The sequence below is a fragment of the Micromonospora sp. CNZ286 genome, from assembly GCF_014207755.1.
Window position 1 is genome coordinate 3,425,097 of the sequence record NZ_JACHIZ010000001.1, and the last position, 53,678, is coordinate 3,478,774.

Annotated in this window: 58 protein-coding genes (2 of these 58 cut by a window edge); 23 read left to right on the forward strand and 35 right to left on the reverse strand. The window is 74.4% G+C overall.

The features are described 5' to 3' along the window. The 4 genes from mshC to FHX31_RS15615 form a co-directional block, all read right to left on the reverse strand. Positions 1-1,021 carry the 5' portion of a cysteine--1-D-myo-inosityl 2-amino-2-deoxy-alpha-D-glucopyranoside ligase gene (gene mshC / locus FHX31_RS15600; protein ID WP_114920281.1) on the reverse strand. The gene continues 218 nt to the left of window position 1, outside the view, so 1,021 of the gene's 1,239 nt are visible here — the first part of the coding sequence; the start codon lies at positions 1,019-1,021; the stop codon falls past the left edge of the window. A gap of 67 nt (positions 1,022-1,088) precedes the next feature. Further along, positions 1,089-1,907, reverse strand: coding sequence for an SCO1664 family protein (locus tag FHX31_RS15605; RefSeq protein ID WP_013286078.1), 819 nt, complete (start codon positions 1,905-1,907; stop codon positions 1,089-1,091). Continuing rightward, positions 1,904-2,485 carry a DUF3090 domain-containing protein gene (locus FHX31_RS15610; RefSeq protein ID WP_013286077.1) on the reverse strand — a complete coding sequence of 194 codons (582 nt, stop codon included), beginning with the start codon at positions 2,483-2,485 and terminating at the stop codon, positions 1,904-1,906. The genes FHX31_RS15605 and FHX31_RS15610 overlap by 4 nt, the downstream gene beginning before the upstream one ends. A gap of 87 nt (positions 2,486-2,572) precedes the next feature. After that, complete coding sequence (locus tag FHX31_RS15615) at positions 2,573-3,286, reverse strand: histidine phosphatase family protein (protein WP_030274036.1); 714 nt, start codon at positions 3,284-3,286, stop codon at positions 2,573-2,575. Between the two features lie 846 nt (positions 3,287-4,132). On the opposite strand from FHX31_RS15615, the gene FHX31_RS15620 reads away from it, so the two are divergent. After that, a complete protein-coding gene (locus FHX31_RS15620) occupies positions 4,133-4,723 on the forward strand; it encodes a hypothetical protein (protein ID WP_184976650.1) in 591 nt (196 codons plus the stop codon). An 80-nt stretch (positions 4,724-4,803) separates the two neighbouring features. On the opposite strand, the gene FHX31_RS15625 is transcribed toward FHX31_RS15620, so the two are convergent. Together FHX31_RS15625 and FHX31_RS15630 are read right to left on the reverse strand one after the other, a co-directional pair. Next, positions 4,804-5,640, reverse strand: a complete 837-nt coding sequence (locus FHX31_RS15625) for an undecaprenyl-diphosphate phosphatase (protein WP_013286073.1) — start codon at positions 5,638-5,640, stop codon at positions 4,804-4,806. After that, positions 5,637-6,689 carry an LLM class F420-dependent oxidoreductase gene (locus tag FHX31_RS15630; RefSeq protein WP_013286072.1) on the reverse strand — a complete coding sequence of 351 codons (1,053 nt, stop codon included), beginning with the start codon at positions 6,687-6,689 and terminating at the stop codon, positions 5,637-5,639. Before FHX31_RS15630 ends, FHX31_RS15625 begins: the two co-directional genes overlap by 4 nt. Before the next feature lie 164 nt (positions 6,690-6,853). Between FHX31_RS15630 and FHX31_RS15635 the strand changes: the two genes are divergently transcribed. After that, a complete protein-coding gene (locus FHX31_RS15635) occupies positions 6,854-7,822 on the forward strand; it encodes an aldo/keto reductase (protein WP_013476978.1) in 969 nt (322 codons plus the stop codon). Positions 7,823-7,892: 70 nt separating this feature from the next. Continuing rightward, positions 7,893-8,084 carry a DUF5703 family protein gene (locus tag FHX31_RS15640; RefSeq protein WP_030274256.1) on the forward strand — a complete coding sequence of 64 codons (192 nt, stop codon included), beginning with the start codon at positions 7,893-7,895 and terminating at the stop codon, positions 8,082-8,084. A gap of 57 nt (positions 8,085-8,141) precedes the next feature. Here FHX31_RS15640 and FHX31_RS15645 read toward each other — a convergent pair whose 3' ends face one another. Continuing rightward, positions 8,142-8,795, reverse strand: coding sequence for a hypothetical protein (locus FHX31_RS15645; protein ID WP_013286069.1), 654 nt, complete (start codon positions 8,793-8,795; stop codon positions 8,142-8,144). Between the two features lie 61 nt (positions 8,796-8,856). Next, positions 8,857-10,185 (reverse strand): M20/M25/M40 family metallo-hydrolase, encoded by a 1,329-nt coding sequence (locus tag FHX31_RS15650; protein WP_047893391.1) that lies wholly within the window; start codon positions 10,183-10,185, stop codon positions 8,857-8,859. Positions 10,186-10,312: 127 nt separating this feature from the next. On the opposite strand from FHX31_RS15650, the gene FHX31_RS15655 reads away from it, so the two are divergent. Genes FHX31_RS15655 through FHX31_RS15665 form a run of 3 tightly spaced genes read left to right on the forward strand, consistent with a single transcriptional unit; the run spans position 10,313 to position 12,221 of the window. Then, positions 10,313-10,930: a hemerythrin domain-containing protein gene (locus tag FHX31_RS15655; RefSeq protein ID WP_013476979.1), complete on the forward strand. Its 618-nt coding sequence runs from the start codon at positions 10,313-10,315 to the stop codon at positions 10,928-10,930. A gap of 47 nt (positions 10,931-10,977) precedes the next feature. After that, positions 10,978-11,964: a LysR family transcriptional regulator gene (locus tag FHX31_RS15660; protein ID WP_013286066.1), complete on the forward strand. Its 987-nt coding sequence runs from the start codon at positions 10,978-10,980 to the stop codon at positions 11,962-11,964. A 20-nt stretch (positions 11,965-11,984) separates the two neighbouring features. Next, a complete protein-coding gene (locus FHX31_RS15665) occupies positions 11,985-12,221 on the forward strand; it encodes a hypothetical protein (RefSeq protein WP_013476980.1) in 237 nt (78 codons plus the stop codon). Positions 12,222-12,268: 47 nt separating this feature from the next. On the opposite strand, the gene FHX31_RS15670 is transcribed toward FHX31_RS15665, so the two are convergent. The 3 genes from FHX31_RS15670 to FHX31_RS15680 form a co-directional block, all read right to left on the reverse strand. Then, positions 12,269-12,619, reverse strand: a complete 351-nt coding sequence (locus FHX31_RS15670) for a DUF3140 domain-containing protein (RefSeq protein WP_013286064.1) — start codon at positions 12,617-12,619, stop codon at positions 12,269-12,271. Then, positions 12,619-12,789 (reverse strand): hypothetical protein, encoded by a 171-nt coding sequence (locus FHX31_RS15675; protein WP_013286063.1) that lies wholly within the window; start codon positions 12,787-12,789, stop codon positions 12,619-12,621. Before FHX31_RS15675 ends, FHX31_RS15670 begins: the two co-directional genes overlap by 1 nt. Positions 12,790-12,851: 62 nt before the next feature. Then, positions 12,852-15,401: an ATP-dependent Clp protease ATP-binding subunit gene (locus tag FHX31_RS15680; protein ID WP_184976651.1), complete on the reverse strand. Its 2,550-nt coding sequence runs from the start codon at positions 15,399-15,401 to the stop codon at positions 12,852-12,854. A gap of 111 nt (positions 15,402-15,512) precedes the next feature. Here FHX31_RS15680 and FHX31_RS15685 point away from each other — a divergent pair, with 111 nt between their 5' ends. The 5 genes from FHX31_RS15685 (at position 15,513) to FHX31_RS15705 (ending at position 20,547) form a co-directional block, all read left to right on the forward strand. After that, positions 15,513-15,890 (forward strand): hypothetical protein, encoded by a 378-nt coding sequence (locus FHX31_RS15685; protein WP_184976652.1) that lies wholly within the window; start codon positions 15,513-15,515, stop codon positions 15,888-15,890. 176 nt (positions 15,891-16,066) lie between these two features. Then, a complete protein-coding gene (locus FHX31_RS15690) occupies positions 16,067-16,327 on the forward strand; it encodes a hypothetical protein (RefSeq protein ID WP_013286060.1) in 261 nt (86 codons plus the stop codon). Positions 16,328-16,335: 8 nt separating this feature from the next. Then, entirely contained in the window at positions 16,336-17,214 is an 879-nt protein-coding gene (locus FHX31_RS15695) for a hypothetical protein (RefSeq protein WP_047893395.1), read from the forward strand. Next, positions 17,207-19,879, forward strand: coding sequence for an FtsK/SpoIIIE domain-containing protein (locus FHX31_RS15700; protein ID WP_114920279.1), 2,673 nt, complete (start codon positions 17,207-17,209; stop codon positions 19,877-19,879). The genes FHX31_RS15695 and FHX31_RS15700 overlap by 8 nt, the downstream gene beginning before the upstream one ends. Continuing rightward, positions 19,876-20,547, forward strand: coding sequence for a hypothetical protein (locus tag FHX31_RS15705; protein WP_184976653.1), 672 nt, complete (start codon positions 19,876-19,878; stop codon positions 20,545-20,547). Before FHX31_RS15700 ends, FHX31_RS15705 begins: the two co-directional genes overlap by 4 nt. A 69-nt stretch (positions 20,548-20,616) precedes the next feature. Here FHX31_RS15705 and FHX31_RS15710 read toward each other — a convergent pair whose 3' ends face one another. Both FHX31_RS15710 and FHX31_RS15715 read right to left on the reverse strand, forming a co-directional pair. Further along, complete coding sequence (locus tag FHX31_RS15710; protein WP_184976654.1) at positions 20,617-21,894, reverse strand: JmjC domain-containing protein; 1,278 nt, start codon at positions 21,892-21,894, stop codon at positions 20,617-20,619. Positions 21,895-21,897: 3 nt separating this feature from the next. Further along, positions 21,898-22,200, reverse strand: a complete 303-nt coding sequence (locus tag FHX31_RS15715; RefSeq protein ID WP_120570117.1) for a hypothetical protein — start codon at positions 22,198-22,200, stop codon at positions 21,898-21,900. A 185-nt stretch (positions 22,201-22,385) separates the two neighbouring features. Between FHX31_RS15715 and FHX31_RS15720 the strand changes: the two genes are divergently transcribed. After that, complete coding sequence (locus tag FHX31_RS15720) at positions 22,386-23,129, forward strand: PIG-L deacetylase family protein (protein WP_184976655.1); 744 nt, start codon at positions 22,386-22,388, stop codon at positions 23,127-23,129. A 184-nt stretch (positions 23,130-23,313) separates the two neighbouring features. On the opposite strand, the gene FHX31_RS15725 is transcribed toward FHX31_RS15720, so the two are convergent. From FHX31_RS15725 to FHX31_RS15770, 10 genes are all read right to left on the reverse strand, one after another. After that, the gene (locus FHX31_RS15725) at positions 23,314-23,742 is read right to left on the reverse strand and encodes a DUF2267 domain-containing protein (RefSeq protein ID WP_120573804.1); all 429 of its coding nucleotides are present in this window, start codon (positions 23,740-23,742) and stop codon (positions 23,314-23,316) included. Between the two features lie 5 nt (positions 23,743-23,747). Continuing rightward, positions 23,748-23,930 carry a hypothetical protein gene (locus tag FHX31_RS15730; protein ID WP_013476990.1) on the reverse strand — a complete coding sequence of 61 codons (183 nt, stop codon included), beginning with the start codon at positions 23,928-23,930 and terminating at the stop codon, positions 23,748-23,750. A gap of 95 nt (positions 23,931-24,025) precedes the next feature. Continuing rightward, positions 24,026-24,895, reverse strand: a complete 870-nt coding sequence (locus tag FHX31_RS15735; RefSeq protein ID WP_184976656.1) for a DUF72 domain-containing protein — start codon at positions 24,893-24,895, stop codon at positions 24,026-24,028. 48 nt (positions 24,896-24,943) lie between these two features. Then, positions 24,944-25,342 (reverse strand): TraR/DksA family transcriptional regulator, encoded by a 399-nt coding sequence (locus FHX31_RS15740; RefSeq protein ID WP_013476992.1) that lies wholly within the window; start codon positions 25,340-25,342, stop codon positions 24,944-24,946. 182 nt (positions 25,343-25,524) lie between these two features. Then, positions 25,525-26,154, reverse strand: a complete 630-nt coding sequence (locus FHX31_RS15745; protein WP_013476993.1) for a nucleoside/nucleotide kinase family protein — start codon at positions 26,152-26,154, stop codon at positions 25,525-25,527. Between the two features lie 99 nt (positions 26,155-26,253). Next, a complete protein-coding gene (locus tag FHX31_RS15750) occupies positions 26,254-26,865 on the reverse strand; it encodes a winged helix-turn-helix domain-containing protein (RefSeq protein ID WP_013286047.1) in 612 nt (203 codons plus the stop codon). Between the two features lie 291 nt (positions 26,866-27,156). After that, positions 27,157-27,750, reverse strand: a complete 594-nt coding sequence (locus FHX31_RS15755; protein ID WP_013286046.1) for a winged helix-turn-helix domain-containing protein — start codon at positions 27,748-27,750, stop codon at positions 27,157-27,159. A gap of 52 nt (positions 27,751-27,802) precedes the next feature. Continuing rightward, complete coding sequence (locus FHX31_RS15760) at positions 27,803-28,294, reverse strand: rhodanese-like domain-containing protein (RefSeq protein WP_184976657.1); 492 nt, start codon at positions 28,292-28,294, stop codon at positions 27,803-27,805. 38 nt (positions 28,295-28,332) lie between these two features. Continuing rightward, a complete protein-coding gene (locus tag FHX31_RS15765; RefSeq protein WP_013286044.1) occupies positions 28,333-28,785 on the reverse strand; it encodes a cysteine dioxygenase in 453 nt (150 codons plus the stop codon). Between the two features lie 105 nt (positions 28,786-28,890). Beyond that, complete coding sequence (locus tag FHX31_RS15770) at positions 28,891-29,268, reverse strand: cupin domain-containing protein (protein WP_013476996.1); 378 nt, start codon at positions 29,266-29,268, stop codon at positions 28,891-28,893. Positions 29,269-29,338: 70 nt separating this feature from the next. Between FHX31_RS15770 and FHX31_RS15775 the strand changes: the two genes are divergently transcribed. Further along, positions 29,339-29,731, forward strand: coding sequence for an ankyrin repeat domain-containing protein (locus FHX31_RS15775; RefSeq protein WP_013476997.1), 393 nt, complete (start codon positions 29,339-29,341; stop codon positions 29,729-29,731). 23 nt (positions 29,732-29,754) lie between these two features. Continuing rightward, on the forward strand, positions 29,755-30,735 hold the full coding sequence (locus tag FHX31_RS15780; RefSeq protein ID WP_184976658.1) for a DUF3500 domain-containing protein: 981 nt from the start codon (positions 29,755-29,757) through the stop codon (positions 30,733-30,735). Here FHX31_RS15780 and FHX31_RS15785 read toward each other — a convergent pair. The 6 genes from FHX31_RS15785 to FHX31_RS15810 all read right to left on the reverse strand — a co-directional run bounded on the left by FHX31_RS15785 (position 30,713) and on the right by FHX31_RS15810 (position 37,589). Continuing rightward, a complete protein-coding gene (locus FHX31_RS15785) occupies positions 30,713-31,465 on the reverse strand; it encodes a class I SAM-dependent methyltransferase (protein WP_013476998.1) in 753 nt (250 codons plus the stop codon). The two genes, FHX31_RS15780 and FHX31_RS15785, sit on opposite strands and share 23 nt — an antisense overlap. 51 nt (positions 31,466-31,516) lie before the next feature. Then, positions 31,517-32,020, reverse strand: a complete 504-nt coding sequence (locus FHX31_RS15790; RefSeq protein ID WP_013286039.1) for a DUF2231 domain-containing protein — start codon at positions 32,018-32,020, stop codon at positions 31,517-31,519. 76 nt (positions 32,021-32,096) lie between these two features. Continuing rightward, complete coding sequence (locus FHX31_RS15795; protein ID WP_013286038.1) at positions 32,097-32,837, reverse strand: GAF and ANTAR domain-containing protein; 741 nt, start codon at positions 32,835-32,837, stop codon at positions 32,097-32,099. A gap of 179 nt (positions 32,838-33,016) precedes the next feature. Next, positions 33,017-35,311 (reverse strand): accessory Sec system translocase SecA2, encoded by a 2,295-nt coding sequence (gene secA2, locus FHX31_RS15800; protein ID WP_013286037.1) that lies wholly within the window; start codon positions 35,309-35,311, stop codon positions 33,017-33,019. A 174-nt stretch (positions 35,312-35,485) separates the two neighbouring features. Beyond that, positions 35,486-36,574, reverse strand: a complete 1,089-nt coding sequence (locus tag FHX31_RS15805; RefSeq protein ID WP_184976659.1) for a zinc-dependent alcohol dehydrogenase — start codon at positions 36,572-36,574, stop codon at positions 35,486-35,488. Continuing rightward, positions 36,567-37,589 (reverse strand): Gfo/Idh/MocA family protein, encoded by a 1,023-nt coding sequence (locus FHX31_RS15810; RefSeq protein ID WP_013477000.1) that lies wholly within the window; start codon positions 37,587-37,589, stop codon positions 36,567-36,569. The genes FHX31_RS15805 and FHX31_RS15810 overlap by 8 nt, the downstream gene beginning before the upstream one ends. A gap of 248 nt (positions 37,590-37,837) precedes the next feature. On the opposite strand from FHX31_RS15810, the gene FHX31_RS15815 reads away from it, so the two are divergent. The 5 genes from FHX31_RS15815 (at position 37,838) to ctaD (ending at position 43,520) form a co-directional block, all read left to right on the forward strand. Further along, on the forward strand, positions 37,838-38,821 hold the full coding sequence (locus FHX31_RS15815; RefSeq protein ID WP_225319619.1) for a glucosyl-3-phosphoglycerate synthase: 984 nt from the start codon (positions 37,838-37,840) through the stop codon (positions 38,819-38,821). Positions 38,822-38,849: 28 nt separating this feature from the next. Next, positions 38,850-40,004, forward strand: coding sequence for a glycosyltransferase (locus FHX31_RS15820; protein ID WP_184976660.1), 1,155 nt, complete (start codon positions 38,850-38,852; stop codon positions 40,002-40,004). A gap of 107 nt (positions 40,005-40,111) precedes the next feature. Continuing rightward, complete coding sequence (locus tag FHX31_RS15825) at positions 40,112-40,564, forward strand: DUF4383 domain-containing protein (RefSeq protein WP_123110449.1); 453 nt, start codon at positions 40,112-40,114, stop codon at positions 40,562-40,564. A 133-nt stretch (positions 40,565-40,697) separates the two neighbouring features. Beyond that, on the forward strand, positions 40,698-41,429 hold the full coding sequence (locus FHX31_RS15830) for an ATP-binding protein (protein WP_091328300.1): 732 nt from the start codon (positions 40,698-40,700) through the stop codon (positions 41,427-41,429). An 87-nt stretch (positions 41,430-41,516) separates the two neighbouring features. Next, on the forward strand, positions 41,517-43,520 hold the full coding sequence (gene ctaD, locus FHX31_RS15835) for an aa3-type cytochrome oxidase subunit I (RefSeq protein WP_123110426.1): 2,004 nt from the start codon (positions 41,517-41,519) through the stop codon (positions 43,518-43,520). A gap of 100 nt (positions 43,521-43,620) precedes the next feature. Here the strand turns inward: ctaD and FHX31_RS15840 are convergent, their stop codons facing one another. Together FHX31_RS15840 and FHX31_RS15845 are read right to left on the reverse strand one after the other, a co-directional pair. Beyond that, the gene (locus tag FHX31_RS15840; protein ID WP_013477003.1) at positions 43,621-44,754 is read right to left on the reverse strand and encodes a SigB/SigF/SigG family RNA polymerase sigma factor; all 1,134 of its coding nucleotides are present in this window, start codon (positions 44,752-44,754) and stop codon (positions 43,621-43,623) included. Between the two features lie 244 nt (positions 44,755-44,998). Then, entirely contained in the window at positions 44,999-46,414 is a 1,416-nt protein-coding gene (locus tag FHX31_RS15845; protein ID WP_184976662.1) for a hypothetical protein, read from the reverse strand. Positions 46,415-46,602: 188 nt separating this feature from the next. Between FHX31_RS15845 and FHX31_RS15850 the strand changes: the two genes are divergently transcribed. Continuing rightward, positions 46,603-46,827, forward strand: a complete 225-nt coding sequence (locus FHX31_RS15850; protein WP_091328305.1) for a CDGSH iron-sulfur domain-containing protein — start codon at positions 46,603-46,605, stop codon at positions 46,825-46,827. A 110-nt stretch (positions 46,828-46,937) separates the two neighbouring features. On the opposite strand, the gene FHX31_RS15855 is transcribed toward FHX31_RS15850, so the two are convergent. The 3 genes from FHX31_RS15855 to FHX31_RS15865 are packed head-to-tail and all read right to left on the reverse strand — an operon-like array spanning position 46,938 to position 50,901. Then, positions 46,938-47,984 (reverse strand): iron-containing redox enzyme family protein, encoded by a 1,047-nt coding sequence (locus tag FHX31_RS15855; RefSeq protein ID WP_091328306.1) that lies wholly within the window; start codon positions 47,982-47,984, stop codon positions 46,938-46,940. Positions 47,985-48,035: 51 nt separating this feature from the next. After that, positions 48,036-49,784, reverse strand: a complete 1,749-nt coding sequence (locus FHX31_RS15860) for a thiamine pyrophosphate-binding protein (protein WP_091328307.1) — start codon at positions 49,782-49,784, stop codon at positions 48,036-48,038. Next, positions 49,777-50,901, reverse strand: coding sequence for a baeRF2 domain-containing protein (locus FHX31_RS15865; RefSeq protein WP_184976663.1), 1,125 nt, complete (start codon positions 50,899-50,901; stop codon positions 49,777-49,779). The genes FHX31_RS15860 and FHX31_RS15865 overlap by 8 nt, the downstream gene beginning before the upstream one ends. 151 nt (positions 50,902-51,052) lie before the next feature. Here FHX31_RS15865 and FHX31_RS15870 point away from each other — a divergent pair, with 151 nt between their 5' ends. Continuing rightward, the gene (locus tag FHX31_RS15870; protein WP_121685710.1) at positions 51,053-51,592 is read left to right on the forward strand and encodes a hypothetical protein; all 540 of its coding nucleotides are present in this window, start codon (positions 51,053-51,055) and stop codon (positions 51,590-51,592) included. A gap of 41 nt (positions 51,593-51,633) precedes the next feature. Beyond that, positions 51,634-52,524, forward strand: a complete 891-nt coding sequence (locus tag FHX31_RS15875) for an alpha/beta fold hydrolase (protein ID WP_184976665.1) — start codon at positions 51,634-51,636, stop codon at positions 52,522-52,524. Here the strand turns inward: FHX31_RS15875 and FHX31_RS15880 are convergent. Continuing rightward, positions 52,505-52,846 carry a DUF3817 domain-containing protein gene (locus tag FHX31_RS15880; RefSeq protein ID WP_013286021.1) on the reverse strand — a complete coding sequence of 114 codons (342 nt, stop codon included), beginning with the start codon at positions 52,844-52,846 and terminating at the stop codon, positions 52,505-52,507. The genes FHX31_RS15875 and FHX31_RS15880 overlap by 20 nt on opposite strands. Positions 52,847-53,033: 187 nt before the next feature. Between FHX31_RS15880 and FHX31_RS15885 the strand changes: the two genes are divergently transcribed. Continuing rightward, positions 53,034-53,678, forward strand: partial view of a glutamate-cysteine ligase family protein gene (locus tag FHX31_RS15885; protein ID WP_184976666.1) — the 5' portion only. Its footprint extends 834 nt past the window's final position; the window shows 645 of its 1,479 coding nt (coding positions 1-645); it begins with the start codon at positions 53,034-53,036; its stop codon lies beyond the right edge, outside the window.

Here is a 53,678-nt window from a genome sequence, read left to right on the forward strand (position 1 = left end):
CCAGCCGCTCCTGCGCCGCGGTGAGCAGGTCGTCGGTCCAGGAGCGGTCGCTGCGGTAGTGCCCGCTCATCAGCGCCAGCCGGACCGCCATCGGGTCGACCTTGTCGGCCCGCAGCCGGGACACGAAGACCAGGTTGCCCTGGGACTTCGACATCTTCTCGCCGTCCAGGCCGATCATGCCGGCGTGCACGTAGTGGTCGGCGAACGGTGCCTCGCCGGTCAGCCGCTCGGCGTGCGCGGCGGAGCACTCGTGGTGCGGGAAGATCAGGTCGTTGCCGCCGCCCTGCACGTCGATCCGGTCGCCGAGCAGGTTCAACGCGATGACTGTGCACTCGATGTGCCAGCCGGGACGGCCCGGGCCCAGGTCGCCGCCGGGCCAGGACGGCTCGCCCTCGCGGGCGCCGCGCCACAGCAGCGGGTCGAGCGGGTCGCGCTTGCCGGCGCGTTCCGGGTCGCCGCCGCGCTCGGCGAACAGCTCGATCATCTGCTCGCGGGTCAGGTTGGACTCGTAGCCGAACCGGGGCGCGGCGGAGATGTCGAAGTAGACGTCGCCGGTGCCGTCGTCGAGCCGGTACGCCGCGCCGTCCTTGAGCAGCATCAGCACCTTCTCGGCGATGTCCGGGATCGACTCGACCGCGCCGACGTAGTGCGCCGGCGGGATCATCCGCAGCGCCTCCATGTCCTCGCGGAACAGCGCGGTCTCCCGCATGGCCAGGACCTTCCAGTCCTCGCCGTCGCGCTCGGCGCGCTCCAGCAGCGGGTCGTCGATGTCGGTGACGTTCTGCACGTACCGCACGTCGAGGCCGGCGTCGCGCCACATCCGCTGCACCAGGTCGAACGTGATCATGGTGGCGGCGTGCCCGAGGTGCGTCGCGTCGTACGGGGTGATGCCGCAGACGTACATCGAGGCCGCGCCCTCGGGCCGGCTGGGATGGGCGCCCTGCCGCGCCGAGTCGTACAACCTCAGCGACACGCCCTCGCCGGGCAGCCGTGGCACGTCATGTCCCGCCCAAGACTCCATGACCGCCAGCCTAACGATCCGTCAGGCGCTCGGGTGCCGCCCTACGGGTGATCAACGCGACAGCAGCTCACATGGGTGGCCAGGGCATCGCCGGCCACTCCTGCGGCGGCAGGGGGAACCGGCCGCTCTCGCGCAGCCGCTCGACCCGTTCCGCCAGCGCGGCCAGCTCACCGATGGTCAGGTGCTCGGCCAGTTCCTCACCGAGCGGCCCGCGGAGCTGCCCGGCCAGGCCGTCGAGCATCTCCACCGCGTCCGGCGGCAGTTCGCGGCCGGCCCAGCCCCACAGGACCGTACGCAGCTTCTCCTCGACGTGGAAGCTCACGCCGTGGTCGACGCCGTAGATCCGGTCGTCCGGGCCGACGAGCACGTGCCCGCCCTTGCGGTCGGCGTTGTTGATGATCGCGTCGAGCACGACGAGCCGGGCCAGGCGGGGGTCGTCGGCGTGCGCCAGCGCGTACGCCGCCCCGTCGTCGTCGCGCGCCGCGGCGACCGGGAACCAGCGCGGCGGGATCTCCCGCGCCGGCACGAATCCGACGAGCGGCTCGGCGTCGTCCGGCTCGTCGATCCAGAGCTGGCACGAGCCGGGGCCGAACGGGCCGTCGCGCAGCACCGTGGGCGGAACCAGGTCCCAGCCGGTGGCCCGGGACACCAGGTAGGCGGACACCTCCCGGCCGGCGAGCGTGCCGTCCGGGAAGTCCCAGAGCGGGCGCTCGCCGCGTACCGGCTTGTAGACACAGTGCGCTGTCACGTCGCCGAGCGCGATGACGCCGCGCAGCGTCGCGTTGGAGGCGTCGACGAGCCGCCCCTCCAGGGTCAGCTCACCGTCGGCGAGCAGCCGCAGCGCCTCGGCGCCGTCCTGTCGGGGCTGCAGTTCCGACGAGGTCACCGGTGATAGCCGTTGTGCCGGGGGCAGAGGTGACCGGCCGGGTCGAGCGGCTGGCCGCACAGCGGGCAGGGGGGCCGGCCGGCGTTCACGACGCGCTTGGCCCGTTCGATGAACTCGCGGGTCGCCTCCGGGGTCAGCCGCACCCGCAGGCGGTCGAGGTCGTCGTCCGGCTCGTCCGGGTCCTCGTCGGCGTCGTCGTCCGCGTCGCCCAGCTCGACCTCGACCTCGGCCTCACCGACGGCGATCGCCTCGATCACCACGGTGGCGGTGTCCACGTCGAAGGCCAGGCCCAGCGTGCCGACCCGGAACTCCTCGTCCACAGGCGTGTCGAGCGGCTCGTTGTCGCCGGTCACGGTGGTGACCGGCTCCGGAAGCTTCACGCCGAAGCGGCGCTGCGCCTCGGCGAGCAGCTCCTCCAGCTTCTCGGCGAGCAACGACACCTGGACCTTCTCCAGCGACACGCTGACCAGCCGGCCGCCGCCGCGCGCCTGGAGGAAGAACGTGCGCTCCCCCGGCGGGCCGACCGTACCGGCGACGAACCGCTCCGGCGGCTCGAAGGCGTGCACCTGGTGCGTCATACCCACGACCCTATCCGGCGTGTGGAAGCACCGCGCAGCCCACCGACGCCGAATCCGCCCAGAGCGAACGCGCCGCGTACGCCCGCTTCACCCGGCCGCGCCCGCGCCTCCACCGACCGCCGCGTCGGACTCGGCCGCCCGCGCCGGTCGCCGGCGCCGCTTGCGCGGCGGCGGGACCAGCGCCGACAGGTCACCGCCGGTGTCGTTGAGCCGGACCAGGAACGGCCGCAACGGGGTGTAGCGGATCGCCGTCACCGACGCCGGGTCGGCCACGATCCGCTGAAAAAGATCAAGGTGTACGCCGAGCGCGTCCGCCACGATCGCCTTGATCACGTCGCCGTGGCTGCACGCCAGCCAGATGGCCTCCGGTCCGTGCTCGGCGGTGACCCGGGCGTCCCACGCCCGTACCGCGGCGACCGCGCGCGCCGACATCGCCGCCATCGACTCGCCCTGCGGGAACGCGGCGGCGCTCGGGTGCTGCTGCACCACCGGCCAGAGCGGCTCCTTCGCCAGCTTCTTCAGCGACTGCCCCTCCCAGTCGCCGTACCCGCACTCGATCAGCCCTTCGTCGACGACCGGCTCGGCGCCGGGAAGCGCCAGCTCGAGGGTCTGCCGGCAGCGGATGAGCGGGCTGGTCACCACCGCCGCCAGCGGCAGCCCGGCGAGGCGCCCCCCGACCGCCGTGGCCTGCGCCCGGCCGGTGTCGTCCAGCTCGACCGGTTGCCGCCCGGCCAGGCCGCCGTCGGCGTTCGCGGTAGTCCGGCCGTGTCGCAGAAGCAGAAGGGTCGCCACGCTGACCACCCTAGGCGGTACGTCCCCCCGATGATCGTCCCGCCACGACAGCTCGTTCCCCGGCCGTTCCCGGCTCCCGGCCCGCCTCCGCCCCCTCCGCCCCCCTTTCGGCGTCGATCATGAGGTTGGCCTGGACAAATCGGACGGCAATCCCGGCCAACTTCATGATCGACCGACGGAAGGCGTCCCGTGGGCGACGCCCGGGCCTCGCCGGGATCAGGTGCGTGGCGGCGGAGATCTTGGAAGGTTTGCGCCCCTCTGGGGGCCTTCTCGTACCAAGATCTCCCCGTCGATCGTGGGCGGATGCCGGGTGCCCCGCTCCGGCCGGGCTCGCGCCACTAGCTCCACCCTCGCGGACCCACCCACAGGGCCGATCATGAGGTTGGCGGAGACAAACCGGACAGACGATGCCGCTAAGTTCATGATCGACGCGGCGGGACGCGGGCGGGCCCGACGCGGGGCGGGCGACATGGGCGGGCGGGCGACATAGGCGGGCGGGACGCGGGCGGGCGCGACGTCGGTGGCGGGGGGACATGGCGGGCTCGGATGGATGGGGGCGGTGTCCGGGCTGCGTCGGGTGTCGGGTTTCGGGGTGGTGGGGGACACCCGGCTGGCGGAATCGTGGGCGGGGCCGGGGCGTTATACCTGGTGAACGACCGCAGCAGCACCCCCGCAGCACACGAACGCGGGTGCAGGCCCCCGGAATGATCCCGGGGCGGCGGTCGTTGCACATGCCTCCGGCGCCCCGGACCACGGGCAGCGAGCCGGATCCCCCCAAGAACCTTTCTTGAGCGCCTGACGGTGCCCACGCACCCCACCCCCGGGTGTGCGTCGACCCCCGAATGGAGCCCCCTCATGAACACGATCCTGCGTAAGAGCATCCTCGGTATCGCCGGTCTGACCGTCGCCGGTGGCCTCGCCGCCGGCCCCCTCAACCACGACACCACCACCCCCACCGCCCGGGACGCCGCGGTCACCACCACTCAGGCCGCCGCGAAGCTCGACACCGCCACACTCATCCCGCACGGCGTGCAGGGCACCCAGTCCCACATCGACCTGAACGACGAGCAGACCGCCAACGTCAAGGCCATCATCGCCGCCACCAAGAAGGCCGGCATGGACGAGCGCGCCGCCGTCGTCTCCATCGCCACGGCGCTGCAGGAGTCGAAGCTGGAGAACCTCGGCCACCTCGGCGACCGCAACGACCACGACTCGCAGGGCCTGTTCCAGCAGCGCCCCTCCAGTGGTTGGGGCACGGTCGAGCAGATCACCGACCCGGAGTACTCCACGACGGCGTTCCTGAAGGGTCTGAAGCAGGTCGACGGCTGGCAGGACATGCCCCTGACCAAGGCCGCCCAGACCGTCCAGGTCTCCGCCTACCCCGACCACTACGCCCAGTGGGAGCAGCAGGCCGCCGACCTCGTCGCCCAGCACTGGAACAGCTAAGACCAACAAGCAAGACCAAGCTGAAGGCCGGCACCCCGAACCAACGGGGTGCCGGCCTTTCCGCGTGCCAGGAGACAGCGTCAGGTCGCGCTGATCGTGCCGGTCGCCAGCAGGCAGATCACCAGGCTGCCCAGCGCCACCCGGTACAGCACGAAGACGTACAGCGTGTGGTGTGCGACGTAGCGCAGCAGCCACGCGATGGCCGCGTAGCCGACGGCGAACGCGATGAGCGTCGCGATCACCATCTGCGCCACGCTCGGCGCGGCGGTGCCCGGCGCGGACGGCTCGAAGACGTCCGGGAGGCTGAACACGCCGGAGATCACCACGGCCGGGATCGCCAGCAGGAACGAGTAGCGGGCCGCGGTCTCCCGGGTGAGGTTGAGCAGCAGGCCCGCGGTCAGGGTGCCGCCCGAGCGGGAGACGCCGGGGACCAGCGCCGCGGCCTGGGCGAAGCCCATGATGACGCCGTCGCGCATCCGGAAGTTCTCCAGCGTACGGGTCTGCCGGCCCCAGTACTCGGCGAAGGCCAGCAGCATCGCACCGATGATCAGCGTGCAGGAGATCAGCCAGAGGTTCCGGCCGGCGGTGCGGATCTGGTCCTTGAAGATCAGCCCGAAGATGCCGATCGGGATGGTGCCGACGATGACGTACCAGCCCATCCGGTAGTCGAGGCTCGACCGCACCGAACGGTCGACCAGGCCGACGAACCAGGTCCGGACGATCCGCCAGATGTCCTTGGCGAAGTAGATCAGGACGGCGGCCTCGGTGCCGAGCTGGGTCACCGCGGTGAACGACGCGCCCGCGTCCCGGCCGAAGAACAGGGCCGAGGTGATCCGCAGGTGCCCCGACGAGGACACCGGAAGGAACTCGGTCAGTCCCTGGACCAGGCCCAGGACGATGGCCTCGATCCAGGTCACTCGCCGACTCCGGACAGCTCCAGCGCCTCGGCGACGGTACGCAGGGTCTGCACCCCGCTGTCCCGGTCGGCCACGAACAGCGACACCGACAGCGTGGTCACGCCGGCGGCGGCGTACTCCCGCATCCGCTCGGCGATGCGCTCCTTCGGGCCGAGCAGCGAGGTGCGGTCGATGAACTCCATCGGTACGGCGGCGGCCGCGTCGCGCTGCCGCTTGGCCAGGTAGAGGTCCTGGACCTCGCGGGCGGCGTCGCCGTAGCCCATCCGGGTGGCGAGCTGGTTGTAGAAGTTCTGCTTGCGGCTGCCCATGCCGCCCACGTACAGCGCGGCGTACCAGCGCACCAGCTCGGCGCAGGTGGCGATGTCGTCGCCGACCACGACCGGCACGGACGGCACCACGTCGAAGCCGGCCAGTTCCTTGCCCGCCGCCGCGCGCCCGGCGCGCACCGAGGCGAGGTGCTCCTCGGCGAACTCCGGTGAGTAGAAGACGGCCAGCCAGCCGTCGGCGATCTCGCCGGCCAGTTCCAGGTTCTTCGGGCCGACTGCGGCCAGGTAGATCGGGATGTGGTCGCGCGGCGGGTGGAAGCCCAGCCGCAGCGCCTTGCCGGGGCCGTCGGGCAGCGGCAGCGTGTAGTGCTCGCCGTCGTACGCGACCTCCTTGCGGGCCACCGCCAGCTTGACGATGTCGACGTACTCCCGGGTGCGGGCCAGCGGCTTGGCGAACCGCACGCCGTGCCAGCCCTCGGAGACCTGCGGGCCGGACACGCCCAGGCCGAGCCGGAACCGGCCGCCGGAGAGCGTGTCGATGGTCGCGGCGGTCATCGCGGTCATGGCGGGGGTACGGGCCGGGATCTGCATGACCGCGGAGCCCACGTCGATGCGCTCCGTCTGACCGGCGATCCAGGCCAGCATGCTCGGCGAGTCCGAGCCGTACGCCTCCGCGGCCCAGACCACCGAGTAGCCGAGCCGGTCCGCCTCCTGGGCCAGCGCCAGGTGGTCGAAGGGCGTGCTCCACGCCGTCTGGTATCCGAGGTTGAGCCCGAGTCGCACTGATCCTCCCACCGTCCGCACCACAGGTCGCATCAGGTTACGCAATGAGCGTGGCGCCCTCGACGTCCGGCTCGCCCCGAACATGTCACACCGGGTGGAGCTCGCGCGGGAAGTTGACTGCGGCGAGGATATCCGTGACGCCGGGTTCGAAATAAGGTTCACGCATGCAACAGCGACCGCTCGGCCGAAGCGGGCTGGCGGTATCGCGGCTCGCGCTCGGCACCATGACCTGGGGACGGGACACCGACGCCGACGACGCGGCCGCCCAGCTGAAGAGCTACCTCGACGCGGGCGGCAACCTCCTCGACACCGCCGACGTGTACGCCGACGGCGACGCCGAGTCGGTGATCGGCTCGCTGCTGGGCAGCCTGGTGGACCGCGACGAGCTGCTGATCGCCACCAAGGCGGGCCTGCGGCCGGGCAGCCGCCGCCGGGACGGATCGCGCGGTCACCTGCTGCGTACGCTGGACGCCTCGCTGCGCCGGCTGGGCACCGATCACGTCGACCTGTGGCAGGTGCACGGGTACGACCCGGACACCCCGCTGGAGGAGACGCTCTCCGCCCTGGACCACGCGGTGTCCAGCGGGAAGGCCCGCTACGTGGGTGTGTCGAACTTCTCCGGCTGGCAGACCGCGCGGGCCGCCGCCTGGCAGGCCGCCTGGCCGGGGCGCGCCCCGGTGGTCGCCGCGCAGGTGGAGTACTCGCTGCTGGAGCGCGGCGTGGAGCGGGAGGTGCTGCCCGCCTGCGCGGGGATGGGGCTGGGTGTGCTGCCCTGGTCGCCCCTGGGCCGGGGTGTGCTCACCGGCAAGTACCGCAACGGCCGCCCGGCCGACTCGCGGGCGGTGTCGCCGCACTTCGAGCGTTTCGTCGCGACGTACCTGGAGCCGCGCTGCTCCAGCATCGTGGAGGCGGTCGCCATCGCGGCCGGCGGGCTGGGCGTGTCGCCGCTGGAGGTGGCACTGGCCTGGGTGCGGGACCGGCCCGGTGTGACCGCGCCGATCCTCGGTGCCCGCACCGTCGGGCAGCTGCTCGGCGCGTTGCAGGTGGAGCGGATGACGCTGCCGGAGGAGATCGTCACGGCGCTGGACGACGTGTCGGCCGTACCGGTGGGCTACCCGGAGCGCGACGGCTGAGCCGGGTGAGGGCGATCCGGGTCACCCGCAGGGGGTGGCGGAGGGCCCGCGACCTGGGCAGCATAGGGGCATGGACTACGAATACGCGCCGCTGCGGTTGCCCTCGAACGTCGATCGGCTGACCGCCGCGGCGCAGCTGGCGATCCAGGCCGAGTTCTCCGGCTGGGAGCTGGCCCGGGTGCGGCTCTACCGGGACGGCACGCGGCAGGTGGTGCTGCGGCGCCGCCTGGTCAACCAGTCGCAGCCGGGCCTGTCGTACTGACGAGGGGCCCGTCCCCGGGGCCGCGCGACGCGGCGCCGCCCCGGGGACGCGCACGGCCTAGTGCGCGTGGTCGTGCTCCTCGTCGAGCTCCATGAACGGGTGCTCGTCGAGCCGGCCGACCAGCCGGTCGTCGGCGGCCGGCTGGAACGGGCCGACCGGGTCGTCGTCGTCGAACGACTCCAGGTCGACGGGGGTGCCGACCTCGCTGACCATCACCACACCGTCCAGCGGCTCCAGCTCCGGCACGTCGAGCGCGGACAGCGAGCCGTCGCCGCTCTGCAGCAGCTCCAGCACCGCCTCGCCGACGCCCTCGACCGGCGCCGGCTCGTCCTCCTCCGGGGTGCCCTCCCGGCGGGCCGCCTCGGCCGCCCGCAGCAGCGCGGCGACACTCGGCACCCGGTAGTCGCGCCGCTGCCGCACCGAGATGACACGCGGGTGCGGGTCGGTGGGCTCGCCGCCCTCGACGGCGCCGAAGCGCTCGTCGGCCTCGTCCGGGTCGATCGACTCCACGTCCCAGGGCGTCACCTCGCCGAACGCGTCGAGCAGCTGCTCGTCGTAGGCGAACGAGGCGTTGTTCAACGCGACGTACGCCTGCCAGACGGCGTCGTCGTCGATCCGGCCCTGGGCGGCCCGGACGGCGGCCAGGTGGGCGCGGGCGGCGTCGATCACCCGCTCGAGGGCGGCGTCCAGCTCACCGTGCTGGTCGGTCATGTGTGGCAGTCCCTTCGCGATGGGGGGAGGTTCCGCGCCGGCGGCGCCGCGGCGGGCGCGGTCAGCAGGTACGGAGGAAGCGGTCCAGAACCCGCACGCCGAACTGTAGTCCGTCCAGCGGAACCCGCTCGTCGATGCCGTGGAACAGGCCGGAGAAATTGAGGTCGGCGGGCAGCCGCAGCGGCGCGAAACCGAAGCAGCGGATGCCGAGCTGGGAGAACGCCTTGGCGTCGGTGCCGCCGGAGAGCATGTACGGCACCGGGTGGGCGCCCGGGTCCTCGGCGCGCAGCGCCTCCGACATCCGCGCCACCAGGTCACCGTCGAACGTGGTCTCCAGGGCCGGCTGGCGCTGGACGTACTCGATGGCGATGTCCGGCCCGACCAGCTCGCGCAGCTGCCGCTCCAGTTCCTCGCTCTGCCCGGGCAGGCTGCGGCAGTCGATGGTGGCGGTGGCCCGGCCGGGGATGACGTTGTCCTTGTAGCCGGCGGCCAGCCGGGTCGGGTTGGCGGTGTTGCGGACGGTCGCGCCGATGATGTTGGCGATCGGGCCGAGCTTGGCGATCGCGGTCTCCGGGTCGTCCGGGTCGATCTCGATGCCGAGCACGTCGGACACCTCGGCCAGGAACGCCCGTACGGTGTCGGTCATCACGACCGGGAAGCGGTGCCGGCCGATCCGGGCGACCGCCTCGGCGAGCGCGGTGACGGCGTTGTCGTCGTGCACCATCGAGCCGTGGCCGGGCCGGCCCTTGGCGTGCAGGCGCAGCCAGTCGATGCCCTTCTCGGCGGTCTCGATCAGGTAGAGGCGGCGCTGCTCGTCGACGGAGTAGGAGAAGCCGCCGACCTCGCCGATCGCCTCGGTGCAGCCGTCGAACAGGTCCCGGTGGCGCCGGGTGAGGAAGTGCGCGCCGTAGTCGCTGCCGGCTTCCTCGTCGGCGGTGAACGCGAGCACGACGTCGCGCCGGGGGCGGACGCCGGTGCGCTGCCAGTCGCGGACCACGGCGAGCACCATCGCGTCGAAGTCCTTCATGTCGATCGCGCCGCGGCCCCACAGGTAGCCGTCGCGGATCTCGCCGGAGAAGGGGTGCACCGACCACTCGTCCGGGTCGGCGGGCACCACGTCGAGGTGGCCGTGCACCAGCAGCGCGTCGCGGCCGGGCTCGGTGCCGGGGATCCGGGCGACCAGGTTGGCCCGGCCGGGCGCGGATTCGTGGATCTCGGCGTCGACGCCGACCTCGGCGAGCTTCTCCGCCACGTACTCGGCGGCGCGCCGCTCCCCCGCGCTGGTGTCGTTGTCGCCGGTGTTGGTGGTGTCGATGCGCAGCAGGTCGCGGCAGAGGTCCACGACCTCGTCGGTGGCGTCGGGTCGGGCGGGGGCGGCGTCGCTCGTCATCGCTTCCTTATACCAGCAGGTGAGGTGGTCGCGGGCCGCCGGTGTCGGGCGGCGGTTTCGCGGATCGTCCGGCCGGGTACCGCCGGACCGCCCGGACATCGACTCCGGCCGTCACGAGGAGGGCACCATGACCGTCCCCCTGCCGCCGCTGCCGCCCGCCGCCGACGACACGTACCGGCCGGGTGGGCGCAGCGTCGCCGAACTCGTGGACACCGAGCACCGGGTGCTGCTGGGGCTGGCCGACCGGGTCACCGACCCGACGCTGGACGCGGCCGGCCGGCGCGAGGTGCTCGACGTCCTGACCGCTGCGGTGTCCCGGCACCTGTCCGCCGAGGAGCAGTACCTGTTCCCGGCGGCCCGCGCCGCCGTGCCGGACGCCGCGGAGCTGGTCGAGCGGGAGATCGAGGCGGACGCCGGGCTGCTGACCGCGCTCAAGGAGCTGTCCGGCGCGGACGACCCGGCGGTCGCCGACGTGGCCGAGCGGGTACGCCGGCACGTCAGCCGCGTCGCGGCGCTGGTCACGCCGCTGCGGGAGGTGGCCAGCGACGCCGAGCTGATCCGGCTGGGCAACCGGTGGGAGATCGCGGAGGAGGCGGCGCCGACCCGTCCGCACCCCGGCACGCCCGCCACGCCGCCCTGGAACAAGATCGTCGAACCGGCGGTCGGGGTGCTGGACAAGGTGCGCGACGCGGTCACCGGACGGCGCACGCGGCTGAGCGACCTGGAACATCGCCGCGAGGGGTGAGCCGATCGCCCCTTCCGTGTATCGGTTCGTGGTCCTACCGTCACGGTATGGATCTGGAGCTGCGACACCTGCGTGTGGTCTGCGCGATCGCGGAGACGGGGAGCGTCACCAAGGCCGCTTCGGCGCTCGGCCTGGCCCAGCCGGCGCTGACCGCCCAGCTTCAGCGGATCGAAAGGGCGCTGGGCGGGCCGTTGTTCGAACGGGACCGCCGCGGCGCCCGCCCGACCGCGCTGGGTGAGCTGGTGCTGGACCGGGCGCGGGTGCTGCTGCCGGCGATGAAGGGCCTGCGGGACGAGGCGGCCCGGATGGCCGGTGCGGGCGATCCGCTGCGCCGGTACCGCTTCGGCGGCGTGAACAGCCCGATCCTGGGCCGGCTGGTGCACCGGCTCGCCGCCGAGCGTCCGGACGCGCAGATCACCACGTACGGCTCGTGGTCGGTGGACGAGCTCGCGCAGATGGTGGCCGGTGGCCGGCTCGACTTCGCGCTGACCGGCGTGTGCGGCGACTCGACGCCGTCGGCCGGGTTCGGGCTGAGCTGGCGGGAGGTGGCGGTCGAGCCGATCTGCGTGCTGCTGCCGCAGACCCACCCGCTGGCCGGCCGCGCCGACGTCGACCTGGTCGACCTGCGGCGCGAGCGGTGGGTGGCCGCGCCGGGCGACGGCTGCTTCGGCGACTGCTTCGCCGCCGCCTGCGCCCGCTCCGGCTTCACCCCGAAGAAGGTGTACGAGGCGGACGTGCGGGCCGCGCTGGACCTGGTGGACGCGGGCGAGGCGGTGGCGTTGTGCCAGGCCACGTTCCGTCCGGTGGCCGGGCTGGTCACCCGCAGGCTCGCCGGCACGCCGCTGCGCTGGCGGCTGCTGCTGGGCTGGCATCCGGACGTGCCGGCCGCGGCGGTGGCCGAGCCGGTGCTGGCGGCGGCGGTCGCCGCGTACACGGACGCGCTGGCGAACCATCCGGAATACCTGGGCTGGCTGCTGGCGCACCCGGAGTTCGGCGTGCAGCCCAACGGCTCGGGCGGGGTGCGAATCGCCTGAACCCGGGTATCACCGGCGACATGACTGATCTGTATCCGGCTGCCGACCAGCGGGAGCTGCTGCGCCAGGCGGCCACCGCGCACACCACCGCCTCCGCCGAGGTGGAGGCGTTCCTGCGCCGGTTGCCGGAGGTGCCGGGGCCGGCCGACGTGACCGAGTACGCCAACCTGCTCAGCCGCGAGGAACGCGCCCGGGCCGACCGGCAGGCCGCGGCGGACGCGGCCGGGCTGCGGCTGCCCAGCCTGGAGTCGGAGTAGCGCGCGGCGCCCGGGCGGGTGGTCCGCCCGGGCGCCGCCGCACCGGCTCAGCGTTCGACGAGTACGTCGTGACCGAGGTCGAGCAGGGCGTGGCGCCACTCGTCGTCGGCGTTGCCCCGGCGTGGCCGCTGCGCGGTCAGCTCCCGGATCCGGCTGATCGCCTCCCGCATCACCTCGATGTCCTCCGGCGTGAGGTCCACCTTGCGCTTGCGCAGCACGGCGAGGATCTGCCGGCCCGGCTCGGGCAGGTCCAGGTCCGGGCCCGGACCGAACGCCTCCTCTCCCGAGCCGCGGGTCAGCAGCCACTGCCGCAGCGTCTCGGAGGACACGTTCACCTCGGCGTGGAAGTCGTCCCAGATCACCTCGACCTCGGGGTCGAGTCGCGCCTCGCGTACCATCACGCCTCCTCTCCCGGCGGCGGCCCGGGTGCCGGCTCGCCCTCGTTCGGTGTGTGCTGCTTCAGACCCTCCGGCGGCACCCGGACCCGGGACGGGTTCGCCGTCGGGGCCGCCTCGATCGGTTCACCGGCCCCGGTGTCGTCGTCGGGGACTTCTTCGGGTTCGGTCATGTCCGCCCTCCGGTCCTTCGGTGACGGCCCGTCCCGGCCCGGCCGGGACGGGCCCCGGCCGGTCATCGGGGATGGGACGTGGTGGCCGGCGTGTAGCCCCGCTCACCGGCGGCGACGTCGAAGACGAGCTGGTCGTCGCGGGTGTCGACGGTGACCTTCTGCCCCGGTGAGACCTCGTTCTCCAGCAGCATCCGGGACAGCCGGTTGTCGACCTCGCGCTGGATCACCCGGCGCAGCGGGCGGGCGCCGAACTCCGGCTGGTAGCCGTGCTCGGCGAGCCAGTCGACGCCCGCCGCACTGAAGTCGACCTGGATGTCCTGGGCGTGCATGCGGCGGCGGGTCTCCTCCAGCAGCAGCCCGGTGATCTGGCGGAGCTGCTCGGCCTCCAGCCGCTGGAAGATGATCACCTCGTCGATGCGGTTGAGGAACTCCGGGCGGAAGTTCTCCTGGAGCCGGCGCATCAGCCGCTCCCGCAGCTCGTCGCTCTCCTGCTCGCCGGGCCCGCCGGTGGCGAAGCCGACGGTGCGCTGGGTGCCGGTGATCAGCTCCGAGCCGAGGTTGCTGGTCATGATCAGGACGGTGTTCTTGAAGTTCACGGTGCGGCCCTGGCTGTCGGTGAGCCGGCCGTCGTCGAGCACCTGGAGCAGGATGTTGAACACGTCCGGGTGCGCCTTCTCGATCTCGTCGAGCAGCACCACCGCGTACGGGCGGCGGCGGACCGCCTCGGTGAGCTGACCGGCCTCCTCGTAGCCGACGTACCCGGGCGGGGCGCCGACCAGCCGGCTGACCGTGTGCCGTTCCTGGAACTCGCTCATGTCCACCCGGACCATCCGGTCCGCCTCGCCGAACAGCGCCTCGGCGAGCGCGCGGGCCAGCTCGGTCTTGCCGACGCCGGTCGGGCCGAGGAACAGGAAGCTGCCCATCGGCCGGTCCGGGTCGGCCAGCCCGGTGCGGGAGCGGCGTACCGCCTCGGCGACGGCGCTGACCGCGTCGTCCTGGCCGATGATCTTCTCGTGCAGGTGCCCCTCCAGGCGCAGCAGCCGGTCGCGTTCCTCCTCGGTGAGCTGGGTGACCGGGATGCCGGTGGCCCGGGAGACCACCTCGGCGATCTCCGTCGGCCCCACCTCGGGCACGTGGCTGGGGCCCTCGTCGCCGCGGGCGCGGCGGACCTGGTCCTCCAGTTCGGCGAGCCGGTCGCGCAGCGCGGAGGCCCGCTCGTACTGCTCGTCGGAGACCGCCTGCTCCTTGTCCCGGCGCGTCTCGTCGAGCTGCTGCTCCAGTTCGCGCACGTCCTCGGCGGGGGTACGGGTGCGCAGCCGCACCCGGGCGCCGGCCTGGTCGATCAGGTCGATCGCCTTGTCCGGCAGGAACCGGTCGGTGACGTACCGGTCGGACAGCTCAGCGGCGGCGACCAGTGCCTCGTCGGTGAACCGGACCTGGTGGTGCGCCTCGTACCTGTCGCGCAGGCCGCGCAGGATCGCGATGGTGTCGTCGACGGTCGGCTCGGGCACCAGCACCGGCTGGAACCGGCGGGCCAGCGCGGCGTCCTTCTCGATGCTGCGCCGGTACTCGTCGAGCGTGGTCGCGCCGATCACCCGCAGCTCGCCGCGCGCCAGGGCCGGCTTGAGCATGTTCGAGGCGTCCATCCCGCCCTCGCTGCCGGCGCCGCCCGCGCCGACCAGCGTGTGGATCTCGTCCAGGAAGATGATCAGCTCCTCGCGGTGGGCGCGGATCTCGTCGATCACCTTCTTCAGGCGCTCCTCGAAGTCACCCCGGTAGCGGGTGCCGGCGACCAGGCCGGCCAGGTCGAGCTGGATCACCCGCTTGCCGATCAGCGTCTGCGGCACGTCGCCGTCGCAGATCCGCTCGGCGAGGCCCTCCACGATCGCGGTCTTGCCGACACCGGCCTCGCCGATCAGCACCGGGTTGTTCTTGGTCCGCCGGGACAGGATCTCCACCGCCTGCTCGATCTCGTCGGCCCGGCCGATCACCGGGTCGATCTGGTCCATCCGGGCCAGATCGGTGAGGTCCTGTCCGTACTGGTCGAGCGTCGGGGTGCCCCGGTCCGGGCGCGGGGCGTTCATCGCTCCCCGTTCGGCGCTGGCCGCCTGCAACGACTCCGGCTGGATCCGGCCGGCGGCGAGCATCCGGCCGGCCGGCGACTCGGGGTTCAGCGGCAGCGCCATCAGGATGTGCTCGGGACCGATGTAGTTGGCGCCCATCGCGCGGGACAGCTGGTGGGCGTCGAGCAGCGCCCGCTTCGCGGCCGGGGTCAGCGACAGGTTCGGCGGCACCTCTCCGTGCGGCGCGCCGTCACCGCGCCCACCCAGCGCGCCCAGCAGCGCGTCCGGGTCGGCGCCGGCCCGGCGTACGAGGTCGCGCAGCGGCTCGCGTTGCAACGCCGCCCAGAGCAGGTGGTCGGTGTCCAGGTCGTTGCTGTGCTTCTGCGCGGCACGGCGGGCCGCGTCGGCGAGCATCTCCCGGGCGTCCGCGGTCATCAGGCGCGTGATGTCCACCCGGTGCGCCGGCCGGCGTCCCCCCTCGCCCCGGCCGAAGTATCGGGCCAGGAACTCGTCCCAGGGGTCGTTGCCGAAGTCACCCGGTCCCGTCATCTCGTCCTCCGCAGTCAGTCGGCACGACCGGCAGCCGGCACGCGCGGCACGGTCGGCGGTGGCTACCCGGCGGTCGGCGCGACAAACGCGGCCGGATGGCAGTCTGGGGGCATGGAGAGCAGACCGCTGCTGATCGTGGACGGCGCGAACGTGGTGGGCTCGCGCCCGGACGGCTGGTGGCGGGACCGGGCCGGCGCGGCGGTCCGGCTGCGCGACGCGCTGGTGTCCGTCGCGGAGACGGGCGTGCCACCGGAGCTGCCGCCGCCGGTGCAGGTGGTGCTGGTGGTGGAGGGCGCGGCCCGGCACGTGGCGCCCGCGCCCGGCGTGGAGGTCGTCTCCGCGCCCGGCTCCGGCGACGACACGATCGTCGAGCTGGTCGCCGCCGCGCCGGATCGGCGGCGGGTGGTGGTCACCGCCGACCGGGAGCTGCGCGAGCGGGTGACCGCGCTGGGCGCGGAGGTACGCGGCCCGCGCTGGCTGCGCCCTTAGCCCGGCCGGTCCCGCGAGCGGGACCACGGCGTCCGCCGGCGGGACCGCCGGCCGGGGTCTTCGCGCACGTCAACGCGGGAACCGGACACGAGGGCCGCAACCACGCGAGGGTGGATGTTCGTCCACCCGTTCCGATGGGTTGTAATGGAGATCTCTTCCGCCCCCAGGAGGTCCCCGTGGCGAGCGTCGCCGAGCTGAAGGCCGCCATCGATGTCGCTCTCCAGCAGATCGGTGACGGCCAGACAGCGGTGCAGGCGGCCGGCGAGAAGCTGGCCGAGGCGCAGCAGACGCTGGCCGGCGCGCTGGAGGGCAGCGGCCACGAGACGGTCGAGGCGGCCCAGGCCTCGCTGACACAGGCGGGCCAGGAGCTGGAGGAGTGTCTGGCCGCGACACTGGTCGCGGTCGAGCAGGCACAGCTCTACGTCGCGACGCTCTGAGGCCGGCCGTGTCCATCGTCGAGGACATCGGCGCGCAGGTGCGCGCCGCCGCCGAGGAACTGCCGCTGGCGCAGCTCGCCGCCGCGCTGGAGAAGCTCGGCCAGGCGCAGGAGCGGCTGCGCTGGGTGCGCCAGGAGTCGTCCGACCCGATGGGGGTACCGGAGCTGTCCTCGGCCACCGAGCACGCCGAGACCGCCGGCTACGCGCTGCGCGTGGCGCAGGAGCAGCTCACCGCGTACCTGGCCGCGATCGGGCTGGCGCCGGACGGGGCGCGGCCGGCGCCGCCGGGCGAGCGGCCGCCGAAGCACGACACGCCGCGCGGCGAGGAGCCGCCCGCGGCCGGCCCGGCCGCCGAGCCGGGTGAGCAGCCGGCGGTACGGCGCTGGTGGGCGGTGCGGGTGGCGGAGCTGACCGGCGGCCGGGAGGGCGCGCCGGACGAGCCGGACGAACGCGTCGAGGACTCCCACGAGCTGCTGCGCCGGGTGGTCGCCGGGATCCGCTCCGGTGACCGGGACCGGCTGCACCGCGAGCTGCGCCGGGCGCACGCCGACGTGGGGCTGGGGCTGGCCGCGATCACCCCGCCGCTGCTGCGCGAGCTGGCCGGTGAGCTGCTCGGCCATCCGCCCCGTGCGGACGACCTGCCCCGGCTGCGCGGCGCGCTGGACTCCCGGGTCCGCGACCTGCTGCCCGGGCTGCCGCGGCCGGTGCTGGACACGCTGCTGACCCGCGTGTGCCGGATGCCCCCGCCACGCCGCGACGACGACGCGGAGCAGCCGCACGCGGCCGACCCGGCGGTCACCGCGGGTGTGCTCACCGGGGTGCTGCTCGACCGGCTCGGCCGGGACCTGCCCAAGGACACCGACGATCGGGAGCCGTCCCGTGGCTGACGTCCGCGCTCAACTGGTGACGCGGGTCCGGGGGATGCTCTCCGAGGCCCTGGGCGCCACCCGTACCCGGCTCACCGCCGCCGAGGCCGAGCTGGCCGCGAGCCGGGAGCGGCTGGCGCGTACCCGCCGGGCCGCCGCGGCCGTGCCCGCCCGGGTGGGCGCCGCCCGCGACCGGCGCCTGGCCGAGATCGACGCCCGGCACACGGCCCGCCTCGCCGAGCTGGCCCGGCGGGCCGCCGCCGCGGCACAGCGGGAGGCGCCGGGCGCGGCGTCCGCGCCCTGGGACCGCTGGCAGGCCACGTCCGCCGGCCGGTCCGAGCCGCCCGGCGCGTTGCGGGTCGGCACGGTACGCCTCGACGGCGCCGAACCGGTGCCGGCGCTGGTCCCGCTCCTGGACGCCGGGCACGCGCACCTGGCCGGCGGCGACCGGGACGGGCTCGCCGCCGTGGTCCCCGCGCTGCTGCTGCGCTCGGTCGGGCGGGCCGACCCGGGCGCGGTGCGGCTGTACGGGTACGACCCGGAGCACCTGGGCGGCGGTCTGGCCGGATTCGCGCCGCTGGGCACGGCCGGGCTGCTCACGTTCGTCGGGCCGGGCGGGCTGGGCCGCCTGCTGGACGACCTGGTGGAGCAGATCCGCCGGATCAACGCCACGGTGCTCGCCGGTGAGTACGGCTCGCTGCGCGAACTGGCCGCCGCCACCGGACGCCGGCCGGAGCCGTGGCGGGTGGCGGTGCTGCTCGGCGGCGACGAGCTGTCCCGGCACGAGCGCGGCCAGCTCGACCGGGTGGTGCGTACCGGTGCGGCCTGCGGCGTGCACCTGGTGGTCCGCGGCATCGAGCTGCCCGACGACCCGACCGTCACCCGGATCACGGTGGAGCCGGACGACGCCCGGGTGGCCGGACTGCCGGTGGTGCTCGACGCGCCGCCGCCGCCCGCCCTGGTCACCGAGACCTGCCGCACCGTCGCCTCCCGGGTGGCCGCCGGCCCGCCGCCGACGCCGTTCACCGACCTGCTCCCGCCGCCGGACGAGTACTGGCGGGAGGACTCGGCGCACGGGCTCAGCGCCCCGATCGGCGAGGGCCCGCACGGGCGGCAGGTGCTGCTCACGCTCGGCGACTACCCGCCGCACGCGCTGATCGGCGGCCCGTCGGGCACCGGCAAGACGAACCTGATCTTCGCCTGGATCGGCGCGCTCGCCGCCCGCTACTCCCCCGCCGAGCTGGAGTTCTATCTGCTCGACTTCAAGGAGGGCGTGTCCTTCGCCCGGTTCGCGCAGGGCCGGCGCGACCCGAGCTGGCTGCCGCACATGCGGCTGGTCGGCATCAACGTCAACACCGACCGGGAGTTCGGTCTGGCGCTGCTGCGCTTCCTCGCCGAGGAGCTGCGCCGGCGCGCCGACGCCGCGAAGAAGCACGAGGTCACCAAGCTGGCCGAGCTGCGCGCGGTGGACCCGGACGGGCACTGGCCACGCATCGTGGCGGTGGTCGACGAGTTCCAGGCGCTGCTCGCCGGCCGGGACGTGGTCGCCCGGGAGGCCGCCGACCTGCTGGAGGACCTGGCCCGGCGGGGCCGGTCGCAGGGCATCCACCTGGTGCTGGCCTCGCAGGACGTGCGCGGCATCGAGGCGCTGTGGGGGCGGCCCGCGCTGGTCGCCCAGTTCACGCTGCGGATCGCGCTGCCGAAGGCGCTGCGCATCCTGGCCGAGCGCAACGACGCGGCGCAGTCGCTGCCCCGCCACCACGCGGTGATCAACGCCGAGTCGGGCCTGGCCGAGGGGAACGAGGTGGCCCGGATCCCGTCGGCGAGCGACTGGGAGACGTGGAGCGAGCTGCAGCACCGGCTGTGGCGGATGCGCCCGCAGGACGCCGCGCCGGCCCGGCTGTTCGACGGCGACGCGATCCCGAAGCTGGCCGACGCGCCGGACTTCCGCGCGCTGACCGCGCCGGAGCAGGGCGTGCCGCGCAGCCCGGTGGCGCTGCTCGGCGAGATCATCGACGTGCAGTCCCGCTCGGCGGCGCTGCGGCTGCCCCGCGCTCCCGGCCGCAACCTGGCGGTGCTCGGCACCCGGGTGGACGAGGCGTGCGCGGTGCTCGACGCCGCCGCCCGGTCGCTGGCTCGGCAGTACCGGCCCGGCACCGCCCGGTTCTCCATCGCCTGTCTGGACCCGGACGCCGACCCGGCCGCCCGCGCCCTGTACGAGGATCTGGAAGGCGACGCCTCCTGGTACGACGAGGAGACGGTGCCGGAGCTGATGGCCGAGGTGGGCGACGGACTCGGCGCGCCGGGTGCGGCGCGTACCCCGCACTTCCTGCTGCTGTACGCGGTGGACGCGGCGGCCGCGGCGCTCGCCGGCAAGGCCGGGACGCGCACCGGGCTGGAGCAGTTGCGCCGGATCCTGCACGACGGGCCGGAGCGGCGTACGCACGTGCTGGCGTGGTGGCGCGGCGTGGCCCGGATGCGCGTCGACCTGGGCGGCGCGGGCGCGCGCACCGACCAGATCGGCGCCTGGGTGGCGCTGGACGTGCAGGGCGGTGAGCTGGGCTCCTCGCTGTATCCGGGCAGCGGCGGGCCGGACTGGTATCCCCGGCCGTGGCGCGGTCTCTACTTCGACCGCGCGGTGCACCGCACCGGACAGGTGATCATCCCTTATGGTCCGTCCCGATGAACGAACCGGTTGCCAGTGAGACGTACAACGCGCAGATCCGCCGGCTCGCCGAGCTGACCTCCCGGGTGTCCGCCCAGCGGGCCGAGGCGCACACCTGGTACGCCCAGCAGGTGGCCGCCGCGGACCGGGCGGTCGCCGAGGCCGCCGAGCAGGTGCGGCAGGCCGAGGCGGAGGTGGCCGAGGCGTCCCGGATGGTGGAGCGCGTCGACGGCGAGGTCACTCACCTGTGGACGCAGTTGCGGGCCCGGCTCGGTGTGGGCGCCCGGCGGCTCGGTGACCCGCCCGGCCCGGTACGCGGCGCCGCCGGTGACCCGGTGCCGCTGCTGCGGGCGGTCCGGGAGCTGCTGGACCGCACCGGGGCGCCGGGCGAGCTGCCCGGCTCGGTGAACCCGCTGCTGGTCGCGTGCGGGATCGGCGGGGCGCTGGTGGCGTACGCGCTGGGGGTGGCTGCGCGGGCGCTGGCCGCCGGTGCCAGCGGCGACCTGGCGGTGGGCCTGCCGGTGCTGGCGCTGGTGGTGACGCTGCTCGGCCCGGTGATCGGGCTGGCGCCGGCCCGGCTGCTGGCCGACCGCCGCCACGCGGTGCTGACCCCGCGCCCGATGATCGTGGTGGCCGTATCCGGCCTGGTGACGACGCTGCTCCTGCTCACCGTGACATACGCCCGCTGACCGCCGGCGATCATGGAGCGGCGGCGCGACACGCCGTCGCGCCGCCGGTCGACCTCATGATCGCGCCCGTCAGGCGGGGGTCAGGACGGCCTCCTTGAGCAGGCGGCGGGTCAGTGTCAGGCGGTCGGCGTCGTCGTCCAGGCCGGGGAGGTCGCCGACCCTTGTGACCTCGCCGGTGAGCAGCGCGCGCAGCGCCGCCTCGCACGTGCCGGGGAGCGTGAGCGTCCGGTCCGGCACGCGCAGCGTGACCCGTCCGTCGGCGGCCGGGGTGAGCTGCCAGCGCAGCCCGCCACGCACCGCGACCTGGCTGTCCGCTGTCAGCCGGGCCAGTGCCTGCGCCTGGGCCAGCGGCCGGATCGGCGCCGGGCGGGCGGCCGGCCAGACCCGGGCACGCAGCCGGCCGGCCACCGCCGCCGGGTCGGCCCGCAGCAGCCAGTCGCGCAGCGCCTCGACGGTCTCGGTCAGCTCCGGCTCGATCGCGTCCGGGTCGGCCAGGTCGAGACCGAACGGCAGGCTCGCGCGCAGCCGCGCGTCCTCGGCGGCGAGGGCGAGCAGCTCCTCGACCACCGCGTACCGGGTCAGCGCCCGGATGCCCACTGTCAGGTGCAGCGAGCTGGACTCCTGGGCCTGGGCACTGTGCAGCCAGCCGCGCGGCAGGTAGAGCGCGTCGCCCGGTTCGAGCACCACGTCCAGTTCGGGGCGGCCCTCGGCGGTCGCGGACACCTCGTCGGCCCGGCCGCCCCAGGGCTGGCGCTCCAGCGGGTCGGCCAGCACCGGCGGGTGGATCCGCCAGTGCTTGCGCCCGTCCACCTGGAGCACGAACACGTCGTGCGTGTCGTAGTGGGTGGCGAAGCCCTGACTGCCGGCCGGGGTCAGGTAGGCGTTCACCTGCAACGGCTGGGCCAGCGCGGTGCCCAGGTCGCGGGCGAAGTCGACGATCGCCGGCCAGGTGCGGTGCAGGCCCTGCAGCACCAGCGTCGCGCCGTCGGCGTACAGCGCCAGCACCTTCTCGTCGAGGACCTGGTCGCCGATCTCGGCGCCCGCGCCACCGCCGCCGGTGAACCGCGCCGCCGGCACGAGCTGGCCGTCCTTGGCCACCCGCAGGAACGGGGTACGCAGACCGCGGCGGCTGAGCAGCTCGTCGGCGTCGGCAGGGCTGAGCAGGTCGGTGAAGCCGTCCGGGTTGGGCAGTTCGGCGGCGCGGGACAGCAGCGGGCTGCGCCCCCAGTGGTCGGCGGCGAACTTGGCCGGCTCCACCGCCACGCACCGGGCCAGCGCCTCGGTCGCGGAGAACGGAACCGCCGGGCGGCCGTGGCCACCCGGCGGGTCGACGTGCGTGGTGCTCATGTGTCAGGCGCTGCCGTCGGCGCCGCCGTCGCGCTGGCCGGGGGTCGCGCCGCCGTCGGCCGGACCCTCCGCGCTGCCGTCCGCGCCACCGTCGTGCTGACCCGGGGTCGCACCGCCGTCAGCAGGACCCTCCGCGCTGCCGTCCGCGCCACCGTCGTGCTGACCCGGGGTCGCACCGCCGTCAGCGGGGCCCTCCGCGCTGCCGTCCGCGCCACCGTCGTGCTGACCCGGGGTCGCACCGCCGTCGGCCGGGCCCTCCAGGCCGCTGCCGCCGCTGCTCTGGATGTCGTCGTCGTTCAATGCCATGGGTGCTCCCTCGGTGTGCCGCCCCGCGTGGTGCCGGGGTCCGTGTGCAGCGGGTGGTACCCCACGCCCGATCTTCTCTAACCACACCGTAGACGCCCGGACGCCGCCGTACGGGCGGTTCGCGGGGCAAGCGGCCGGGACGGGTGGATGCCAGGATGGCGGGAGGACGACGCGAGGAGACGCACGTGACGCAGCCGGAGCCGCTCACCCCACTGACCGAGGACTGGCAGCGGGCGCTCGCAGTGGTGGCACACCCCGACGACCTGGAGTTCGGCGCCGCCGCCGCGGTGGCCCGCTGGACCGGGCAGGGCAAGGAGGTCGTCTACTGCCTGCTCACCAGCGGCGAGGCGGGCATCGACGGGATGTCGCCGGAGCGCGCCCGGGTGGTGCGCGAGGAGGAGCAGCGCGCCTCCGCCGCCGTGGTCGGGGTGTCGGCCGTCGAGTTCCTCGGCCTGCCCGACGGGCTGCTGGAGTACGGCGTGCCGCTGCGCCGGGCGATCGCCGCCGTGGTGCGCCGGCACCGGCCGGACGTGGTGCTGACGAACAACTTCCGGGAGACCTGGGACGGTGCGTACGCGCTGAACCAGGCCGACCACATCGCCTGCGGCCGGGCCACGCTGGACGCGGTCCGCGACGCCGGCAACCGGTGGATCTTCCCGGAGCAGCTCACCGACGGCATCCAGCCGTGGTCGCGGGTGCGCGAGGTGTGGGCGGCCGGGTCGCCGGCAGCCCGGCACGGGGTGGACGTGAGCGACACGTTCGAGCGGGGCGTGGCGTCGCTGCGGGCGCACGGGGCGTACCTGAGCGGGCTCGGCGACGGCAGCTTCGACGCCGAGGAGTTCCTGGAGGGCATGGCCCGGCCGGCCGGGCGCCGGCTCGGCGCGCGGTTCGGCGCCACGTTCGAGGTCTTCCAGATCAACCTTCACTAGGGCGCGGCAACGTTCCTGGTCGGCACGTCGGGCTGGCAGTACCGGGACTGGCGGGAGCGTACGCCCGGCGACGTCTGCGTGGCGGTGAAGATGAGCCGCTGACGCACGTCGAGCGGCTGCGCGACCCGGCCGAGCCGGCGGCCCGCCCCGCCGAGGGGGCGGGACGGGCCGGTCCGGTGCCGGATCAGGGAATCATCTGACGCAGGTCACCCGGCATGGTGGCCTTCACGTCCTCCCACTCGCCCTGGGTGACGTGCCGCCGCAGCGTGTCCAGCACGACCTGCACCACCCGCTGCGCGCCGCCCTCGGCGTCGTACGGGAAGCCCTGGCGCACCTCGTACAGGAAGTCGTCGCGGTTGAGCTTGATCGGCACGTTCTCCGGCTGCCAGCCGTCGAAGTAGATCCCGCGCACCAGCACCGGCAACTGCTGGGCGAACTCGGTGCTCTCCTGCACCGGCAGCCGGTCCCGCAGCAGGTGCAGCACGGTACGCAGCGCGGCGTAGGACTGGTTGCGCCGTTCCTTCGGCCAGCCGTACGCGGACTCGATCTCCTTGAGGATCACGTTCGTCTTGTCCAGCGAGGACTCGAACGCGGACAACAGCTGTTCGGCCATCGGGCTCACCCCCGTGCTTCGGTCTCCCAGCGTCGGTCGTCGGCGCGGCGCGGCGGACCGCTGGGGCCCCGCCACAGCCGGGTCGGGCTGAACCGGCCGGGCCGTTCGCCCCGCCGTGCCGCCTCGGAGCTGCCGACCACGTGCAGTACGCCACCGCGGCGTCGGTCCGCCACCACCCGTACCGTCATGACCCACCTCCTCGTCGCGGCGCCCGAGCCGGCGCCCACGGTCCATGCTGCGCCGGGGGCGGGTGAGCGGACCTCACCCGTACCGGGTGAGACGCTCAGGCGTCCAGCAGGCCGGCGAGTGTGGTGGCGTTGCGCTGCGCGTAGTCCTGGTAGCAGTTGTTCATCAGCACGTGCGTCTGCCCGGTCTGGCCGGCCAGCTCGCGCAGCTTCGGCGCCCAGTCGCGCAGCTCCCGCTTGGAGTAGTCGTAGCCGAACTTCTCGTGGATGTCCTTGCTGGTCCACTTGTCGCTGTGCCCGTGGAACCGGACCACCGCGAGGTCCGCGGTGGCCGCCAGCACCGGCGGGACGGACGACTTGTGTCCCTGCGGCATGTCCACACAGACGAACGGCAGCTCGTGCTCGCGCAGGAACCCGAGCGTCTCCTCGGCGTTGTCGCCGTCGAACCAGGACGCGTGCCGGAACTCGAAGACCGGGCGCAGCGGCGCGCACCGCCGCTCCACCTCCAGCAGGTACTGCTTGTTGGCCCGCTTGATGGTGAACCAGGGCGGGAACTGGAACAGCAGCGCGCCCAGCTTGCCGGCCTCGACGAGCGGGTCGAGGGCGGACAGGAACCGGGTCCAGACCTCCTCGTACGCCTGCGCGGGCAGGTCGTCCGGGTAGACGTTGCGCTTGTCCGTCTCCGGGCGCAGGTCCTTGTAGAGCGCGGAGACGCGGGTGGGGTGGCCGGTCAGCAGGCTGAACGCCTTGACGTTGAACGTGAACCCGGCCGGGGTGCGTTCGGCCCACAACCGGGCGGTGCGCTCGGCCGGTGGCGAGTAGTAGGTGGCGTCCACCTCGACCAGCGGGAACTGCCGGGCGTAGTAGGACAGCCGCTTCTCCGGTGTGTCGGCGCTCGCCGGGTACCAGCCGGAGTCGAGCAGGGTCCGGTCGGTCCACGAGGCGGTGCCCACCTTGATCTCACCCATGGGGACAGTCCACCGCGTCGGAGGACCGACCGGCAACCGGAACGGCGTTCAGGCCGCCCGCCGCTCCCGGGTCTGCTTGCAGGCCACGCAGGAGGTGGCGGACGGGAAGATCTCCAGCCGCTCCACCGGGATGGGCGCGGTGCAGCCCTCGCAGAAGCCGTAGGTGCCCTCGTCCAGGCGGCTCAGCGCGTGCTCGAACTGGGCCCGCCGGTCCAGGATGGTGCGCAGCAGCGACTGCGCGGTGTCCCGCTCGGCGGTCTTGGTGCCGCTGTCGGCCTGGTCGTCGCCGGCGGTGTCGCCGACCTCCACCAGCCGGAGCACCTGGCTCTGCGCCACGGTCTGCTCGTACTCGGCGGTCAGCTCGTCGTACCGCGACCGCAGGGACTGCCGGATCTGGTCGACCTCCGCCTGGGAGCGGCCCGTGGCTGTCGTGTCGTGGACGAGCATCGCTGCCTGCCTTTCCTGCGCCCTCATACCGGACCGGGGCGGCCTGCGCCCCGGATCCGGTCCGACTGTGGATGCGCGGGCGACGAGATCACCCGTGCTCTGTGAGCCGGGCGATTACCCCCGCCCTCGGCGGGTCAAACCGGCTGTTTCCTGAGTGTTTCCGGTGAGTCCGCAGCCGCTGGTCAGGCGGCCTCGACGAGCGCCGGACGGCGCGGGTCGTCGGCCCGGACCACCACGTCGGCGAAGGACGCCGGGTCGACCTCGCCGGCGTAGCGGGCGAACGCGGGCAGGGTCCACCGCAGCGCCGGGTCGGTGCGCCGCGCAAGCGCCGCCGGGGAGAGCACGAGGTGGACGGTGACGTCGAACGGCAGCGCGCCGCCGAGCAGCAGCGCGCCGCTGACCAGGACCACCCCGCCGGGCGGCAGATCCACGTACGCGGCGCGGCTGGCCCGGTCGGCGTCGGCGTCCCACAGCGACGGCAGCAGCCGGCCGGAGCCGTCCGGGCCGGCCGGGTCGAGCACCTCGCGGCGCAGTCCCGGTTCGTCGAGCCAGCCCTCGTAGTACGCGTCGGGGTTGGTGCGGCCGTGCTCCAGGCGCACCGAGGCGGGCCGGAGGAAGTCGTCGGCGCGGACGTGCAGCACCGGACGGCCGGCGGCGCGCAGCGGTTCGACCAGCGCTTCGGCGAGCGTGTCCGGCCCGGCGGCGGGCGGGCCGTCCACGGCGACCCGCAGCCGGCCGGGCGTCCCGGTGCGGGCGAGACGCTCGGCCAGTTCGGTGACGAGCCGGTCGGGGCTGATCGGGCGCACGCGCATCGGACCATCGTGCCGCGCGGGAGGGCGGGTCACCACATGATCGGTTCGGGCGGTCGGGGCTCCGTCCGGCGGCGATCGTCGGGTGGTGGTCCCGGGTGGTCAGCCGGTGCGGTCGATGGTGACGCGGGCGTCGTCGGCGAGCCGGTAGCCGACGCCGTAGACGGTGGTGACGAGCGGGACGTCCACACCGACCTTGCCGCGCAGCCGGCGTACGTGCACGTCGACGGTGCGGACGCCGGCGTGCTCGTACCCCCAGACCGCGTTGAGCAGTTGCAGCCGGGTGAACACCCGGCGCGGGTGGGCGACCAGGTGCAGCAGCAGGTCGAACTCCAGGCGGGTCAGCGGCAGCGGCTCGCCGTCGCGCAGCACGGACCGGGACGACGCGAGGATGTGCAGGGTCGGGATGGTCGGGGCGAGCGGGCGGGCCGGAGCGCGGCCGCCCGGGACGGTGTCGGGACGGCGCTCGGCCGGGACGGTGCCCGCGCTGACCACCGCGTCGCCGCGTTCGAGCATCTCGCGGGCGGCGTCGAGCAGCCGGCGGGCGGCCGGGGTGAGCGACTCCTCGCAGGCCAGGGGGATGTTGAGGGTGACGGTGAGCATGGGCGCGGCAGCGGTGTTGGCGGGACGACGCTGGCCGCCGGGGGGACGACCGGGGACCGCGGGTTGGGACGTATGCCATCCGGCGCGCGACGAGGCGGGGCTGACCGACATGGTCCTCCTTGGGCTGGTCCGGGTATCTCCCCACGGCCCGGGACGCCGCTTCATCGATGCTTCCCGGCGTCTCTGCGAGGGTCAAGGGGCGGCTGCGTTGCATGAATGTGACATTTGACGAACACATCGCAGCCGTGCGCTCGCTCTGCGTGCGAGGCCCGTTGATTACAGCAGAGCACCGATTCGAGATGGTACGGGGGGTCTCCCCAGGGGTTCACAGTGGCGGATCAGCCGCAGACGTGAACGCGGCGCACCCCGGGACCGGGTGCGCCGCGTGCCGGTCGGCCGAGGTCAGGCGTCGCGGTCCACGACGATCGCGGCGTCGTCGGCGAGGCGGTAGCCCACGCCGTACACGGTGGTCACCAGCGGCGTCTCCGGCCCGAACTTGGCCCGCAGCCGGCGCACGTGCACGTCGACGGTGCGCGCCACCGCGTGCTCGTAGCCCCAGACGTTCGCGAGAAGTTGCAGGCGGGTGAACACGCGGCGGGGATGTTCGGCGAGGAACAGCAGCAGGTCGTACTCGATGCGGGTCAGCGGGATCTCGGCGCCGCCGCGGCGGACGCGCCGGGTGCCGGTGAGGATGCGCACGCCGCCGGGGGCGGGCGAGGCGGGGGCGGGCGCGTCGCCGCGGCGTAGGTCGAGCACGGTACGGGCGACCGGGCGGCCGTCCGGTCCGGCCGGTCCTTCGCCGAAGGCGGCATGCCCCTCGCCGGTGGCGGCGAGTTCGTCGAGCAGGTCGACCAGGCGCGCGAGGCCCGGCGTCAGCGGCCCGGTACCCAGGTCGAGCGTGATGGTGAGCGTCGGTGCGGTACGCGGCCGGGGCGGCACGGCCCGGTCGGGGCGGCCCGATCGGGCCGGACGGGTGGTGAGGGCGACGACGGACATGGGAGCCTCCTGTGCGGGCGGTCGCCCCGCCCCGCCGGATGCGGCGGGACGGTCAGCGGAGCGCCCCGCCGGCGGTGACCGGGGGCGCGGCGGACGAGGGTCGGGTCGGCGGGGTGGGACCGAGGGTGGGCAGGCCGGCGATCTGCCAGGCGGCGAAGCCGCCGACGACGTCGGTGGCCCGGTGCAGGCCGATGTCCTGGAGCGCGGCGGCGGCCAGCGACGAGGTGTAGCCCTCCTGGCAGAGCACGATCACCGGGACGTCGTATCCGGACGCCTGCGGCAGCCGCGCCGCGCAGCGCGGGTCGAAGCGCCACTCCAGCACGTTGCGCTCGACCACGAGAGAGCCGGGTACGGTGCCCTGCGCGGCGCGCTGGGCGGCCGGGCGGATGTCCACCAGCAGCGCGCCGCCCCGGCATGCCAGGTGGGCCTGCTCCGGGTCGAGGCGGCGAAGGCGGGCCCGGGCGGCGGCGAGGATCTCGTCGATGCCCCGCGAGCCGGGCGGCGGGACCGGACAGCGCTCGGTGCGGGTGGGGGTCTGCGCCATCGTGGCGTCCTTCCGTTCGTCGGGGTTGCGGGTGCGGCTCACCAGGCCACGCCGGCTCGGGCCACCTCGGCGACCCGGAGCCGGCCGGCGACGAGGTGGTAGCGGGTCATCCGGGTCAGCGCCGGCCGGTACACGTGCACGCTGACGGCGGGCTCGTCGCCGCGGTTGGTGACCTGGTGCACGTGCCGGACGCCGAAGCGCCGGCCGGCTCCGGCGGCGAGCCGGTGCGGGCGCAGCCGTCCGCCGCTCACCGTCTCCTCGGTGAGCACGCCGGCCACGACCAGGAAGGCGCCTGCGGAGCCGCCGTGGTCGTGCAGGTCGGTGGCCTGTCCGGGCAGCCAGCTCAGCGCCCACACCTCGTGCGCGTCGTCGGCGTCCAGCCGGGCGTACCAGCGTTGCGGCGCATCGAACCGCAACGGCACCGGCCAGCCGTCCGGGTTCGCCCAGCGGGCGGCGACGGCGAGCAGGTCGGGCGGTGCGGTGCTGGTCATCGGCGGTGCGTCCTCACGGTGCGGAGCGGGTGTACCCGCACAGCTTAGACGGTAAAGCCTATCGGTTTAGTAGGTAATACCGAATGCTGGGACGCCGGGCGCGGCTCAGCGGAGGACCGGCGGATCCACCTTGTAACCCGGCACGGACGGCCAGCGGACGGTGAGCACCGTGGACTCCCGCTCGGCGTACCAGGAGTGGTCCACGCCCCGGCCCCACACCACGTAGTCACCGGGCGCGCGCAGCACCACCGTGCGGTCCGGCAGCTCGATCCGGAACGCGCCGCTGATCAGCACCAGCAGGGCGGTACGCCGCTCACCGGTGGCCCACCGGGACCGGGTCTCCCCCGCCGGGTGCACGCCCCACTTCACCTCGACGTCGGTGCTGTGCCGCACGTCCCCGGCCGGCTTGAAGTGGCCCAGCAGCCAGCCCGCGTCGGTCGCGCCGTCCACCGCCGCGTTGCCCACGTACACCCGATCGTCCATGCGCGCGCCTCCCGTGCCCGGCTGCGCAAGCTACCAGGCGCCTCCGGCCGCGACGCCATAGCCTGGGCGGATGCCCGACGAACTCGACGACGAGACCATCGCCTTCGCCCACCGGATGTTCGACCTGGCCCGGGCCGGCGCCACCGAGGAGCTGGCGGCCAACGTGGACGCCGGGCTGCCGGTCAACCTCACCAACGCCAAGGGCGACACGCTGCTGATCCTCGCCGCGTACCACGCCCACCCGGACACGGTTGCCGCGCTGCTGGCCCGGGGCGCCGACCCGGCCCGGGTCAACGACAGGGGGCAGACCGCGCTCGCCGCGGCCGTGTTCCGGCGCCAGGAGGCGGCGGTCCGCGCGCTGCTCGACGCCGGCGCCGACCCGGACCACGGCGGCCCGTCCGCGGTCGAGACCGCGCGGTTCTTCGAGCTGCCCGACATGCTGGCGCTGCTCGGCCGCGCGTGAGCGGCGGGCGGTATACAGGGACGGTGGAGGATCCCGTACCCGAGCAGATGCGCACGGCGGCCGCGGCGTTCCTGGCGGCACTGGACGAGCCAGCCCGCGACGCCGCCCGGCACGCCTTCGACGACGAGCCGGCCCGCCGGTGGCTGGAGTACCGGCCGCGGCCCCGGCCCGGCGTCACGCTCGCCGACCTGGACGTCACCGCCCGCAAGGCCGCGCACCGGCTGCTCGCCACCGCGCTCAGCCCGGCCGCGTACGCGCAGGCCATGGCCGTGATGGCCCTGGAAGAGGTACTGGACCGGGCCGAGGACTGGCGGCGCGGCCGGCACAGCGGCGACTACTGGGTGGCCGTCTTCGGCGACCCGGCCCGCGATGACGACTGGGCGTGGCGGTTCGAGGGACACCACCTGTCGGTGAGCATGACAGTCGCCGACGACCGGGTCTCCCCCGCGCCGGTGTTCCTCGGCGCCAACCCGGCCACCGTCCGGCATTCCGGGCGCCCGGTCTCCCGGCCCCTGGGCCCCGAGGAGGACCTGGCCCGCGAACTGCTCGACGTGCTCGGCCCGGCCGGCCGGTCCGCCGCGATCATCGCCGAGGAGGCGCCGGCCGACATCATCAGCGCCACCCGCGCCACCGCGCCGGGCCGGCTCGACCCGCCCGGCGTACCCCGAGGGCGGCTGCGGCCCACCGGCCGGGCGCTGCTCGACCGGCTGGTCGCGCTCTACCTGGACCGGCTGCCGCCGGAGCTGGCGGCCCGGGAGGCCGACCGGCTCGACGGCGGCGAGCTGCACTTCGCCTGGGCCGGCCCGGTCGAGCCGGGCCGGCGGCACTACTACCGGGTGCAGGGCGACGACCTGCTGATCGAGTACGACAACACCACCGACGACGGCAACCACGCGCACACCGTGCTGCGCCGCCCCGCCGGTGACTTCGGCGCCGACGTGCTGGCCGCGCACCACGCCGCGGCGCACCGGCCCGGCCCGCTCAGCCCCGGTGCGCCTCGATGAGGAAACGGCGGGCGTACGCGACGAACGGCCCCTCGGCGCGGATCCGCTCGTCCAGGCGGCGCAGCTCGTCGGTGTAACGGCCGACTGTGAAGCCGGGCACCGTCCAGACCACCTTGCGCAGGAACCAGACCACCGCGCCGACGTCGTGGAAGACGGTACGCAGCGTCGCCTCGCGCAGGTCGACGACTGTGAGCCCGGCGGCCCGCGCGTCGGCGACCGCCACCTCCGGGTGCCGGTGCTCCGGTGGCGGCAGCGGCCCGAGGATCGCCTCGCTCAGCTCCCGCACCGTGCCGGGGCCGATCTGCTGGGACAGGTAGGTGCCGCCGGGGCGCAGCACCCGGGCCACCTCGTCCCACCAGGTGTGCACCGGATGACGGCTCACGACCAGGTCGAAGGCGGCATCCCGGAACGGCAGCGGCGGCCGGTCGGCCACCCGTACCACTGTCGCGCCGAGCGGACGCAGGTTGCGCCGGGCCACCGGCACGTTCGGCGGCCACGCCTCGGTGGCGACCAGCAGCGGCGGCGGCGCGGGCACCTCGGCCAGCACCTCTCCCCCGCCGGTGTCGACGTCCAGCGCCGCCCTCACGGCGGCCATCCGGTCGCCCACCAGGCGTGCGTACCCCCAGGGCGGGCGCTCCTCGGTGGCGCGGCCGCGCAGCCAGTCGAAGCCCCAGCCCTCCACCGGCGCGGCCTCGGCCTCGGCTACGAGTTCGGAGAACGTGCGGACCATGCCCGCGAGCCTGCCGCCCGGCGACGGCCGCGGCAACGGATTTCGGCCGGGTCAGAACGGGCGCGGGCGGGCGATCTCGACTGTGGACCCGGGGGGCACGTCACCGAACGTCTCGAAGCCGGTCGGCTCGGTGGCCCGGTCGAACTGCTGCATCAGCCGCGCGCCCAGGGCCACGCCGACCGCGCCGACGGCGAGCGCGACGAGTTCGGCGGCGAGCAGGGCGCCGTTCGCGCCGCGCTGCGGGGCGTTCGCCCGGATCAGGCAGGACAGCAGGAACAGCCCCGCCATCACGGCGTTCACGAGATTGAACGTCAGGACGGTCCGGCTGGTGCGCCCGGCGCGGACGTCCCACAGGTCGACCAGGCCGGCGACGGTGGTGAGCCCGGCGGCGACGAGCGCGGCCACCGCGGTCCAGTAGCCCACCTCACCGAGGAACGCCGGACCGCCCGCCACGTCGGCCAGGTCGAAGACCGCGGCGCAGACGAACAGGCCGAACGGGAACGTGACAAGCATCGGTTGGATGGGATGCCCCTGCACCCGCAGTCGGCTCTGCATCGCTTCCTCCCCAGGTCGGCGCAGCTCACCAGTCCAGAGTGCTACCCGAGGCGCCGCGGGGTGAAACGACTGTCGCTCAGTTGTCCCGGGGCCGGGAGACGGTCAGCACGAGCCGCTCGGCCACCTCGCGCAGCGGGATGTCCAGCGAGGACGCGGCGCTGCGCAGCACCCGCAGCGCCTCCGGGGCGGGACAGCCGCGCTGCGTCATGATCACGCCGACGGCCTGCCCGACCACTCCCTCGGCCAGCAGCGAGTCGTCGATCTCACCGGCCCGGCTGGCGGCCCGCTCACGGTCGCGCGCGGCGGCCAGCAGCAGCCCGGCGTGCTCGGCGAGCAGCATCGCGGTGAGCTGGTGCCGGGGGGTGAGCGCGTCGGGCGACTCGGCGTACAGGTTGATCGCGCCGATGACCTGCTCGTCCACGTCGACCGGCGCGGAGATCACCCCGTGGACGCCGAGCACGCGGGCCCGCTCGCTCCAGGCCGGCCAGCGCGTCTCGTCGGACAGCCCGCCCGCGATGATCATCTCCCGTCGGCGGATCGCCGTCAGGGCCGGTGTGTCCGGGCCGTGCCGCAGGTCGTCCAGCTCGGCCCGGTCCGGGTCGGAGGCGGCCACCCCGGCGGGCTCACCGGCGCGCAGCGCGGTGAAGCCGCAGCAGTCCACGCCCGGCACGGCGTCACGGGCGATCCGGACCAGGCGGTCGAGCGCCTCGTCGAACCCGGCCACGCCGATCAGACCGGCGGTCAGCTCGCGCAGCAGCGCGGCCGTCTCCAGCACACCGAGGTTGTCGATCATGGGTTGGCGCGTGTCGAGGTTCACCGGGCCGGGGCCTCCACCGTCCCCGCGTACGTCCACGCGGTCTCCCCGTCCGGCACCGTTGCCTGTCCCATGTCCGTCCCTCCTGTGGCCGGGCCCCGGCCTACTACCCTCGCAGACCGCGGGCGAAACCGCGCAAAAAGGCCCCTCCCGGTTGCACCGGAAGGGGCCTTCGGCGTGGGTCAGCGCGACCCGGAGATGAGCCGCCGGCCCACCGAGGCGATCAGCCGGTCCAGCTCCGAGCCGAACGGGTTGTCGTGCACCAGGTACGTCCAGGTGGCGCTCGGGCGCACCAGCTTCGACGAGTCCGGCTCCCAGCCCTCGTCGAACTCGGTCTCCTCGAACGTGGCCACGGTCCGCGTCTCGATCTCGGGCACCAGCGCGTTGAACGCCGGCACCGCGCTGCGGTGGAACTCGTCGAGCGGGTCGAGCCGGCCCAGCGCCCGCAGGTGCACGCCCTCGCGCACCTCGGACAGCTCGGCCAGGTGGTCGGCCCAGAGCCGGTCCAGGTGATAGAGGGCGATCTTGCGGGCCACGTCGGCGAGCAGGTCCTCGTCCATCTCGCCGGCCTTCTCCGGCACCCGCTCCAGCAGCATCAGCGCGGCGATGTCGCTGGTCAGCAGCCGCTCCCGGCGCTCGGCGAGCGCCTTGCGCTGCTGCTCGATCACCTGGCTGTAGCGCCACGTGTTGCGGTGGATCTCGTGGTTGACGCCCTCGGCGACGCGCTGGGCGTGCTCGACCGCGTAGTCGACCTGCGGGTCGGTGACCAGGCCGTCGGCGTTCATCCGGGGCGAGGCCGGCACGGTGTCGCCGGCGTGCCGGACCACCAGGTCGTCCTCCAGGCTGACGAAGAACACCGACCCGCCCGGGTCGCCCTGCCGGCCGGCCCGGCCGCGGAGCTGGTCGTCGACCCGGCGGCTGTCGTGCCGGCCGCTGCCGATCACGTACAGGCCGCCCAGTTCCGCCACCCGGTCCCGGTCGGCCTGGTCGCTGCCGCCCAGCCGGATGTCCACGCCCCGGCCGGCCATCTGGGTGGAGACCGTCACCGCGCCGTACGCGCCGGCCTCCGCGATGATGCCGGCCTCCTCGTCGTCGTTCTTGGCGTTGAGGACCACGCAGGAGACGCCGGCGGCGTTGAGCGCGGCGGCCAGCCCTTCGGACTCCTTGACGTCGAGCGTGCCGACCAGCACCGGCCGCCCCGCCTGGTGGCAGCGCGTGATCTCGTCGACCAGCGCCTCCTCCTTCTCGGCGCGGGTGGCGTAGATCCGGTCCGGCTCGTCCTCGCGGACGCAGGGGGTGTTCGGCGGGATCACCGCGACCTCGAGGCCGAAGAACTCGCGGAGCTGGTCGCCGACGAGCACCGCGGTCGCGGTCATGCCGCAGACAGTCGGGTAGAGCGCGATGTACGCCTGCACGGTGATCGTGCCCAGCACCTCGCCCTCGGCGGTGGCGTCCAGGCCCTCCTTCGCCTCGACCGCGGCCTGGAGCCCGTCCGGCCAGCGGCGGCGCTGGGCGACCCGGCCGCGCATCTCGTCGATCAGCTCGACCGAGTCGTCCCGGACGATGTAGTCCACGTCCCGGTGCAACAGGGCGTGCGCGTGCAGCGCCACGTTCACCGCGGAGAGCTGCCCGACGTGCTCCTCGTCGTACAGGTCGATGCCGCCGAGCTTGGCCTCGACGGTGGCCAGGCCGACCGAGGTGAAGGCGACACTGCGGCCGTCCTCGGCGACCGTGTAGTGCTTGCCCTTGCGCAGCCCGCGCACGAGCGCGGCCGCGGCGTGCACCGGGTCCTGCTCGCCGCCGACCGCGCCGGCCAGCACCATCGGCACCCGGGCCTCGTCGATCAGGATCGAGTCGGCCTCGTCCACGATCGCGGTCTTCAGCGGCGGCTGCACCCGGTCGGCCAGGTCGGTGACGAGCTGGTCGCGCAGGAAGTCGAAGCCGGCCTCGCTGACCGACACGTACGTGACGTCGCAGCCGTACGCGGCGCGCCGCTCCTCGGGCGTGGACGCCTCGTTGACCCAGCCGACGGTCAGCCCGAGCAGGTCGTAGACGGGCGTCATCCACTCGGCGTCGCGGCGGGCCAGGTAGTCGTTGACGGTGAGCACGTGCACCGGGCCGTTGCCCAGCCGCACGTGCCCGTACGCGGCGACAGTCGCGGTGAGCGTCTTGCCCTCACCGGTGGCCATCTCGGCGACCTTGCCGGACAGCAGCGCCATCGCGCCGAGCAGCTGCACGTCGTAGGGGCGCTGGTCGAGCCCGCGCCGGGCCGCCTCGCGGCCGATCGCGCAGATCTCCTCGTAGCCCGTGGCCCGGCCGGCGGCCTCGGTCAGCTCGGCGTCGGAGAGCTGCTCCAGGTCCGCCTCGCGCGCCTCGATCGCCGGCAGCAGCTTCTCCAGCGGCGCCAGGTCGACAGTCGTCCCCGGGCGCTGGAGGAACCGGCGGAACCTGGTCTTCAACCGTTGCGACACACCCATGAGCGGCAACGGTACGCGAACCGGAGCCGATTGTGACCCCCGCCCGCCGCGCGCCGGGTTCCGCCCTTCGCGTCCGCTTCGGTCGATCATGAGGTTGGCGGCGTCCGGCGCCCGTTTTGTCGCCGCCAACCTCATGATCGACGCCCTGGAAAGGGGTGGGGGTGGGGGTGGGGGTCAGGGGGTCAGGACCACCTGGAGCTCTGTGCGGCGGCGGTCGGCCAGGTCGGTCAGCAGGGCCGGGGCCTCGTCCAGCGGGACCACTGCGGAGATCAGGTGCTTACGGATCACGTCCCCGTACTGGCGCAGCAGCTCCACCGTCTCCGCCGACAGCCGCTCCCGGTCCCAGGTGGGGGCCAGCCCGCGCGGCACCCGGCCGATCTGCGCGCAGCGCAGCGACAGCCCGTTGTGGTGGAACTCCTCACCGAGCCGGACCGCGTCCGCGCCGCCCTGGTAGAACGCCAGGTCGACCACGGTGCCCTGCGGGCGCAGCAGGCGCAGCGCGAGCTGCAACGCCCAGTCCTGGCCCCGGCACTGGAAGACCACGTCGGCGCCCCGCTCCCCGGCGGCGTGGTTCCACCGCGTCTTGAGCACCACCGCCGGGTCGTCCGCGTCCGGGTCGAGCGTGTCCAGGCCGAGCGCCTCGGCGACCTGCCGCCGGGCCGGCGTCGGGTCGACCACGACCACCGAGGCGGCACCGTGCCTGCGGGCGAACAGGGCGGTCAGCAGCGCCACCACGCCGCCACCCACCACGGCCACCCGGCGGCCGCGTACGCCGTCGCCCAGCGTGCGCACGTCGGCGCCGCACAGGTCGGCCGCGGCGTGCAGCAGCCCGTTCGCGCAGATCGGGCCCATGTGCGCGACGTACACGCCGAGCAGCGGATCAAGGTCGTCGGGCAGCGGCACGAACCTTTCGGTGAGCGGGTCGGCGACCCAGCCGCTGCGGTGGCCGTACGTCATGGCGCCGACCTCGCCCACCGCGACGGCCGGGGTCCGGCTCTCCACCACGCGCCCGACCTGCATGTAGCCGAGCCGGGTCACCGGGTACGGCGTGCTCGCCCCGCCGGGCCGGAACAGCCCGAGCGCGGCGTCCCAGGTGACGTGCAGGTAGGGGTTGGTGCCCTTGACGAAGCTCAGTTCGGTGCCGGCCGAGACGCCGCTGTAGAGCGTCTCCACCCGGAACGTGCCCTCGCGCAGCTCCGGCGCGTCCAGTTCGGCCAGCTCGACCCGGCCGGGACCGCCGACCACCACCACCCGGTCACGCATCGACGCTCACCCCCGCGTCCGCGACCGGCGCGGAGAGTCGGGACGCCGGCCCGGTCGGCAACGCCACCGGCCGTCCGGTACGCGCCGACTCGGCCACCGCCAGCGCGAGCCGGTGGGTGCGCAGCGCTTCCGCGTACGGCACCCGGACGTCGTCGCCGAGGCCGCAGACGGCGTCGACGAAGGCCCGGTCGACTGCTACCCGCGCGCCGTCCGGGTCGGCGGGAACGTGCCGCTCGCCGTCGGCGTCACGCACGGTCAGGCCGTCCTCGGCCAGCCACAGCGCCAGCCCGTCGGCGAGGATCTCCACGCCGGCCCGGTGCTTCCAGCCGAGCACGCAGGACGCGGCGAGCGTGCCGACCGCGCCGGAGCCGAACCGCAGCGTGGCGGCGGTCACCGAATCGATGTCGGCGCCGTCGACCGGCGGCGGGCTGCCGTCGCCGTACGCGGTCACCTCGACCGCCTCACCGGCCAGCAGCCGGACCAGGTCCAGCACGTGCGCGGCCTGCTCGACCACCGGGCCGCCGGAGCGGTCCCGCCGCGCCCACCAGGCCACCGGCGGCACCTTGTCCAGCCAGGCGCCGTTGACCATCCGCACCGGACGGCCGGCGAGCAGCCGCCGCGCCTCCTCCACCACGTGCAGGTAACGCCAGTGGTGCCCGACGCCGGTGAGCAGCCCCTGCTGCTGCACCAGCGCGGCGACCCGCTCGGCGGTCTCCAGGTCCAGCGCCACCGGCTTCTCCACGAACATCGGCACCCCGGCTGCGACCACCGCCTCCTCGACCGGGCCGTGCGCGAACGGCGGCACGCAGACGTACACCGCGTCCGGCCCGGCCGCGAGCAGCTCGTCCACGTCGCGGAACACCCGGCCGCCGTACGTGCCGGCGAGCGCCCCCGCCGCGTCCGGCGCGACGTCCGTCACACCGAGCAGCTCCACGTCCTCGAAGCCCGTGAGCACCCGGGCGTGGCGTTGTGCCACCCCACCGGCTCCGACTAGTCCCACCCGGCAGGTACGCATCCGACCAACCCTCTCGCCACGACTGGAAGACTGCGGTCACCACTCCCCCCGGCGGCCGCCCGCGAAACGCCGCCGGGGGGCGCAACGCAACGTTCATCCGCCCGGAACCGCCCGGTACGCACCTGGTGATCAGGTTGTTAGGCAAGATCCGGTTAGCGCGGATGCGGGATTGGGAAAACCATGATTCGCGATTCCACCACTAATGGGGGGTGCCCGTGCGGGAATCAGATTCGACCGTCTCACCTGTGGTGGAGGCGTGGGCCACGTACCGCACCAGCACCGCCGACGACTGGCCGGCGCGGCGACTGGTACGCGCCAAGGGCGCGAGCCGGGTCAGCGTGGTGCTGCCGGCCCGCAACGAGGAGGCGACGGTCGGCGCGATCGTGTCGACCGTCCGGGAACACCTGATGGACCGGGTGCCGCTCGTCGACGAGCTGATCGTGGTGGACTCCCGGTCCACCGACCGGACCGCGCAGGTGGCGCGCGCCGCCGGCGCCGAGGTGGTCAGCCAGGACGCGATGACGCGCGGGCTGCCCCGCCTGACCGGCAAGGGCGACGCGCTCTGGGCCGGGCTGGCCGCAGCCGAGGGGGACGTGGTCGCGTTCGTCGACGCCGACCTGCGCGAGTTCCGGCCGCACTTCGTGACCGGGCTGCTCGGGCCGCTGCTGACGGATCCGGGCGTGGAGTTCGTGAAGGGCTTCTACCACCGGCCGCTGGTCGGTGCGACGAGTGTGGAGCCCGACGGCGGCGGGCGGGTGACGGAGCTGATGGCCCGGCCGCTGCTGAACCTGTTCTGGCCGGAGCTGGCCGGTTTCGTGCAACCGCTCGCGGGCGAGTACGCCGGCCGCCGCGAGGTGCTGGAGCGGGTGCCGTTCGTCACCGGGTACGGCGTCGAGACGGCCATGCTGATCGACCTGCTGGAGATGGTCGGGCTGGACGCGCTGGCCCAGGTCGACCTGGGTGAGCGCAAGCACCGGCACCAGGACACCGCCGCGCTGGGCCGGATGTCCGCGCAGATCATGCTGACCGCCTGGTCGCGGCTGCAACGACGCGGGTGGGCGGCGCCGGGGGTGGCGCCGACCGCCCTGCTGACCCAGTTCCGCCGGGGCGGCTCGGAGACGCTGCCCAACCTGGACCGCGAGATCGTGGTCAACGACGTGTCGGTGCAGGAACGCCCGCCGCTGGCGCAGATGCGGCACCGCCTTCCCCGCCGCCGGGTGGCGGCCGCGTGAGTGGGGAAACCCTGAGAGAGGACAGCGCATGACGCTCACCGTGCTGATGAACGCCGGGCCGTGGCTGTCCGTGCCTCCGCCGGGCTACGGCGGCATCGAGAACGTGATCGCCACGCTGGTGCCGGAGCTGCGCCGCCTGGGCGTACGGGTGGTGCTCGCCTCGGTGGAGAGCAGCACGCTGCCGGTCGACGAGCGGATCGCGGTCTTCCCGGACGGCCAGTTCCACGCGCTGCAGCGGCCGTACAACCAGGTCTGCGGCGTCTCCCAGGCGCACCTGTCCGAGGTGGTGCGGGCGCTGCACGCCCGCGACGACATCGACCTGGTGCACGACCACGTGGAGGCGGTCGGGCTGGCCACGCTCGCCGCGATGGGCCCGGACGCCCCGCCGGTGCTGCACACGCTGCACTGGGACCTGGCCAAGCATCCGGAGCTGTACGGCAACCTCGACGGCGGCGACCGGGTACGGGTCAACGGCGTGTCCGCGTCGCAGCTGGCGCGCGCTCCGGAGGCGCTGCGCGCGCACTCGGTGGGGCACGTGCACCTGTCCACCCCGCTCGCGGTCGACGCGGACCGGCACGCGCCGGTGGCCAAGGGCGACCACGTGGTGATCCTCGGCCGGATCAACCCGGGCAAGGGGCAGGACCTGGGCGCCCGGCTGGCGCAGGAGACCGGCTTCCGGCTGGTTCTGGCCGGGCCGGTCGGCCCGTACCACCGGCCGGAGGATCTGGCCGCGGCCGGCGACGAGGCCCGGCAGAACCCGGACGTGCGTTTCTTCTCCGACCAGGTGGCGCCGAACGTCGACGGCGACCGGGTGCGCTGGGTCGGCACTGTCGCCGGGCGGGAACGCGACGACCTGGTCGCCTCGGCGCGGGCGTCGCTGTTCCCGCTGCGCTGGGAGGAGCCGGGCGGTACGGCTGTGGTCGAGTCGCTGTCGCTCGGCACGCCGGTGGTGGCCACCGCCCGGGGCTGCCTGCCGGAGCTGATCGAGCACGGCCGCACCGGCCTGCTCACCGGCGACGAGCAGGAGCTGGGTGACCTGGTCCTCGCCGCCGGCGGGCTGGAGCCGGCCGAGTGCCGGCGCGAGGCGGCCCGGCGGTTCACCCCGGCCCGGATGGCGCAGGAGTACGTGGAGCTGTACGACCGGGTCCGGACGGGCGCGGCGAAGCCGTTGCAGCCCGCCTGAGCGTCGCCGGCCCGGCCGCCCCGCGCGGCCGGGCCGGCGTTTGCCCCCGCCGGGCGCGGGAAACCGGCGCTTCCCGCGGTGGCGAGGAGGCCGGCGTGACGAACTCGATGGCGCACTCCCGGGCGCGGCGCAACCCGGCCGACGGACGGGCGCCGGTACGCCGGATCGCCTCCGGGTTCGCCGTGCTCCTGCTGCTGCTCGGCGCGCTGGGCTTCGTGCCGGGCGTCACCAGCGACTACGCGGATCTGCGCTTCGCCGGGCCGGGATCCGGCGCCCGGCTGTTCGGTGTGTTCCAGGTCTCGGCGGTGCACAACCTGGTGCACCTGGTGCTGGGCGTAGCCGGGCTGGTGCTGGCCCGCACCGTCGCGGGCGCCCGCGCGTTCCTGGTCGGCGCCGGCGCGGTCTATCTGGTGCTCTGGCTCGCCGGCCTGGCGATCGACGGACGTGACGCGGCGAACGTGCTCGCGGTCAACCGCGCGGACTCGTGGCTGCACCTGCTGCTGGGCGCCGCCATGCTGGCCCTGGGCCTGGTCGCGACGCGGCGCGGGGACCGCCGCTGACCTGCGCCTCGGGAGCCCGGATGCCCGGTTTCGCCGGTCCGGGGCCCGGGTACGTCCGTAGTCCTCCGGCGACGGGAGGCGGCGAGCGTCCCGGCCGGGCGACCCTCCCCGACGAGATGGAAACGAGGCGGCGATGGTGACCCGGATCAGGTGCGAGGTCCGCGACGAGTCACCGGTCACTGTCGTACGGCTGGCCGGAGCGCTCGACCTCGGCACGATGCGCGCGGTGCACGAGGTGCTCGACAGCTGCCTCGCCGCGCAGCCGGACGCCCTGGTGGTCGACCTGGAGGACATCGAGGTCGGCGAGCCGCTGGCGCTGTCCGTCTTCGCCGCCGCCGCGCGGCGCGCCGCCGACTGGCCGGCGGTGCCGATGGTGCTCGCCGCGCCCTGCGCCGAGACGGCGGCCTGGCTGAACGAGACCACCGCCTGCCGGGTGGTGCCGGTACGCCGGGACTGTGCCGAGGCGACGGCGCTGGCCGGCGAGTCGGCCGCGCCCCGGCTGCGGGTCCGGCTGGAGCCGGTCGCCGGCGCCTGCCGCCGCGCCCGGGAGCTGGTCACCGAGGCGTGCGGCAGGTGGAACGTGCCGGAGCTGGCCGGCCCGGCTTCGCTGGTGCTCAGCGAGCTGGTGGGCAACGTGGTGCGGCACGCCGGCACCCCGATGCAGGTGACGCTGACGCTGCGCCGGCCGTACCTGCGGGTGGCGGTGATGGACGGCAGCCCGGCCGACGCCCGCGCCGCGGCCAGCCGCGATCCGCGTGCCGAGGGCGGCCGCGGGCTGATGCTGGTGCGCGAGCTGACCCAGCGCTGGGGCAGCACCCCGGTCGGCGCCGGCAAGGTCGTCTGGGCCATGCTCCCGGCCAATTGACCGAATTCTCCGCTCTCGCCTGGTTACATGGGCAGAGGGCCGGGTACGCCCGCCCGTCCTGTCTGTCGTCACACGGGGTGAGAAGCCATGCCCAAGCGGGTAGTCACGGAACCGGCACGAGACCGGGGGCCCGCGATCCTCGCGCCGGCCCGGTTCGGGGGCTACCCCGGGCCCGTACGGGAAGCGGTCAAGGGCAACGCACTGTGGCGGTTGCTGCGGACCACCGACGCCAAGCAGATCGGCCTGCTCTACCTGGCCACCTCGTTCCTGTACTTCATCGTCGGCGGCATCCTGGCGATGGTCATCCGGGTGGAGCTGGCCCGGCCGGGGATGCAGATCGTCTCCCCCGAGCAGTACAACCAGATGTTCACCATGCACGGCACGATCATGCTGCTGCTGTTCGCCACACCGATGTTCTTCGGGTTCGCGAACTATCTGGTGCCGCTGCAGATCGGCGCCGCCGACGTGGCGTTCCCCCGGCTCAACGCGTTCGCGTACTGGCTCTACTTCCTCGGCGCGCTGATGGTCATGGGCGGGTTCGCCACCCCGGCCGGCGCGGCGGACTTCGGCTGGACCGCGTACACGCCGCTGAGCACCGCGCAGCACTCCCCCGGCGTCGGCGGAAACCTGTGGGTGGTCGGCCTGGCCGTGTCCGGCCTGGGCACGATCCTCGGCGCGGTCAACCTGATCACCACGATCGTGACGCTGCGCGCGCCCGGCATGACGATGTTCCGGATGCCGATCTTCACCTGGAACGCGCTGCTCACCAGCGTCCTGGTGATTTTCGTGTTCCCGCTGCTCGCCGCCGCGCTGATGGCGCTCGCCTCGGACCGGATCCTGCACTCGCACGTGTACGACCCCACGACCGGCGGGCCGATGCTCTGGCAACACCTGTTCTGGTTCTTCGGCCACCCCGAGGTGTACATCATCGCGCTGCCGTTCTTCGGCATCATCACCGAGATCATCCCGGTGTTCTCCCGCAAGCCCATCTTCGGCTACACCGGCCTGGTGCTGGCCACCATCGCCATCACGGTGCTGTCGATGACGGTCTGGGCGCACCACATGTTCGCCACCGGGCAGGTGCTGCTGCCGTTCTTCAGCATCCTGAGCTACCTGATCGCGGTGCCCACCGGCGTGAAGTTCTTCAACTGGATCGGCACCATGTGGAAGGGACAGCTCACGTTCGAGACGCCGATGCTGTTCGCCATCGGCTTCCTGGTGACGTTCCTGCTCGGCGGCCTGACCGGGGTGCTGCTGGCCAGCCCGCCGGTGGACTTCCACGTGCACGACACGTACTTCGTGGTGGCGCACTTCCACTACGTGCTCTTCGGGACCATCGTATTCGCCGCGTTCGGCGGGCTCTACTTCTGGTTCCCGAAGATGACCGGGCGGCTGCTGGACGAGCGGCTGGGCAAGATGCACTTCTGGACCATGTTCATCGGCTTCCACGCCACGTTCCTGGTGCAGCACTGGCTGGGCAACGAGGGCATGCCGCGCCGGTACGCCGACTACCTGCCCGGCGACGGCTTCACCACGTTGAACACGATCTCCAGCATCGGATCGTTCGTGCTCGGCGCGTCCACCCTGTTCGTGATCTGGAACATCTGGAAGTCGTGGCGGTACGGCGCGATGGTCACAGTGGACGACCCGTGGGGCTTCGGCAACTCGCTGGAGTGGGCCACCACCTGCCCGCCGCCGCTGCGCAACTTCGACCGGATGCCCCGTATCCGCTCCGAGCGGCCGGCGTTCGACCTCAAGTACGGCCCGCTCGTCTCCGACCTGGGCCGGGACCTGCCGCAGCGCACCACGAAGCCGCCGCAGTCGTTCCGCGAGGAGATGCACCACGAGCGGCACGTGCCGGAGTCGCCGTCGGCCGGCGGCGCGTACGGCGCCCCCGAGGCGGTGGACTACCAGCCCGCGCCGCAGTCCGGCGCGCGGCCGGTGGAGGTGCCGGCGCCGGAGGAGGTGCGCCGGCCCAGCTTCGAGGAGACCGACGAGCCGGAGGGCAGCGCGCTCAACGCCGAACGCGACGAGCAGCCGAACGACAGGTGGCGGCACCCGCGCGGGCACGGGGACACCCCGGAGAACTGAGACACCGGACGAGGGCCGGCGCCGCCCGGGCGCCGGCCCTCTCGTCGTACGCCGCGCGCCGGCTCCCCGTGGTGGGGAGCCGGCGCGGCACGTGCGCAGGTCAGTCGGCGGCCGGCAGTCCGGCCGCGGTGAGCGAGCGGCGCACCGCGGGCTGCACCCGGGTCAGCCGCAGCGGCACCCCGGTACGCGCGGCGGCCTCCCGGCCGGCCATCAGCGCGGCGATCCCGCCGGCGTCGAAGCCACCGGCGCCGACCAGGTCGACCACCACCTCGCGGGGTTGCCCGGTGACCGCCTGGAGCATCGCCCGGCGCAACTGGTCCGCGCCGGCCCGGTCCACCTCGCCGCCGACCTCGACGACCACCCGGTCGCCGTTCTGCTTCACCGAGATCCGCGCCTTGCCCGGCTCGGCCTCGGCCGCGCCGTTCTGCCAGGGCGGCGGCGCGTCGGCGAGCATCGCCTGCCGCAGCCAGGTCAGCGCCCGCGACAGCAGCCGGGACACGTGCATCTGCGAGATGCCGAACCGGGCGGCGATCTCCGCCTGGGTCTGGTTGCCGTAGAAGCGCATCGCCAGGATGCGACGTTCCCGCCACGGCAGCCGGTGCAGCAGGCCGCTGACAGTGACCCGGTCGTCGACGGACTCCAGCGCGTGGTCGGACTCGCCGACCAGGTCGCCGAACTCGGCCGAACTCTCCCCGCCCACCGGCGCGTTGAGCGAGGCCGGGCTGTAGCCGGCGGCCGACTCCAGCGCGGCGAGGATCTCCTCCTCCGGCGTCTCCAGCCGGGCGGACAGCTCGGCCACCGTGGGAGCGCGGGACAGCTCGCTGGTCAGCGTCGCCGTGGCCTGTCCCACCTCGAGGATCAGGTCCCGCAGCCGGCGCGGCACGTGCACGCCCCAGGTGCGGTCGCGGAAGTGCCGTTTGATCTCGCCGACGATGGTGATGGCCGCGTACGCGGTGAACGAACCGCGTTCCGGGTCGTACCTGTCGACGGCGTTGACCAGGCCGAGACGGGCCACCTGCTCCAGGTCCTCCAGCGGCTCACCGCGCCCGCGGTAGCGGCGGGCGAGCCGGCCGGCGAACGGCAGCGCGAACCGGACCAGGTCGTCCCGCGCCTCCTGCCGCCGCTCCGGTGGCAGGCCCTCGATGCGGGCCGCGTACGCGAGCGCCGCCGCGTCCAGGTCCTCCAGACCCCGGTCGGTGGTCGGTGGTGTGGGTGTGGTGGTCTGTCCGAACATCCGCGCCCCCTCGCCGAAGAGCCCCCGCCCGGTCGGAACCGGTCGTGCGCGTGGTCGGACCACGCACCGGGTGAGGAAGTTGGGTTACGTGACGGATACGTCGAAAGCGGTGGCTGCCCGCCGCACGGCGTCGTGGGCCGTTTCGCGGCGAGCGGTCTTCCCGCTCCGTAGGTACTCAATCACGGACCGCAGGATCGCGAGGAAGTTTCGCCAGGTTGGCCGGCCAGCCGTTCCCGGCGGTCGGTCAGCAGACCAGCAGGCCCTGGTGCGCGCCCGCGTCACGTAGCGCGGTGAGGGCCTCGGCCATCCGCAGCGGCGGCGGCGCGGGCAGGTCGCAGGGCTGGTTGCGCAACACCTCCGTGGCACGTCGGGTGGGTACCGAGGCGACCGGGTAGCCGCGCGCGGCACCCCGGTCCAGGGCCCGCCTGCGGCGCCCGAAGCCGGCCACCGCCAGCCACTGGGGCAGCCCCGCGTACGCGGGCGAGCGCAGGCCCGGCGGCTCCGGCAGCACGTCCACCGAACTGAACGGCTCGCTGCCGGCCAGCCACCACTCGACGCCGGCGACCCGGCGCGCGGTGGCGTTCTCGCACCAGTAGGGCACCAGGCCGGCCCGCAGCACCTGCGCCGGGTCGAGCAGCCGGCCGCACTCCACCACCAGCCGGTTCCCGGTCTTGCCGGCCCGCCGCAGCCAGCGCCGGTACAGGTCGGCGGTCACCGCACTCAGCCCGTCCGGCTGCGGCACGACCACCCGGTGCAGCGGATGCCCGTGCCGGTCGCTCCAGCAGCGGGCGTCGTGCTCGAAACCGGACTCCACGCCGTGTTCGGCGAACGCGCCCGCCACCGTGGCCTCCGGCGCCTCCCAGCGCGTCTCCTCCCCGCCGGCCGCGCGCAGCACCTGGCCCAGCGCGCGGGCGTCCGGGTGGAAGTCGACCGGGTCCAGGCCGCCCGCCGGGGAGCCGGCCTGGAAGCTGTGCCCGTCGCCGCAGTCGCGCACCGGCCAGGTCCGGGCGTCGTGCAGCAGCAGCACCGGCGCGGCCGGTTCCAGCCGGTCGGCCAGGAAGCGCGCGTACGCCTTCGGCAGCGTGCGCCAGCGCACCGCGAACGTCACCGCCGCGCCGGCCGCCGCACCCCGGCTGGCCGGGCAGTGCACCTGGCGTACGTGCACACGCGGGTTGGCGTCGAGCAGCCGGGCGGCCAGCGTGGCCCCGTGCGCGAACGCGGCGTCCGGGCGGTCCACCGCCCCCCGGGTCCACTGCCCGGCGACCTCGAACCCGGCCGGGAGCCAGGGCACCCCGAGCGCCGTCGCGAGGTGGGCGGCGGCGCCGTGCGGGGAGCCGAGCACCACGCCGGGCCAGCGCCGGTCCGGGTACTGCCCGGCGAACCACCCGGCCACCCGCTCGGCGTCCACGGCGGCGATCTGGCCGGCGGTGAGCGCCGACCGCCCGGCGGCCCGGACGGCGGCGGCGCGGCGTACCGGCTCGGGCGCGCCGCCGAGGCGGGACAGTCCTCCCGGGTGACCGAGGTCGCCGCAGTCGTCGCCGCGCAGCGCCCGGGCGGTCGCGGCGACCAGGACCCGGGCGGCGCTGCCGGCCGCCACCACCCGATCCACGGGCAGCCCCGCGCCGCTGACCGGCGTCCGTTCGACTCGTTCGCTCACCACGCGGCCCGGCTTCCCGTCCCTCTGGGGTCTAAACGGGGCATCTCCCCACGGGTGAGGACCAAGGCCCGCCCGGTAACCGCACCGCCCGCGACACCCAGGTACGCCGTCGCGCCGCGTGCCCGCCGTCGCGGGCGCAACAGCGCTCGGGTGCGGGTTTGGGCCGGACCGGGACGGGCACTGCACCGCGCATGCCCGACGACGAGAGCACCCCGGCGGCGACCATCACCCCGTACCGGGACGGACCACTGCTGGTACGCGGCGACTTCGCGCTGGTCACGCCCGACGGCACGCCGATCGAGACGCGCCGGGGCACGGTGGCGCTGTGCCGATGCGGCAAGAGCGCGATCAAGCCGTTCTGCGACGGCACGCACAAGGTGTCGGGCTTCCGCGCCGGCAGCGACCGCGAGCCCTGACCCCCCGCGACCCCTCCCCCGCGATCTTGCACTTGGGTGCCCGGCAAACCTCGCGAACCGGGCACCCCGAGGGCCGCAACCGCAAGATCGCGGGGGACGGTGCCGGGGGGTCAGGCTGCGGCGAGGATCTGGGTGGGCGGGCGCAGGGAGGACTCCCCGGCCGACCAGGCGTCGAGCAGGTGCGCGGCGAACAGGGCGTCCACGGCCAGCGCGGCGGCGGCGCCGAACAGCACGTCGGACGCGAGCGCCGGCTCGGCCCGGACCAGCCCGCCGCACATGTCGTACGCGGCGATCTGCTCGTGCACGGCGTCGGCCTCCACGTGCTCGTCGTAGAAGCGCGTGGCGACCGCGTCGAAGCCGAGCCGGCGCAGCCCGTTGCCGTAGCGGCGGTTCGGCAGCGACGAGGTCATCTCGTACGCGGCCAGGTGCCCGAGCAGCGCCCCGCGCAGCCGCCGGTGCAGGCCGAACAGCGACATCAGGTTGTTGGTCGCCAGCGTCACCGCCGGCACCCGGTCCAGGTGGGCGGCGTAACCGGTGTCCAGGCCGAGCCGGTCCATCGTGGTACGGAACAGCTCGGCGTGCATCCGGTCCAGCCGGCCGTTGCCGTACTCGTCGGTCTGGATCTCGACGAGCGCCGCCTTCGCCGGGCCGCCGAGCCGGGGCAGCGCCCAGCTGTGCGGGTCGGCCTCGCGCAGGTGGTAGATCGAACGGTGGGTGACGAACTCGCGGAACCGGTCGAGGTCGGCGCGGCGTTGCAGCGCGGCGGCCAGCGGCGGGCCGTCGTCGGCGGCCACCAGGTCGGCCAGCGCGCCCGGCACGGCGGCCGGCAGCACCGCCGGCGGCGGGCCGGCCAGCTCGCGCAGCGCCGCCTCGAACGGCCGCTCGGCGCGGGCGCGCAGCGCCAGCAGCGACGGCTCCCACTCCCACGCCTCGTCGACGCCGGACCAGCCCCGGTAGTGCAGCTCGTAGCAGAGGAACAGGGTGAGCTGGAGATCCTCGTCGGTCAGCGGCGCGGCCACCGCGTCGAACGCGGCGCCCAGCCCGGCCGGCAGTTCCCGAGGAGTGTCGCGCAGCGCGGCCAGCAGCGCCGCGGAGACCGGCCCGCGCGCCGCCGGAAGCGGGGCAGGGCCGTAACGACGGTCGGCGACGACGGACATGGAACCTCCCGGGACGGTTGTGCCTGGTCGCAGTGCCCCGGAGTGATCCGGCTAAACGACCTCGTCCGCCGCGATGGCCTCGGTCTGGATCACCCGCTCCCGCACCCGGCGGGCGGCGTCCCCGTCGGACACCAGGCCGCGCAGGTCGGCCAGCGCCGGTTCGGGCGCGTCCAACGGCACGGCCGGGTCCACCACCGCCTCCAGGACGGCCGGCCGGTCGGCCGCGAGCACCTCGTCCCAGGCGGGTCCGACCAGGTCCGGCCGGTCCACCCGGACGCCGTGCAGCCCGAGCAGGCGGGCCCACCCGGCGTACGGCACGTCGGAGCGCCGCCCCCCGGGCGTCCGCCCGCCGCCCACGCCGGACTGGTCCCGGTTGTTCAGCACCAGCACGATCAGGCGGGGGTCACGCCACCGCGTCCAGTGGTGGGCCACAGTGATCAGCTCGGCCAGGCCGTTGAGCTGCATCGCGCCGTCGCCGAGCAGCGCGAGCACCGGCTCGTCCGGGCGGGCCAGCTTGGCCGCGACCGCGTACGGCAGGGCGCAGCCCGTCGAGCCGAGCGTGCCGCACAGCTGCGCCCGCACCCCGGGCGGCAGCTCCAGGTGCCGGGCGTACCAGTAGATGACCGAGCCGACGTCGACGGCGACGCCGGCGTGCCGGGGCAGCCGGGCGGACAGTTCGCGGAGCACGAGCTGCGGGTTGACCGGCTCGGCCGGGGCGCCGGCGCGCTCGGCGGCGGTCTCCCGCCACCGGTCCACCATCTTCTCCACCATGCCGCGCCACTCGCGGTGGGGATTCTCCGGCACCCGGGTCAGCAGCGCCCGCAGCGTCTCGGCGGCGTCGCCGACGAGCGGCACGTCCACCGGGTAGCGGGTGCCGATGCGCCGGCCGTCGATGTCGATCTGGATGGTGCGTACCTGGCCCGGCATCGGGAACCAGTCGGTCCACGGGTCGTTGGTGCCGATCATCAACAGCGTGTCGCAGGAGCCCATGAGCTGCGCGGCGGCGGTGGTGCCGACCTCGCCGAGCACGCCGGTGTGGAACGGCAGCCGCTCGTCGAGGACCGGCTTGCCCAGCAGCGACGTGGCGACGCCCGCGCCGAGCCGGTCGGCGAGCGCGACGATCTCCTCGGCCGCGCCGTGCGCGCCCTGGCCGACGAGCATCGCCACCCGCCGCCCGTTGCCGAGCAGCGACGCGGCGGCGTCCAGGTCGGCGTCGTGCGGCAGCACCCGGGCCAGCGGCTCGCCGGGCGTCGCGGTGACCACCCCGGCGGCCTGCGGCAGCAGATCCGGTACGGCGGTGACCTGCAACGCGCGCGGCAGCACCACGCAGGTCGGGCTGCGGGTCGCCGCGGCGGTACGGAACGCCTGGTCCAGCAGCGTCGGCACCTGTTCCGGGCTGCGGCCGTAGCGGACGAACTGGTTGCACACGTCGCCGAACAGCCGGCTCAGCCCGATCTCCTCGTGCGCGCCGCCGAGCGGGCCGGTGACGTCCTCGCCGATGATCGCGACCACCGGCTTGCTGTCGAGCTTGGCGTCGTAGAGCCCGTTGAGCAGGTGCACCGCGCTCGGGCCCTGGGTCGCCAGGCACACCCCGACGCCGCCGGTGAACTTCGCGTGCCCGGTGGCCATGTACGAGGCGGTCTCCTCGTGCCGGGCGGGGACGAAAGCCGGGTCCCCGCCCGCGTCGTCGAGCGCGCCCACCAGCGGGGCGATCGCCGCGCCCGGACAGCCGAACACCCGCGGCACCCGCCAGGCCCGCAGGCGTTCGACCACCAGGTCGGCGACGATGCGCTCAGCCATTGCCCCGCCCCGGCGTGCTCGCGTCGACGTAGCGCAGCACCGCGCCGACCCCGTCGGTCAGCTCCGGCGCCTCCTCGGGCGCGAGCACCGTGAGGTCCGCGTCGGTGCCGATCAGCGCGCGCAGCAGCGCCGCGTCGGCGCGAACCCGCTGCGGGTCGGCCACCGACATGCCGGCCAGCTGCCCCGGGTCGGTGGCGATCTCGGTCGGCTCGGGGCCCACCCACAGCTCGCCGTCGGCCGACGGGTCGTCCACGATGAGCATGGTGTCGACCTGGTTGCGTTGCAGCGCGGAGACCACGGCGTCGAGTCCGGCGCCGACGTCCTCCTGGACGCCGAAGCGGTCCAGCGCGGCGGCGATCCGCCGGTCGGCGACCTCGGCGACGGTCTGCACCGTGATGTCGTCCATCAGCGTGTCGTCGGCGCCCACATCGCGGGCACCCGCGTCGGTGCGGACCAGCACGTCCTGCCAGCGGGCGGGGAGCTGGGCGGCGATCATGCCGGTGGCCCGGACGTCCCCGGCCACCACGACGACGTCCGCGCCGACGCGCTCGGCCAGGTCGGCGGTGGCCGCGGCGGCGTCACCGGCGTTCTGGTGCCACGCCTCCATCGCGGCGCGCTGGTAGCGGGACTGCGACCAGCCGCCCGGCTGCACCCGGCGCAGCTGGCGGCTCTGCCCGCCCCGCACCTGGGCCCGCCGGGGCACCCCGCCGGCGCTGACCGCCATCGCGTCCGCGCCGGTACGGTCGGCCAGCACCCGCACCCAGGCCACCTGCTCGCCCCGCTGGGCCACGAGCGGCATGGTGTGCGGCAGCGCCGACCAGCTCGCCAGGTCACGCAGCGGCGGCGCGGACAGGTACTCGGTGAGCACCACGCGGCCCCCGCTGGCGAACACGGCGATGCCGTAGTCGCCGGGCATCGGCTGGTGCCGGCGGACGACCTCCTCCACCGCCTCGACGGTGACCGGGTCGGCGCCCTGCCCCAGCAGGTCGCCCTTCAGGGCCCGCCAGCGCAGGTCGACCTGCGCTCGCGCGTCCTGGGTGTCGCGGGAGGCGTCCATGTACACCGAGCACCACGGCCCGGGACGGTCGTAGAGCGGGCGCAGGAAGGACAGCTGCATGCTCGACCCCTTTCCGGCTCGGCCGCACGCATACCCGCGCCCCGGCGGAGTTCACCTGCCGGCCGCCCGGGCGTGACCACCGTTCATTCACGTCGTTCAACCCGAAGGGCCGATACCATCTGTGCACGGAACGGGACTCTCGGTGGTGAACATGGATACGGAGCTGTACACGCGACGCGTCGTCCACCCGGCGGAACGCGTCGTCACCGGGCGTCTGGTCCGGTTGATGGAGGGTTACGCGCGGGAGGTCCGGGTCGGGCAGCCCGCGCTGGTCGCGGTGCTGACCGCCGCGGGGGTGGTGGGGCTGCTGCTGAAGGTGGTGCGCGCGTTGCTCAGCAGTGGCGGCGGCGGGGCCCGGCGCAGCTTCAAGGAGCTGAAGAAGGGGCCGGAGTTCCTGGTCACCCCGGTCCGGGTGCGCGACGCCACCGGCCGGCTGGTCGAGGTCGAACTGCACGGCCACCTGCCGCAGAGCGCGCTGCACCCCGGCGACCACGTCCAGCTCACGCTGCGGGCGCAACGCGACGAGGACCTGCCGCCGCGGATCGAGCGGATCGTCAACCTGACCACCGGTCAGCTGCTCACCCCGCGTACCGCGACGCTCTGGTCGCACCTGGGACCGGCGCTGCTCCTCCAGGCGATGCTCGGCGCCGTGCTGCTGCTCGGCGTGGCCGCCTGCTCGGCGCTGACGTAGCGCGGGTTTCCGTCCGGCCGCCGGTGGGCACCGGTGCGGCCATGTTCCCCGGATTCACGCTCACCGAGATCGACGTCGGCGCGGTCCGCCTGCGCGTACGCCACGGCGGCTCCGGGCCACCGGTGGTGCTGCTGCACGGGCACCCGCGTACCCATGCGACCTGGCACCGGGTGGCGCCGCGGCTGGCCGCCCGGCACACGGTGATCTGCCCGGACCTGCGCGGCTACGGCGGCTCGTCGAAGCCGCCGAGCGACCCGGAGCACACGGTCTACTCCAAGCGGGCGATGGCGGCGGACGTGGTGGGCCTGCTCGACGCGCTCGGGCACCGCCGGGCCGCGGTGATCGGGCACGACCGCGGCGCGTACGTGGCCATGCGGACCGCCCTGGACCACCCGGATCGGGTGAGCCGCCTCGGCGTGCTGGACGGGGTGCCGATCGGTGAGGCGCTGGCCCGCTGCGACGCCCGGTTCGCCGCCCGCTGGTGGCACTGGTTCTTCCTCGGTCAGCTCGCCAAGCCGGCCGAGCGGGTGATCAACGCCGATCCGGACGCGTGGTACGGCGGATCACCGGAGCAGATGGGCGAGCAGGCGTACGCCGACTACCGCCGCGCCATCCACGATCCGGCCACGGTGCACGCCATGTGCGAGGACTACCGGGCCGGGCTCGGGCCGGACCGGGCGGCGGACGACGCCGACCGGGCCGCCGGGCGGCGGATCGGCTGCCCGGTGCTGTTCGCCTGGTCCGAGCGCGACGACATGGTCGACCTCTACGGCGACCCGGCCGCGATCTGGCGGGACTGGGCCGACGACGTGCGGACCGCGTCGATCCCGTCCGGGCACCACATGGCCGAGGAGGCGCCGCGGGAGCTGACCGACGTGCTGGCCGGGTTCCTCGCCGAGGACGTCGCCGCGGTCAGCGACCCGCGGGGGTGAGCGGCCGCTGCGCGACAGCCGGCGCGTCGAGCAGGCCCCGGCGGCTCGCCCAGCGCTCGAACAGCACGGTGGCGAACGGGGGCACCGCGCTGGCCAGGGCCAGCCCGGTCTGCACGAGCGTCCAGCGGCGCCGCCGAGCCACCACGAGCGCCAGCAGGCCGTAGACCACGAACAGCGCGCCGTGGATCGGGCCGAAGATCTTCACGCCGATCTCGTCGCCGGGCGGGCCGTACTTGACCGCCATGCCGGCCAGCAGCGCCGCCCACGAGCAGGCCTCGGCGAACGCCGCCACCACGAACGCCCGGATCCACCCGTCGCGCATTCCGCCACTTCCCTTCGCCGTCGGCGGCCATGCTAGCCGCCCGGGCCGGGCCGCCCGGACGGAACCCGCTGCCCCGCGACGGGGATCACCGGGGCCGCCACGGGGTACAGAAAAGGGCCTCCGGGCCTTTCCTGACCCGCCACTCCGTGCGAGGTTGGGGAGAACCAACGGTGACAGGGTGGTGACCATGGGCGAGGACGTCGGCGTGCGTACCTTCAGCCGGGAGGACCGGGCCCGCTATCGCGAGAAGGTCCGGCGGTGCCTGGACGTGTTCGCCGAGATGCTGCGCGAGTCCCGGTTCGACGTGGAGCGGCCGATGACCGGCCTGGAGATCGAGCTGAACCTGGTCGACGACGGCTTCGACCCGGCCATGCGCAACGCCGACGTGCTGGAGGCGATCGCCGACCCGGCGTTCCAGACCGAACTGGGCCAGTTCAACGTGGAGATCAACGTCGAGCCGCAGCGGCTCGCCGGCACCGGCACCGCGGCGTTCGAGGAGCACGTCCGGGCCAGCCTGAACGCCGCCGAGGAGAAGGCCCGTACCGTCGGCGCGCACATGGTGATGATCGGGATCCTGCCGACGCTGCGCCCGGAGCACCTGACCGCCGAGACCCTGTCGGCCAATCCCCGGTACGCGCTGCTCAACGAGCAGATCTTCGCCGCCCGGGGCGAGGACCTGCCGATCGCGATCAGCGGGGTGGAGCGGCTGGCCACCACCGCCGACACCATCACGCCGGAGGCGGCGTGCACCAGCACCCAGTTCCACCTCCAGGTCAGCCCGGCGCAGTTCGCCGACTACTGGAACGCGGCCCAGGCGGTCGCCGGCATCCAG

Excerpts from the sequence above, each read along its gene's own strand:
- FHX31_RS15850 (WP_091328305.1), top strand. The coding sequence starts at position 46,603 with ATGCCCGACGACGAGAGCACCCCGGCGGCGACCATCACCCCGTACCGG.
- FHX31_RS15840 (WP_013477003.1), bottom strand. The coding sequence starts at position 44,754 with ATGTTCGGACAGACCACCACACCCACACCACCGACCACCGACCGGGGT.
- FHX31_RS15880 (WP_013286021.1), bottom strand. The coding sequence starts at position 52,846 with ATGCGCGACGGGTGGATCCGGGCGTTCGTGGTGGCGGCGTTCGCCGAG.
- FHX31_RS15735 (WP_184976656.1), bottom strand. The coding sequence starts at position 24,895 with ATGGGTGAGATCAAGGTGGGCACCGCCTCGTGGACCGACCGGACCCTG.
- FHX31_RS15660 (WP_013286066.1), top strand. The coding sequence starts at position 10,978 with ATGGATCTGGAGCTGCGACACCTGCGTGTGGTCTGCGCGATCGCGGAG.
- FHX31_RS15620 (WP_184976650.1), top strand. The coding sequence starts at position 4,133 with ATGAACACGATCCTGCGTAAGAGCATCCTCGGTATCGCCGGTCTGACC.
- FHX31_RS15715 (WP_120570117.1), bottom strand. The coding sequence starts at position 22,200 with ATGGCATTGAACGACGACGACATCCAGAGCAGCGGCGGCAGCGGCCTG.
- FHX31_RS15665 (WP_013476980.1), top strand. The coding sequence starts at position 11,985 with ATGACTGATCTGTATCCGGCTGCCGACCAGCGGGAGCTGCTGCGCCAG.
- FHX31_RS15705 (WP_184976653.1), top strand. The coding sequence starts at position 19,876 with ATGAACGAACCGGTTGCCAGTGAGACGTACAACGCGCAGATCCGCCGG.
- FHX31_RS15650 (WP_047893391.1), bottom strand. The coding sequence starts at position 10,185 with ATGACGAGCGACGCCGCCCCCGCCCGACCCGACGCCACCGACGAGGTC.
- FHX31_RS15755 (WP_013286046.1), bottom strand. The coding sequence starts at position 27,750 with ATGTCCGTCGTCGCCCTCACCACCCGTCCGGCCCGATCGGGCCGCCCC.
- FHX31_RS15645 (WP_013286069.1), bottom strand. The coding sequence starts at position 8,795 with ATGACCGACCAGCACGGTGAGCTGGACGCCGCCCTCGAGCGGGTGATC.
- ctaD (WP_123110426.1), top strand. The coding sequence starts at position 41,517 with ATGCCCAAGCGGGTAGTCACGGAACCGGCACGAGACCGGGGGCCCGCG.
- FHX31_RS15685 (WP_184976652.1), top strand. The coding sequence starts at position 15,513 with ATGGAGAGCAGACCGCTGCTGATCGTGGACGGCGCGAACGTGGTGGGC.
- FHX31_RS15725 (WP_120573804.1), bottom strand. The coding sequence starts at position 23,742 with ATGGCCGAACAGCTGTTGTCCGCGTTCGAGTCCTCGCTGGACAAGACG.
- FHX31_RS15675 (WP_013286063.1), bottom strand. The coding sequence starts at position 12,789 with ATGACCGAACCCGAAGAAGTCCCCGACGACGACACCGGGGCCGGTGAA.
- FHX31_RS15640 (WP_030274256.1), top strand. The coding sequence starts at position 7,893 with ATGGACTACGAATACGCGCCGCTGCGGTTGCCCTCGAACGTCGATCGG.
- FHX31_RS15830 (WP_091328300.1), top strand. The coding sequence starts at position 40,698 with ATGGTGACCCGGATCAGGTGCGAGGTCCGCGACGAGTCACCGGTCACT.
- FHX31_RS15750 (WP_013286047.1), bottom strand. The coding sequence starts at position 26,865 with ATGTCGGTCAGCCCCGCCTCGTCGCGCGCCGGATGGCATACGTCCCAA.
- FHX31_RS15710 (WP_184976654.1), bottom strand. The coding sequence starts at position 21,894 with ATGAGCACCACGCACGTCGACCCGCCGGGTGGCCACGGCCGCCCGGCG.
- FHX31_RS15635 (WP_013476978.1), top strand. The coding sequence starts at position 6,854 with ATGCAACAGCGACCGCTCGGCCGAAGCGGGCTGGCGGTATCGCGGCTC.
- FHX31_RS15785 (WP_013476998.1), bottom strand. The coding sequence starts at position 31,465 with ATGGTCCGCACGTTCTCCGAACTCGTAGCCGAGGCCGAGGCCGCGCCG.
- FHX31_RS15790 (WP_013286039.1), bottom strand. The coding sequence starts at position 32,020 with ATGCAGAGCCGACTGCGGGTGCAGGGGCATCCCATCCAACCGATGCTT.
- FHX31_RS15870 (WP_121685710.1), top strand. The coding sequence starts at position 51,053 with ATGGATACGGAGCTGTACACGCGACGCGTCGTCCACCCGGCGGAACGC.
- secA2 (WP_013286037.1), bottom strand. The coding sequence starts at position 35,311 with ATGGGTGTGTCGCAACGGTTGAAGACCAGGTTCCGCCGGTTCCTCCAG.
- FHX31_RS15865 (WP_184976663.1), bottom strand. The coding sequence starts at position 50,901 with ATGCAGCTGTCCTTCCTGCGCCCGCTCTACGACCGTCCCGGGCCGTGG.
- FHX31_RS15875 (WP_184976665.1), top strand. The coding sequence starts at position 51,634 with ATGTTCCCCGGATTCACGCTCACCGAGATCGACGTCGGCGCGGTCCGC.
- FHX31_RS15770 (WP_013476996.1), bottom strand. The coding sequence starts at position 29,268 with ATGGACGATCGGGTGTACGTGGGCAACGCGGCGGTGGACGGCGCGACC.
- FHX31_RS15860 (WP_091328307.1), bottom strand. The coding sequence starts at position 49,784 with ATGGCTGAGCGCATCGTCGCCGACCTGGTGGTCGAACGCCTGCGGGCC.
- FHX31_RS15775 (WP_013476997.1), top strand. The coding sequence starts at position 29,339 with ATGCCCGACGAACTCGACGACGAGACCATCGCCTTCGCCCACCGGATG.
- FHX31_RS15855 (WP_091328306.1), bottom strand. The coding sequence starts at position 47,984 with ATGTCCGTCGTCGCCGACCGTCGTTACGGCCCTGCCCCGCTTCCGGCG.
- FHX31_RS15820 (WP_184976660.1), top strand. The coding sequence starts at position 38,850 with ATGACGCTCACCGTGCTGATGAACGCCGGGCCGTGGCTGTCCGTGCCT.
- FHX31_RS15655 (WP_013476979.1), top strand. The coding sequence starts at position 10,313 with ATGACCGTCCCCCTGCCGCCGCTGCCGCCCGCCGCCGACGACACGTAC.
- FHX31_RS15680 (WP_184976651.1), bottom strand. The coding sequence starts at position 15,401 with ATGACGGGACCGGGTGACTTCGGCAACGACCCCTGGGACGAGTTCCTG.
- FHX31_RS15765 (WP_013286044.1), bottom strand. The coding sequence starts at position 28,785 with ATGACCAGCACCGCACCGCCCGACCTGCTCGCCGTCGCCGCCCGCTGG.
- FHX31_RS15610 (WP_013286077.1), bottom strand. The coding sequence starts at position 2,485 with ATGACGCACCAGGTGCACGCCTTCGAGCCGCCGGAGCGGTTCGTCGCC.
- FHX31_RS15810 (WP_013477000.1), bottom strand. The coding sequence starts at position 37,589 with ATGCGTACCTGCCGGGTGGGACTAGTCGGAGCCGGTGGGGTGGCACAA.
- FHX31_RS15825 (WP_123110449.1), top strand. The coding sequence starts at position 40,112 with ATGGCGCACTCCCGGGCGCGGCGCAACCCGGCCGACGGACGGGCGCCG.
- FHX31_RS15740 (WP_013476992.1), bottom strand. The coding sequence starts at position 25,342 with ATGCTCGTCCACGACACGACAGCCACGGGCCGCTCCCAGGCGGAGGTC.
- FHX31_RS15745 (WP_013476993.1), bottom strand. The coding sequence starts at position 26,154 with ATGCGCGTGCGCCCGATCAGCCCCGACCGGCTCGTCACCGAACTGGCC.
- FHX31_RS15730 (WP_013476990.1), bottom strand. The coding sequence starts at position 23,930 with ATGACGGTACGGGTGGTGGCGGACCGACGCCGCGGTGGCGTACTGCAC.
- FHX31_RS15760 (WP_184976657.1), bottom strand. The coding sequence starts at position 28,294 with ATGGCGCAGACCCCCACCCGCACCGAGCGCTGTCCGGTCCCGCCGCCC.
- FHX31_RS15805 (WP_184976659.1), bottom strand. The coding sequence starts at position 36,574 with ATGCGTGACCGGGTGGTGGTGGTCGGCGGTCCCGGCCGGGTCGAGCTG.
- FHX31_RS15670 (WP_013286064.1), bottom strand. The coding sequence starts at position 12,619 with ATGGTACGCGAGGCGCGACTCGACCCCGAGGTCGAGGTGATCTGGGAC.